The 57,099-nt window shown below is 73.5% G+C and carries 51 protein-coding genes and 1 riboswitch (2 of these 52 running past the window's edge); of the genes, 33 read left to right on the top strand and 18 right to left on the bottom strand.

Annotated features, from left to right (window positions below; all coding sequences use genetic code 11):
• A protein-coding gene (locus OG994_RS23235; RefSeq protein WP_120328027.1) for a hypothetical protein crosses the window boundary here: on the top strand, positions 1-395 show its 3' portion. It extends 28 nt beyond the left edge of the window; the window shows 395 of its 423 coding nt (coding positions 29-423); its start codon lies beyond the left edge, outside the window; it ends in the stop codon at positions 393-395.
• Positions 392-2,539 (top strand): bifunctional polysaccharide deacetylase/glycosyltransferase family 2 protein, encoded by a 2,148-nt coding sequence (locus OG994_RS23230; protein WP_328850967.1) that lies wholly within the window; start codon positions 392-394, stop codon positions 2,537-2,539. Before OG994_RS23235 ends, OG994_RS23230 begins: the two co-directional genes overlap by 4 nt.
• 37 nt (positions 2,540-2,576) lie before the next feature.
• Here OG994_RS23230 and OG994_RS23225 read toward each other — a convergent pair whose 3' ends face one another.
• Positions 2,577-2,738, bottom strand: coding sequence for a hypothetical protein (locus tag OG994_RS23225; protein ID WP_328850966.1), 162 nt, complete (start codon positions 2,736-2,738; stop codon positions 2,577-2,579).
• 158 nt (positions 2,739-2,896) lie between these two features.
• Here OG994_RS23225 and OG994_RS23220 point away from each other — a divergent pair, with 158 nt between their 5' ends.
• A complete protein-coding gene (locus tag OG994_RS23220; protein ID WP_120328024.1) occupies positions 2,897-3,838 on the top strand; it encodes a threonine ammonia-lyase in 942 nt (313 codons plus the stop codon).
• 55 nt (positions 3,839-3,893) lie between these two features.
• Here the strand turns inward: OG994_RS23220 and OG994_RS23215 are convergent, their stop codons facing one another.
• Positions 3,894-5,990 (bottom strand): S9 family peptidase, encoded by a 2,097-nt coding sequence (locus OG994_RS23215; protein ID WP_328850965.1) that lies wholly within the window; start codon positions 5,988-5,990, stop codon positions 3,894-3,896.
• Positions 5,991-6,108: 118 nt separating this feature from the next.
• Here OG994_RS23215 and OG994_RS23210 point away from each other — a divergent pair, with 118 nt between their 5' ends.
• Positions 6,109-7,464, top strand: a complete 1,356-nt coding sequence (locus OG994_RS23210; protein ID WP_120328084.1) for an FAD-binding oxidoreductase — start codon at positions 6,109-6,111, stop codon at positions 7,462-7,464.
• A 33-nt stretch (positions 7,465-7,497) separates the two neighbouring features.
• On the opposite strand, the gene OG994_RS23205 is transcribed toward OG994_RS23210, so the two are convergent.
• Positions 7,498-9,582 (bottom strand): SpoIIE family protein phosphatase, encoded by a 2,085-nt coding sequence (locus OG994_RS23205; RefSeq protein WP_328850964.1) that lies wholly within the window; start codon positions 9,580-9,582, stop codon positions 7,498-7,500.
• A gap of 208 nt (positions 9,583-9,790) precedes the next feature.
• Here OG994_RS23205 and OG994_RS23200 point away from each other — a divergent pair, with 208 nt between their 5' ends.
• Together OG994_RS23200 and OG994_RS23195 are read left to right on the top strand one after the other, a co-directional pair.
• Positions 9,791-14,155, top strand: coding sequence for a HAMP domain-containing protein (locus tag OG994_RS23200; protein ID WP_120328021.1), 4,365 nt, complete (start codon positions 9,791-9,793; stop codon positions 14,153-14,155).
• Positions 14,152-14,706, top strand: a complete 555-nt coding sequence (locus tag OG994_RS23195) for a response regulator (RefSeq protein WP_120328020.1) — start codon at positions 14,152-14,154, stop codon at positions 14,704-14,706. Before OG994_RS23200 ends, OG994_RS23195 begins: the two co-directional genes overlap by 4 nt.
• Positions 14,707-14,909: 203 nt before the next feature.
• On the opposite strand, the gene OG994_RS23190 is transcribed toward OG994_RS23195, so the two are convergent.
• A complete protein-coding gene (locus OG994_RS23190) occupies positions 14,910-15,245 on the bottom strand; it encodes an STAS domain-containing protein (protein ID WP_120328019.1) in 336 nt (111 codons plus the stop codon).
• Positions 15,246-15,396: 151 nt separating this feature from the next.
• Between OG994_RS23190 and hemL the strand changes: the two genes are divergently transcribed.
• The 6 genes from hemL to ccsB are packed head-to-tail and all read left to right on the top strand — an operon-like array spanning position 15,397 to position 21,465.
• Positions 15,397-16,734 carry a glutamate-1-semialdehyde 2,1-aminomutase gene (gene hemL, locus OG994_RS23185; RefSeq protein WP_328850963.1) on the top strand — a complete coding sequence of 446 codons (1,338 nt, stop codon included), beginning with the start codon at positions 15,397-15,399 and terminating at the stop codon, positions 16,732-16,734.
• A 4-nt stretch (positions 16,735-16,738) separates the two neighbouring features.
• Complete coding sequence (locus tag OG994_RS23180) at positions 16,739-17,386, top strand: histidine phosphatase family protein (protein WP_120328017.1); 648 nt, start codon at positions 16,739-16,741, stop codon at positions 17,384-17,386.
• Positions 17,386-17,952: a TlpA family protein disulfide reductase gene (locus OG994_RS23175; RefSeq protein WP_120328016.1), complete on the top strand. Its 567-nt coding sequence runs from the start codon at positions 17,386-17,388 to the stop codon at positions 17,950-17,952. Before OG994_RS23180 ends, OG994_RS23175 begins: the two co-directional genes overlap by 1 nt.
• A complete protein-coding gene (locus OG994_RS23170; protein ID WP_328850962.1) occupies positions 17,952-18,815 on the top strand; it encodes a cytochrome c biogenesis CcdA family protein in 864 nt (287 codons plus the stop codon). The genes OG994_RS23175 and OG994_RS23170 overlap by 1 nt, the downstream gene beginning before the upstream one ends.
• The gene (gene resB, locus OG994_RS23165; protein WP_120328014.1) at positions 18,815-20,479 is read left to right on the top strand and encodes a cytochrome c biogenesis protein ResB; all 1,665 of its coding nucleotides are present in this window, start codon (positions 18,815-18,817) and stop codon (positions 20,477-20,479) included. The genes OG994_RS23170 and resB overlap by 1 nt, the downstream gene beginning before the upstream one ends.
• Complete coding sequence (gene ccsB / locus OG994_RS23160) at positions 20,479-21,465, top strand: c-type cytochrome biogenesis protein CcsB (protein WP_328850961.1); 987 nt, start codon at positions 20,479-20,481, stop codon at positions 21,463-21,465. Before resB ends, ccsB begins: the two co-directional genes overlap by 1 nt.
• Before the next feature lie 83 nt (positions 21,466-21,548).
• On the opposite strand, the gene OG994_RS23155 is transcribed toward ccsB, so the two are convergent.
• Positions 21,549-22,022, bottom strand: coding sequence for a MarR family winged helix-turn-helix transcriptional regulator (locus OG994_RS23155; protein ID WP_328850960.1), 474 nt, complete (start codon positions 22,020-22,022; stop codon positions 21,549-21,551).
• 79 nt (positions 22,023-22,101) lie between these two features.
• Here OG994_RS23155 and OG994_RS23150 point away from each other — a divergent pair, with 79 nt between their 5' ends.
• Positions 22,102-22,662: a carboxymuconolactone decarboxylase family protein gene (locus tag OG994_RS23150; protein WP_328850959.1), complete on the top strand. Its 561-nt coding sequence runs from the start codon at positions 22,102-22,104 to the stop codon at positions 22,660-22,662.
• Positions 22,663-22,675: 13 nt separating this feature from the next.
• Here the strand turns inward: OG994_RS23150 and OG994_RS23145 are convergent, their stop codons facing one another.
• Positions 22,676-23,491: an alpha/beta fold hydrolase gene (locus OG994_RS23145; RefSeq protein ID WP_328850958.1), complete on the bottom strand. Its 816-nt coding sequence runs from the start codon at positions 23,489-23,491 to the stop codon at positions 22,676-22,678.
• Positions 23,492-23,659: 168 nt separating this feature from the next.
• Between OG994_RS23145 and OG994_RS23140 the strand changes: the two genes are divergently transcribed.
• Genes OG994_RS23140 through OG994_RS23130 form a run of 3 tightly spaced genes read left to right on the top strand, consistent with a single transcriptional unit; the run spans position 23,660 to position 26,675 of the window.
• Positions 23,660-25,120, top strand: a complete 1,461-nt coding sequence (locus OG994_RS23140) for a menaquinone biosynthesis decarboxylase (protein ID WP_120328010.1) — start codon at positions 23,660-23,662, stop codon at positions 25,118-25,120.
• Complete coding sequence (mqnP, locus tag OG994_RS23135; RefSeq protein ID WP_396843656.1) at positions 25,099-26,031, top strand: menaquinone biosynthesis prenyltransferase MqnP; 933 nt, start codon at positions 25,099-25,101, stop codon at positions 26,029-26,031. Before OG994_RS23140 ends, mqnP begins: the two co-directional genes overlap by 22 nt.
• Positions 26,032-26,045: 14 nt before the next feature.
• On the top strand, positions 26,046-26,675 hold the full coding sequence (locus OG994_RS23130; protein ID WP_328850956.1) for a UbiX family flavin prenyltransferase: 630 nt from the start codon (positions 26,046-26,048) through the stop codon (positions 26,673-26,675).
• 79 nt (positions 26,676-26,754) lie between these two features.
• On the opposite strand, the gene OG994_RS23125 is transcribed toward OG994_RS23130, so the two are convergent.
• Positions 26,755-27,021, bottom strand: a complete 267-nt coding sequence (locus OG994_RS23125; protein ID WP_120328008.1) for a BldC family transcriptional regulator — start codon at positions 27,019-27,021, stop codon at positions 26,755-26,757.
• Between the two features lie 269 nt (positions 27,022-27,290).
• Between OG994_RS23125 and OG994_RS23120 the strand changes: the two genes are divergently transcribed.
• Positions 27,291-27,749 carry an Lrp/AsnC family transcriptional regulator gene (locus OG994_RS23120; protein WP_120328007.1) on the top strand — a complete coding sequence of 153 codons (459 nt, stop codon included), beginning with the start codon at positions 27,291-27,293 and terminating at the stop codon, positions 27,747-27,749.
• 88 nt (positions 27,750-27,837) lie between these two features.
• On the opposite strand, the gene OG994_RS23115 is transcribed toward OG994_RS23120, so the two are convergent.
• Positions 27,838-29,271: an MFS transporter gene (locus OG994_RS23115; RefSeq protein ID WP_120328006.1), complete on the bottom strand. Its 1,434-nt coding sequence runs from the start codon at positions 29,269-29,271 to the stop codon at positions 27,838-27,840.
• A 60-nt stretch (positions 29,272-29,331) separates the two neighbouring features.
• Here OG994_RS23115 and soxR point away from each other — a divergent pair, with 60 nt between their 5' ends.
• Positions 29,332-29,904, top strand: coding sequence for a redox-sensitive transcriptional activator SoxR (gene soxR / locus OG994_RS23110; RefSeq protein ID WP_328850955.1), 573 nt, complete (start codon positions 29,332-29,334; stop codon positions 29,902-29,904).
• 10 nt (positions 29,905-29,914) lie between these two features.
• Positions 29,915-31,006 (top strand): L-cysteine desulfhydrase Cds1, encoded by a 1,092-nt coding sequence (gene cds1 / locus OG994_RS23105; protein ID WP_328850954.1) that lies wholly within the window; start codon positions 29,915-29,917, stop codon positions 31,004-31,006.
• A 15-nt stretch (positions 31,007-31,021) separates the two neighbouring features.
• Here the strand turns inward: cds1 and OG994_RS23100 are convergent, their stop codons facing one another.
• The 4 genes from OG994_RS23100 to OG994_RS23085 all read right to left on the bottom strand — a co-directional run bounded on the left by OG994_RS23100 (position 31,022) and on the right by OG994_RS23085 (position 37,049).
• Complete coding sequence (locus OG994_RS23100; protein ID WP_407942615.1) at positions 31,022-31,642, bottom strand: putative glycolipid-binding domain-containing protein; 621 nt, start codon at positions 31,640-31,642, stop codon at positions 31,022-31,024.
• 113 nt (positions 31,643-31,755) lie between these two features.
• Complete coding sequence (locus tag OG994_RS23095) at positions 31,756-33,381, bottom strand: DEAD/DEAH box helicase (RefSeq protein ID WP_328853770.1); 1,626 nt, start codon at positions 33,379-33,381, stop codon at positions 31,756-31,758.
• Between the two features lie 347 nt (positions 33,382-33,728).
• On the bottom strand, positions 33,729-35,360 hold the full coding sequence (locus OG994_RS23090; RefSeq protein WP_328850952.1) for a hypothetical protein: 1,632 nt from the start codon (positions 35,358-35,360) through the stop codon (positions 33,729-33,731).
• A gap of 111 nt (positions 35,361-35,471) precedes the next feature.
• Positions 35,472-37,049: a C40 family peptidase gene (locus tag OG994_RS23085; protein ID WP_120328004.1), complete on the bottom strand. Its 1,578-nt coding sequence runs from the start codon at positions 37,047-37,049 to the stop codon at positions 35,472-35,474.
• 316 nt (positions 37,050-37,365) lie between these two features.
• Between OG994_RS23085 and mqnE the strand changes: the two genes are divergently transcribed.
• The 3 genes from mqnE to OG994_RS23070 are packed head-to-tail and all read left to right on the top strand — an operon-like array spanning position 37,366 to position 39,312.
• On the top strand, positions 37,366-38,535 hold the full coding sequence (gene mqnE / locus OG994_RS23080) for an aminofutalosine synthase MqnE (RefSeq protein ID WP_120328003.1): 1,170 nt from the start codon (positions 37,366-37,368) through the stop codon (positions 38,533-38,535).
• A 24-nt stretch (positions 38,536-38,559) separates the two neighbouring features.
• Positions 38,560-38,982: a hypothetical protein gene (locus OG994_RS23075; RefSeq protein ID WP_328850951.1), complete on the top strand. Its 423-nt coding sequence runs from the start codon at positions 38,560-38,562 to the stop codon at positions 38,980-38,982.
• Positions 38,983-39,027: 45 nt separating this feature from the next.
• Complete coding sequence (locus OG994_RS23070) at positions 39,028-39,312, top strand: DUF4229 domain-containing protein (protein WP_120328077.1); 285 nt, start codon at positions 39,028-39,030, stop codon at positions 39,310-39,312.
• 118 nt (positions 39,313-39,430) lie between these two features.
• Here OG994_RS23070 and OG994_RS23065 read toward each other — a convergent pair whose 3' ends face one another.
• On the bottom strand, positions 39,431-40,792 hold the full coding sequence (locus OG994_RS23065) for a C39 family peptidase (protein ID WP_328850950.1): 1,362 nt from the start codon (positions 40,790-40,792) through the stop codon (positions 39,431-39,433).
• Positions 40,793-41,007: 215 nt separating this feature from the next.
• Here OG994_RS23065 and OG994_RS23060 point away from each other — a divergent pair, with 215 nt between their 5' ends.
• The 4 genes from OG994_RS23060 to OG994_RS23045 all read left to right on the top strand — a co-directional run bounded on the left by OG994_RS23060 (position 41,008) and on the right by OG994_RS23045 (position 46,084).
• Positions 41,008-42,873, top strand: a complete 1,866-nt coding sequence (locus tag OG994_RS23060) for a M14 family zinc carboxypeptidase (protein ID WP_120328000.1) — start codon at positions 41,008-41,010, stop codon at positions 42,871-42,873.
• A 170-nt stretch (positions 42,874-43,043) separates the two neighbouring features.
• Positions 43,044-43,112, top strand: a riboswitch (cobalamin riboswitch).
• 107 nt (positions 43,113-43,219) lie between these two features.
• Positions 43,220-44,155, top strand: a complete 936-nt coding sequence (locus OG994_RS23055; protein ID WP_120327999.1) for an ABC transporter substrate-binding protein — start codon at positions 43,220-43,222, stop codon at positions 44,153-44,155.
• Positions 44,156-44,168: 13 nt separating this feature from the next.
• A complete protein-coding gene (locus OG994_RS23050) occupies positions 44,169-45,284 on the top strand; it encodes a FecCD family ABC transporter permease (protein ID WP_240032866.1) in 1,116 nt (371 codons plus the stop codon).
• A complete protein-coding gene (locus tag OG994_RS23045; protein WP_328850949.1) occupies positions 45,281-46,084 on the top strand; it encodes an ABC transporter ATP-binding protein in 804 nt (267 codons plus the stop codon). The genes OG994_RS23050 and OG994_RS23045 overlap by 4 nt, the downstream gene beginning before the upstream one ends.
• 118 nt (positions 46,085-46,202) lie before the next feature.
• Here OG994_RS23045 and OG994_RS23040 read toward each other — a convergent pair whose 3' ends face one another.
• The 3 genes from OG994_RS23040 to OG994_RS23030 form a co-directional block, all read right to left on the bottom strand.
• Entirely contained in the window at positions 46,203-46,970 is a 768-nt protein-coding gene (locus OG994_RS23040; RefSeq protein WP_120327997.1) for a VOC family protein, read from the bottom strand.
• A gap of 92 nt (positions 46,971-47,062) precedes the next feature.
• The gene (locus OG994_RS23035; protein ID WP_328850948.1) at positions 47,063-47,800 is read right to left on the bottom strand and encodes an ABC transporter permease; all 738 of its coding nucleotides are present in this window, start codon (positions 47,798-47,800) and stop codon (positions 47,063-47,065) included.
• Positions 47,801-47,812: 12 nt separating this feature from the next.
• Complete coding sequence (locus OG994_RS23030) at positions 47,813-48,802, bottom strand: ABC transporter ATP-binding protein (RefSeq protein ID WP_328850947.1); 990 nt, start codon at positions 48,800-48,802, stop codon at positions 47,813-47,815.
• A 192-nt stretch (positions 48,803-48,994) separates the two neighbouring features.
• Between OG994_RS23030 and OG994_RS23025 the strand changes: the two genes are divergently transcribed.
• The 4 genes from OG994_RS23025 to OG994_RS23010 are packed head-to-tail and all read left to right on the top strand — an operon-like array spanning position 48,995 to position 51,214.
• Positions 48,995-49,315, top strand: coding sequence for a type VII secretion target (locus tag OG994_RS23025; protein WP_328850946.1), 321 nt, complete (start codon positions 48,995-48,997; stop codon positions 49,313-49,315).
• Between the two features lie 11 nt (positions 49,316-49,326).
• On the top strand, positions 49,327-50,253 hold the full coding sequence (locus OG994_RS23020; RefSeq protein WP_328850945.1) for a WXG100 family type VII secretion target: 927 nt from the start codon (positions 49,327-49,329) through the stop codon (positions 50,251-50,253).
• A 9-nt stretch (positions 50,254-50,262) separates the two neighbouring features.
• The gene (locus tag OG994_RS23015; RefSeq protein ID WP_328850944.1) at positions 50,263-50,610 is read left to right on the top strand and encodes a YbaB/EbfC family nucleoid-associated protein; all 348 of its coding nucleotides are present in this window, start codon (positions 50,263-50,265) and stop codon (positions 50,608-50,610) included.
• A gap of 4 nt (positions 50,611-50,614) precedes the next feature.
• Positions 50,615-51,214, top strand: coding sequence for a hypothetical protein (locus OG994_RS23010; protein WP_328850943.1), 600 nt, complete (start codon positions 50,615-50,617; stop codon positions 51,212-51,214).
• Positions 51,215-51,335: 121 nt separating this feature from the next.
• Here the strand turns inward: OG994_RS23010 and OG994_RS23005 are convergent, their stop codons facing one another.
• Positions 51,336-53,435: a HelD family protein gene (locus OG994_RS23005; protein ID WP_328850942.1), complete on the bottom strand. Its 2,100-nt coding sequence runs from the start codon at positions 53,433-53,435 to the stop codon at positions 51,336-51,338.
• Positions 53,436-53,740: 305 nt separating this feature from the next.
• On the opposite strand from OG994_RS23005, the gene OG994_RS23000 reads away from it, so the two are divergent.
• Genes OG994_RS23000 through OG994_RS22990 form a run of 3 tightly spaced genes read left to right on the top strand, consistent with a single transcriptional unit; the run spans position 53,741 to position 56,569 of the window.
• A complete protein-coding gene (locus tag OG994_RS23000) occupies positions 53,741-54,322 on the top strand; it encodes a metalloregulator ArsR/SmtB family transcription factor (RefSeq protein ID WP_328850941.1) in 582 nt (193 codons plus the stop codon).
• Positions 54,323-54,364: 42 nt separating this feature from the next.
• Positions 54,365-55,684, top strand: coding sequence for an MFS transporter (locus OG994_RS22995; RefSeq protein WP_328850940.1), 1,320 nt, complete (start codon positions 54,365-54,367; stop codon positions 55,682-55,684).
• Positions 55,685-55,717: 33 nt separating this feature from the next.
• Positions 55,718-56,569, top strand: a complete 852-nt coding sequence (locus OG994_RS22990; RefSeq protein WP_328850939.1) for a menaquinone biosynthetic enzyme MqnA/MqnD family protein — start codon at positions 55,718-55,720, stop codon at positions 56,567-56,569.
• 15 nt (positions 56,570-56,584) lie between these two features.
• Here OG994_RS22990 and OG994_RS22985 read toward each other — a convergent pair whose 3' ends face one another.
• A protein-coding gene (locus OG994_RS22985) for a serine hydrolase (protein WP_328850938.1) crosses the window boundary here: on the bottom strand, positions 56,585-57,099 show its 3' portion. 424 nt of this gene lie beyond the right edge of the window; the window shows 515 of its 939 coding nt (coding positions 425-939); its start codon lies beyond the right edge, outside the window — the gene reads right to left on this strand; it ends in the stop codon at positions 56,585-56,587.

The following is a 57,099-nucleotide window of genomic DNA, read 5'->3' as shown; positions in this document are numbered from 1 at the left end:
CGGTGTTCGTCGACCGCACCGGTCGCCGACGCCGACTGGCGGTGATCGGTGGCACCGTCATGGGTCTCGGCCTGCTCACCAGCATCGCGCTGATCCTTGCCGGCCTCCTCTTCGAGGCCCCCGTGCCGGTGCCCGGCTGGCCGGACTCCCGGCCGGCGCAGCCCGTCGAGGCGGGCGTCGACGGTCGGGACGGGTTCGGTCACTCCCCCTCCACCGTCCCGTCCCCGGACGCCCGCACCGGGACGCCCACCACGACGCCGCCGTCGACCGCGGACCGGTCGCCGGTCCCGGCGCTCACCCGCTCCGCGCGGCCCGCCCGCTCGGACCACCCGGGGCAGGGCGACGAGCGGCGTCCGACGCCGAGGCCGAGCAGGTCGCCGGGCAAGCCGACGTGACGACCCCGCGACACCGCGCCCGCCGGGATCCGCGGGCGCACTGGTTCCTCCTCCTGCTCGGCCTGGCCCTGCTGCTCGCCACACTCACCGTGCACGGCCTCGTGACCGGTCTCGGCGGTGGCTCCGGGCCGGTCGCCGGGGCGGGGGACGGGTCCACGCCGGGAACGGTGGCGGGCACGCCGGGGAGCGTCGTCGCCGGCGGGCCGGTGATCCGGCTGGACCGGCCCGAGCCGGTGACCCGGGCGATGCCGGACCGGACGATCGCGCTCACGTTCGACGACGGGCCGGACCCGCGCTGGACGCCGCGGGTGCTCGACGTGCTGCGCCGGCACCACGCCCACGCCACGTTCTTCGTGGTCGGCGCTCGGGTCAACGAACATCCCGACCTGGTGCGGCGGATCCTCGCCGAGGGGCACGAGATCGGCTCGCACACGTTCACGCACGCGGACCTCGCGTCCGTGCCGGGCTGGCGGCGGGACCTGGAACTGTCCCTGACCCGCAAGGCGGTCGCCGGGGCGACCGGGCGCGAGCCCACGCTGTTGCGGCCGCCCTTCTCGTCCCTGCCGTCGGCGCTCGACGGGCCGGAGTACGACGTGCTGCGCGCCGCCGCCGGCAGCGGCCACGTCGCGGTGCTCGCCGACCGGGACACCCGGGACTGGCAGCGCCCCGGAGTCGCGCGGATCGTGCGGGCCGCCACCCCGGCCGGCGGCCGCGGCGCCGTGGTGCTGATGCACGACGGGGGCGGGAACCGCGACCAGACGGTGGCGGCGCTGGAGCGGCTGCTGCCCGAACTGACCCGGCAGGGCTACCGGTTCACCACCGTGTCGGCGGGGATCGGCGCGCCCGAGTCGACGGTTCCGGCCGGCACCGGCACCCGGCTCAGCGGGCTCGCGCTGCGCGGTACCCAGCTCGGCGCGGGCTGGGTCGCGGCCGGGATGAACCTGCTGCTCGGGATCGCGTTGGTGCTCGGCGTCGCCCGGCTGGCGATCCAGGTGGTGTGCGCCCAGCGGCACGTCCGGCGGGTGCGGCGGCGTACCGGGCACCAGCCCGAGGTCCGCGCGCCGGTCTCGGTGATCGTGCCGGCGTACAACGAGGCGGCCAACATCGCCGCGACCGTCCGGTCGCTGGTGGCGAGCGCGTACCCGGCGCTCGAGGTCATCGTGGTCGACGACGGGTCGAGCGACGGCACGGCCGACATCGTCGAGCGGATGCGGCTGCGCGGGGTGCGGGTCATCCGGCAGGCGAACGCCGGCAAGCCGGCGGCCCTGAACACGGGGATCCGGGCGGCCCGGGCCGACCTGCTGGTGCTGGTGGACGGGGACACGGTGTTCCAGCCGGACACCGTGTACCGGCTGGTGCAGGGCTTCGCCGACCCGACCGTGGGCGCGATCTCCGGCAACACCAAGGTGGCGAACCGCCGGCGGCTGCTCGGCCGCTGGCAGCACCTGGAGTACGTGATCGGCTTCAACCTCGACCGGCGCATGTACGACGTCCTGGAGTGCATGCCGACGATCCCCGGCGCGATCGGCGCGTTCCGCCGCGAGGTGCTGCGCGCCGTGAGCGGAGTCCCCGGTGACACCCTGGCGGAGGACACCGACCTCACCATGGCGGTGCTGCGGGCCGGATGGCGGGTCGTGTACGAGGAGGCGGCCATCGCCTGGACCGAGGCGCCGTCCACGCTGCGGCAGCTGTGGCGGCAGCGCTACCGCTGGTGCTACGGCACGATGCAGGCGATGTGGAAGCACCGGCACGCCCTGCGGGAGCCCGGGGCGGGCGGCAGGCTGGGCCGGCGCGGCCTGCCGTACCTCACGGTGTTCCAGATCCTGCTGCCGCTGGCCGCGCCGGCGGTCGACGTCTTCGCCCTCTACGGCCTGCTCTTCCTGCCCTGGTCGTCGCTCGTGCTGGCCTGGGTGGGGCTGCTGCTGCTCCAGGCGGTGACCGCCGGCTACGCGCTGCGGCTGGACCGGGAACGCCTCGGGCCGCTCTGGGCGCTGCCGTTGCAGCAGGTGGTCTACCGCCAGGTCATGTACCTCGTGGTGGTGCAGTCGGTGGTCACCGCCGTGATCGGCAACCGGCTGCGCTGGCACCGCATGGTCCGTACCGGCGAGGCGGCCGCCCTGGTCGCCGCCGGCCGGTCCGGCTGAGGCCACGCCCGCCGACGGGTGGTTCTCAGGGCCGCGGTCAGGCCGGCGGGTGGAACAGGCCGGCGGACCAGGCGATGAACAGGCCGACCACCGCCGAGCAGCAGCAGACGATCAGGGCGGCGACCAGCACCGCGACGATCAGCAACGGCGAACGGCGCCGCGCACCGCCCGGTTCTCCCGCCGCAGGCTCCTCGGTCACCCGCGCAGTCTAGGTGGCCTGCGGCGGGGCTCGCGGCGGGAAGATCGTGCCTGGTCCGGGAAGTAGTGGCTTCCGCCTGTCGGGGAGGGAACTCGTTCCGCGATCGAGCGCGATCATGAGGGGCGGCGTGCCGGCGTGACCCGGGGCAGGATGGTGCGATGGAGCTGATCTCGATCGAGGACGTCCGGGCCGCCGCCGCGGACATCGCGGGCACGGTCGTGCGTACGCCGCTGCTGCCGGCATCCTGGGACGACGCCCTGTGGCTGAAGCCGGAGAGCCTGCAACCCGTCGGGTCGTTCAAGCTGCGCGGGGCGACCCACGCCGTGGCCCGGATCGACCCGGCGGTCCGCGCCCGTGGCGTGGTCACCCACTCGTCGGGCAACCACGGGCAGGCGCTGGCGTACGCGGCGCGGTCCGCCGGCGTGGCGTGCCGGGTGGTCGTGCCGGAGGGCGCGCCCACGGTCAAGGTCGACCGGATCCGGGCCCGGGGCGCGGAGGTCGTGCTCGTCCCGCCGGCCCGCCGGCTGGCCGAGGCGGAGCGGATCGCGGCGGAGACGGGCGGCACGCTCGTGCCGCCCTTCGACGACCGGCACGTGATCGCCGGTCAGGGGACCATCGGTCTGGAGATCGTCGAGGACCTGCCGGACGTGGACGTGGTGCTCGTCCCCGTGGGCGGCGGGGGGCTGTCGTCCGGGGTCGCGACGGCGGTGAAGGCCCTGCGGCCGTCCGCCGCCGTGATCGGGGTCGAGCCGCTGCTCGCCGCCGACGCCCGCGAGTCGCTCGCGGCCGGCGAGGTGGTGCTCTGGGACGTCGAGCGGACCCAGCGGACCAGCGCCGACGGGCTACGGACCCACCTGTCCGACCTGACCCTCGCCCACCTGCGGGACCGGCTCGACGGCATCGTGACGGTGACCGAGGAGGAGATCGCCCTGGCCATGGCCCGGCTCGTCCGGGAGGCCCGGCTGGTGGTCGAGCCGAGCGGCGCCGTGGCGGCCGCCGCCCGGCTGTTCCACGCCGACGACCTGCCGGCCGGGCGGACCGTCGCCGTGGTGACGGGCGGCAACGTCGACCCGGCGGTGCTGGCCGGAGTGCTGGGCTGAGCACCCGGGGCGCGTCGGGGAGGGGCCCTTCCGGAGGGCCCCTCCCCGTACGACGTCAGGCGCGGCCGAGCCGGTCGAGGATCCAGGCGTTGACGAACGCCTCCTCGCGCCACGCGTCGTACCGGCCGCTCGGGCCGCCGTGGCCGGCGCCCATCTCCGTCTTGAGCAGGTAGTCGCCCTGCGGCGCGGTGGCCCGCAGCCGGGCGATCCACTTCGCCGGCTCGTGGTAGAGCACGCGGGTGTCGTTGAGGCTGGTCACCGCGAGGATCGCCGGGTAGTCGACGTCGGCCACGTTCTCGTACGGCGTGTACGACTTCATGTACGCGTACACCTCCGGGTCGTCGAGCGGGTTGCCCCACTCCTCCCACTCGGTGACCGTGAGCGGCAGCGACGGGTCGAGGATCGAGGTGAGCGCGTCCACGAACGGCACCTGCGCGACGATCCCCGCGAACGCGTCCGGGGCGAGGTTCGCCACGGCGCCCATCAGCAGCCCGCCGGCCGACGCGCCACGGGCGACCAGCCGGTCGCTCGACGTCCAGCCGGCCTTCACGAGGTGCCGTGCACAGGCCACGAAGTCGGTGAACGTGTTCTTCTTGGCCAGCAGCTTGCCCTGCTCGTACCAGCGCCGCCCCAGCTCGCCGCCGCCCCGGATGTGCGCGACCGCGAAGATCACGCCACGGTCCAGCAGCGACAGCCGGGCCACGGAGAACCACGGATCCATGCTGGCCTCGTACGAGCCGTAGCCGTACAGCAGGCAGGGGGTGGAGCCGTCGCGGGGCGTGCCCCTGCGGAAGACCAGCGAGATGGGTACGCGGGTGCCGTCGTCGGCGAGCGCCCAGTCGCGCTGCATCTCGTAGTCGTCCGGGTCGTACGGCCGCCCGTCCGGCCCGGGCAGCACCGGCTTCCGCTTGCGCAGCACCATCCGGCGGGTCACCAGGTCGTAGTCGTAGACCGAGTCCGGGGTGACCAGCGACGAGTAGCGCAGGCGGATCTGCCCGGTGCGGTACTCCGGGTTGGCGTCCAGGCCGACGCTGTAGAGGGGCTCGGGGAAGTCGATGTCGTGCGCGTCGCCGCCGCCGATCGGCAGCACCCGCAGCCCGGTCAGCCCGTTGGTCCGCAGCGAGACCACCAGGTGGTTCTCGAACGCGTCGACCGCCTCGAGGCGGGTGCCGGGCGAGTGCTCGATCAACGGCACCCAGTCGCCGGGCGCGTCCGCCGAGGTGTACGCCAGCGCGAAGTCCTCCGCGCCGTCGTTGTGCAGGATGAGGAACCGGTGGCCGTGGTGCTCCACCGTGTACTCCACGCCCTGCCGTCGGGGCGCCACGACGGCGGGTAACCCGGTCGGGTTGCCCGCCGGGATCACCCGCACCTCGCTGGTGATCTTGCTGTGGATGTCGATGACGATGAACTTCTCCGAGCGGGTCAGCTCGACACCCACCCAGAAGCGCTCGTCGTCCTCCTGGTGGACGACCACGTCCTCGGCGGAGGGGGAGCCGATGACGTGCCGCCAGACCCGGTACGGCCGCCACGCCTCGTCGACGGTCACGTAGAAGAGCACCGACGCGTCAGCGGACCAGGCGGTGCCGTAGAAGGTGCCGGGCACCTCGTCGGGAAGCAGTTCCCCGGTGGCGAGGTCCTTGACCCGCAGGGTGAACCGCTCGTCGCCGGAGAAGTCGGTGGAGTACGCGAGCCACCGCCCGTCGGGGCTGACGTCGAACGCGCCGAGGGCGAAGAAGTCGTGCCCGTCGGCCAGCACGTTGCCGTCGAGCAGCACCTCCTCGCCGTCGAGCGGGGCGCCGTCCGCGCTGACCGGCGGCTCGGTCTCGCCGTCGCGGACCGCGCGGCGGCAGTGCACGCCGTACTGCTGCCCCTCGACGGTGCGCGTGTAGTACCAGTAGCCGCCCTTGCGGGTCGGCACCGAGAGGTCGGTCTCCTGCGTACGCCGGCGGATCTCCTCGAACAGCCGCTCGCGCAGCGGCGCCAGGTGTGCCGTACGCGCCTCGGTGTACTCGTTCTCGGCCGTCAGGTACGCGATCGTGTCGGGGTCGTCCTTGGTGGCCAGCCAGGCGTACTCGTCGACGACGGTGTCGCCGTGGTGCGTGCGCTCGGCGGGCACCCGCTTGGCGACGGGCGGGGAAGTCTCGGTGGTCACGGCGCCACGTTACCGGCCCGTCGGGGGTGCGTTCCGGATGCGGACGGCACAGGCGCCTGTTCCGCGCGCGGTCGCAAATCCGCCACCTCCGCTTTCGAACATGTGTACGATGGCCGACATGGCGGCAGCAGCGAGTTCCACCGATCGACCCGGCGCCCTCGACATCACCCAACGACTGACGGAGATCTGCGGGCCGCCCTTCGCCCGGTTCGCCGGGCCCGCCGACGAGGTGGCCGGTCGCGCCGCCCGCTGGGTGGCCGTCCCGGGCAGCCCGCACGCGGCGGCCGAGGTGCTCCGGCTCGCCGCCCGACACGACCTCACGGTGGTGCCCCGCGGCGCCGGCACGAAGATCGATTGGGGTGCGGCGCCCGAGCAGGTCGACATCCTGCTCGACACCGGCCGGCTGGCCGGCATCGGGCACCAGCCGGTCGGCGCTCCGGTGGCCGAGGTCGGCGCGGGCACGCCGCTGCGGGCCGTGCAGGCCACGTTGGAGCGCACGGGGCAGCGGCTCGCCGTCGACGCGCCCTCGCCGGGGGCCACCGTGGGCGGGGTGCTCGCCGCGGGCGAGGCCGGTCCGCTGCGGCACCGGCACGGCGCCCCCTGCGACCAGCTCGTCGGCCTCCGCTACCTGACGGCCGAGGGCGAACTGGTCAGCGCCGGTGGCGGGGTGCCCGGGCTGGACCTGGCCCGGCTGCTCTGCGGCTCGCAGGGCGCGCTCGGCGTCCTGGTCTCCGCCACGCTGCGGGTGCAGCCCGTGCCGGCCAGCCGGCTGTGGGTGTCCCGTCCCGTGTGGACGCCGCTGGAGGTGCACGACCTGGTGCGGGCGATCCTCGCGGCGCGGCTCGACCCGGCCGCCATCGAGCTGGACCTTCCCGGCGACGCGCGGCCCCGGCCGAGGATCCGACCCGACGACCCGGCCGCCGCGGCGCGGGCGCGGCACCCGTCGATGGCCGGCCGCGCCCGCGTACCGTCGCGGGCCGGCAGCCTCGTGGTGCTGCTGGAGGGCGGGCCGGCGGACGCCGCCGAGCGGGCCGAGCGGCTGGTCGCCCTCCTGGACGGCGAGGCGACCGTCACCCACTCGCCCCCGCCGTGGTGGCGGCGGTACCCGTTCGCGCCGGGCGACACGGCGCTGCGCATCGAGGTGCCGATCACCGACCTGCACGCGGCCGTCTACGCGCTGCGCGACGCGGCCGGCGCGCCCGTGCCGGTACGCGGTTCCGCCGGTCTCGGCGTGGTGCACGCCGCGCTGCCCGGGTCGCTCCCCGCCGACCGGGTCGCCTCGATCCTGGCCGCCGTCCGCGGCGTGCTGCTGGCGCGCAAGGGGCGCTGCGTGGTCCTGTCCGCGCCCCCGACGGTCCGCCGGGCCGTGGACCTGTGGGGTGAGCTGACCGGCCTGCCCCGGTTGCGGGCGGCCAAGGCCCACCTCGATCCGCACCACCGGCTCGCCCCCGGCCGCCTCCCCGGCGGCGGCTGACCCCCGTCCCGCCCGGCTGCCGGCCGGCCGCCGTCAGGCGGCGTCGTTGCGCAGGACGAGGATCGCGATGTCGTCGCGGGGCGCCTCGACCGAGAAGTTCAGCGCGGTGGCCCGCAGCCTCGCGGCGACCACGTCGGCCGAGTAGCCGGCCAGCGGCACGGCGGCCTCGCGGAGACGCTCGGTGCCGAAGAGTTCCCGTCCGCGCCGCCGCTCGGTCACGCCGTCGGTGTAGAAGACCAGGGCGTCGCCCGGACCGAGGGGGACGTTCGCGCTGGGCGTGCTGATCGTGTCGAGCAGGCCGAGCGCGGTGCCGCCGGTGCCGACGAACCGGCCGCCGCCCGCGCCCCGGAGCAGCACGGGCCGGTCGTGCCCGGCCAGGTGCAGGGAGACGTCCAGCCGGTCGCCGTCGCCGGGGCCGACCGCCGCGAGGGCCAGCGTGCAGTACCGCCCACCGCCGCGCTCGACGAGCGTCTCGTTGAGACGGGCGAGCACCTCGGGCAGCGGCTTGCCGTCGCCGACCAGTACGCGGATCACGTCGCGGACCAGCCCGGTGACGGCCGCCGCCTGCACGCCCTTGCCGGAGACGTCACCGATCACCACGAGCCACCGCCCGTCCGGCAGGGGCACCACGTCGTAGAAGTCGCCGCCCACGTCGGCGTCGCCGCCGGCCGGGACGTACTCGGCCGCGAAGCCGATCCCCTCCACGACGGGCAGCACCGGGGGCAGCAGCGACTGCTGGAGCGTCTGGGCGACCCGGCGACGCTCGGCGTGGATCCGGGCGTTCTCGATCGCCAGCGCCGCCCGGCGGGCCACGTCCTCCAGGACGGCGAGCTCGTCCGGGTCGTGCCGGTGCCGCTGGTGACGGCCCACGGCCAGGGTGCCGAGCCGCTGGCCCCGGGCGATCAGGGGGACGGCGAAACCCTCCATCGGCCCGCCGAGCGGCACCTGCGCGGCGCTGCGGGACGCCTCGCGCAGCCGCGCCTGGATCGAGTCCGGGCCGGTCTCGGCGAGCACCTTGTGCAGCTGCGGCAGGACCGACTCGTCGGCGTGGGTCGCCGCCGCCAACCACAGGCGTCCCCACTCGTCGGTCGTGTGCACCGCGCACCACTGCCCGAGCCGGGGCACCACCAGTTGCGGGACGAGCGCCATGGTCAACTCGACGTCGAGCGACTGGGCGAGCAGTTCGCTCGCCTCGGCGAGGAAGGTCAGCCACGCCTGCCGCCGGACGTCGGCTCGGCGGAGGCGGTCGTTCTCCAGGTGCAGCGACAGCCGCTCGGCCGCGAGCACCGCCAGCGGCCGGGCGTACGCCGACGGCGCGGCGTCCAGCTCCAGCTCGCCGGTGTACGGGCGGTGCACGGTCAGCGGCACGTGGAGCAGTTCGTTGCCGGCCCGGGGCTGCCGCCCGTAGCGGGCGAGCACCTGCGGCCCCGTGCCGTCGCCCCGGTCGAGCCGGATCAGCCCGCCGGCCGCGCCGACCATCTCGGCCACCCGCGTGAGCAGGCTCGTCGCGAAGTCGGGAAGCGGGTCCTCCGCGTACGGGTCGGGGCCGATCTGCATCAGCTCGCTCACGGCGGCGGCGCTCGGCGCGGAGCTGGCCTCCGGCGACGGGTCGGCGCCCCCGGTGGCGCCCGGCGTGGCCAGCGCGCCGACGGCGGGCTCCTCCGCGGTCCCGGCTCCGGCGGTCCGGTCGAGCCGGAACCAGACGCCCTTGCCGCTCGGCAGGTAGGTGGTGCCCCACCGGCTGGCGAAGTGGTCGACGAGCAGCAGGCCGCGACCCCGCTCGGCGACCTCGGCGATCTCGTGGGCCTCGTTGCGGACGCCGACGATCAGTTCCTCGACGGGCCCGGAGGCGAAGTCGGAGACCGTGACGGTCAGCCCGACGTCGTCCGCGACGACCTCGATGTCCAGGTCCGTGCCGGCGTGCTCCACGGCGTTCGTGGTGAGCTCGGTGGTGAGCAGCAGTGCCTCGTTGAGCAGTTCGTCCAGGTGCGCCTCGGCCAGGACGGAGCGGACCAGGGCGCGGGCGGCCGCGGGCGTACGCCGGTCGGCCGGCAGGCGGACGCGCCGGAGGTGCCCGTCCGGGCCCCCGGCCGCCGCGGGCCTCGTCTCCGCCGACACCCTCGTATCCTCCACCGCCGGCCCGGTGGCTGCCAAACCGGTGCCGGCCACGACCGGCGGGAAGCGCGGCGTGCTGGCCGGGCGGCCCGGGCCGCCCGGCGTGTGGCGCGTGGGCGCTGGCCCTGGCACCAGCGGCTCCACGGGCACAATATGGGGATGGCCGGCATCTCGGCACGAGCCGGTCGCCCCCGAGCGGAGACGAGGAAGAATGACCGCGGTGAAGCAGTCGGTGGCGGATCCGTCCGCGTCCGACCACGAGGCGTTCCTCGACGAGTTGACCGACGCGCTGCGGCGGATGCGCCGTGGTGACCTGAAGGTCCGGTTGCCCCGGCGCGCCGGGCGGGTCGGGGAGGTCGCGGACGCCTTCAACGAGGTCGTGTCGCTCCAGGAGCGGCAGCACCTCGACCTGAAGCGGATCAGCCGGGTCGTCGGCCGGGACGGCCGGCTCACCGAGCGGCTGGACGAGGAGGGGCTGGACGGCTCCTGGGCCGAGAACCACCGTGCGGTCAACTCGCTCATCGACGACCTGGGGCGGCCCACCACCGAGATCGCCCGGGTGATCGTCGCCGTGGCCGACGGCGACCTGTCCCAGCACATGGCCATGGAGATCGACGGCCGGCCGCTGCGCGGTGAGTACCTGCGGATCGGGCGCACCGTGAACACGATGGTCGACCAGTTGTCGTCGTTCGCCGACGAGGTGACCCGGGTGGCCCGCGAGGTGGGCACGGAGGGCAAGCTGGGCGGCCAGGCCGACGTGCGGGGCGTGGCCGGCACCTGGAAGGACCTCACCGACTCGGTGAACACCATGGCGTCGAACCTGACGGGCCAGGTGCGGTCGATCTCCCAGGTGGCCCGGGCGGTCGCGAAGGGCGACCTGTCGCAGAAGATCACCGTCGGGGCGCGCGGCGAGGTCGCCGAACTCGCCGACACGATGAACTCGCTCACCGACACCCTGCGGCTCTTCGCCGAGCAGGTGACCCGGGTGGCGCGCGAGGTGGGCACCGAGGGCAAGCTCGGTGGTCAGGCGGAGGTGCCGAACGTCGCGGGCACCTGGAAGGACCTGACCGACAGCGTCAACTCGATGGCGTCGAACCTGACGGCGCAGGTGCGCAACATCGCCCAGGTCTCGACCGCGGTGGCCCGGGGCGACCTGTCGCAGAAGATCACCGTCGCGGCCCAGGGCGAGATCCTGGAGCTGAAGAACACGGTGAACACGATGGTGGACCAGCTGTCGTCGTTCGCCGACGAGGTGACGCGGGTGGCCCGTGAGGTGGGCATCGAGGGCAAGCTGGGTGGTCAGGCCCAGGTCCGCGGCGTCTCCGGGACGTGGCGTGACCTCACGGAGAACGTCAACCAGCTCGCCGGCAACCTCACCGCGCAGGTGCGGAACATCTCGCAGGTCTCCACGGCCGTGGCGAAGGGCGACCTGTCGCAGAAGATCACGGTCGACGCCCAGGGCGAGATCCTGGAGCTGAAGAACACGGTGAACACGATGGTGGACCAGCTGTCGTCGTTCGCCGACGAGGTGACGCGGGTGGCCCGTGAGGTGGGCACCGAGGGCAAGCTGGGCGGTCAGGCGCAGGTCAAGGGCGTGTCGGGCACCTGGCGGGACCTCACCGACAACGTGAACTCGATGGCGTCGAACCTGACCAGCCAGGTCCGCAACATCGCCTCGGTCACCACCGCGGTCGCGAAGGGCGACCTGAGCCAGAAGATCACCGTGGACGCCCGGGGCGAGATCCTGGAGCTGAAGAACACGGTGAACACGATGGTGGACCAGCTGTCGTCGTTCGCCGACGAGGTGACGCGGGTGGCCCGTGAGGTGGGCACCGAGGGCAAGCTGGGCGGCCAGGCGCAGGTCAAGGGCGTCGCCGGCACGTGGCGCGACCTCACCGACAACGTGAACTCGATGGCGTCGAACCTCACCGCGCAGGTGCGCAACATCGCCCAGGTGTCCACGGCCGTGGCGAAGGGCGACCTGTCGCAGAAGATCACGGTCGACGCCCAGGGCGAGATCCTGGAGCTGAAGTCGACCGTGAACACGATGGTCGACCAGTTGTCGTCGTTCGCCGACGAGGTGACGCGGGTGGCCCGTGAGGTGGGCACCGAGGGCAAGCTTGGCGGCCAGGCGCAGGTCAAGGGCGTGTCGGGCACCTGGCGCGACCTCACCGACAACGTCAACTCGATGGCGTCGAACCTCACCGCGCAGGTGCGCAACATCGCCTCGGTCACCACGGCCGTGGCGAAGGGCGACCTGAGCCAGAAGATCACCGTCGACGCCCAGGGCGAGATCCTGGAACTCAAGAACACCATCAACACGATGGTCGACCAGCTGTCGTCGTTCGCCGACGAGGTGACCCGGGTCGGCCGCGAGGTCGGCATCGAGGGGCAGCTCGGCGGCCAGGCCCAGGTCAAGGGCGTCTCCGGCACGTGGCGGGACCTCACCGAGAACGTCAACCAGCTGGCCTCCACGCTGACCACCCAGCTGCGGGCCATCGCCCAGGTCTCGACGTCCGTGACGCGCGGCGACCTGACCCAGCGGATCAACGTCCAGGCGCAGGGCGAGATCGCCGAGCTGAAGGACAACATCAACCAGATGATCGTCACCCTGCGGGAGACGACCAAGAAGAACGCCGAGCAGGGCTGGCTCGACTCCAACCTCGCCCGGATCAGCGGTCTGCTCCAGGGACAGCGCGACCTCGGCGAGGTCTGCCGGATGATCATGATGGAGGTCACGCCGCTCGTCGACGCGCAGCTCGGCGCGTTCTTCCTGGTGGACAACTCCGAGGGCAGCATGCGGCTGCGGCTCACCGCCTCGTACGGGTACGTGGCGCGCGGGCAGGACGTCACGTTCGGGCCGGGTGAGGGGCTGGTCGGGCAGGCGGCGCTCTCGCGCCGGACCATCCGGGTCAGCGCCTCTCCGAACGGCTCGCTGACGCTCCGCTCCGGGCTCGCCAGCACGCCCCCCGCCGACCTCGTGGTGCTCCCCGTGCTGTTCGAGGGGGAGCTGCTCGGCGTGATCGAGTTCGCCAGCGTGGTGCCCTTCTCCGAGCTGCACCTGTCGTTCCTGGAGCGCCTGGTGCTCACCATCGGCATCGCCGTCAACACCATCCAGGCCAACCGGCGTACGGAGGAGCTGCTGGCCCAGTCGCAGCGGCTGGCGCACGAGCTCCAGGAACAGTCGGCGGAGCTGCAGCGCACCAACGCCGAGCTGGAGGAGAAGGCCACCCTGCTCTCCGAGCAGAAGGGCAACATCGAAATCAAGAACCGGGAGATTGAGCTGGCCCGGCTGGGCCTGGAGGAGAAGGCACAGCAGCTCACCCGCGCCTCGGCGTACAAGTCGGAGTTCCTGGCGAACATGAGCCACGAGCTGCGTACGCCGCTCAACTCGCTGCTCCTGCTGGCTCGGCTCCTCGCCGAGAACTCGGAGCAGAACCTCACGCCGAAGCAGATCGAGTTCGCCCGTACGATCCACAGCGCCGGTTCCGACCTGCTCTCGCTGATCGACGACATCCTCGACCTGTCCAAGATCGAGGCCGGGCGGATGGACATCGAGCCGACCGAGGTCCGGTTCGACGAGATCCGCGGCTACGTCGAGCAGGCGTTCGCGCCGCAGGCCGAGGACAAGGGGCTCGACTTCCAGGTGCGGGTCAGCAAGGATCTGCCGCCGTCGCTCGTCACCGACGCGCAGCGGTTGCAGCAGATCCTGCGCAACCTGCTCTCCAACGCCGTGAAGTTCACCGACAACGGCGCGGTGACCCTGCGGATCGCCCCGGCGGCCGAGAGCGCCGTCTTCGACGTGCCGACGCTGACGAACGCCCGTCAGGTGATCGCGTTCACCGTGATCGACACCGGCATCGGCATCTCGGACGACAAGCTGTCGATCATCTTCGAGGCGTTCCAGCAGGCCGACGGCACGACGAGCCGCCGGTACGGCGGCACGGGCCTGGGCCTGTCGATCAGCCGCGACCTGGCCCGGCTGCTCGGCGGCACCATCACCGTGACGTCGGCGCCCGGTCAGGGTTCGACGTTCACGCTGTTCGTGCCGGACGTGCTGGCGCCGGACGCGGTGGTCGCCCCGCTGCCGCCGTCGCCGTCCCGGGCCGGTCTGCCGTCGTCGCTGCTCATGCCGCCGCTGGAGGTGCCCGAGCCGGCGCCCGGGCCGACCAGCCGCCAGCTCGACGGCGCGACCGTGTTGATCATCGACGACGACGTCCGGAACGTCTTCGCCCTGACCAGCGCGTTGGAACTGCACGGGATGACCGTGTTGTACTCGGACAACGGGGCGGACGGCGTCCGCCTGCTGGCCGAGCATCCGGAGGTGGACATCGTGCTGATGGACGCCATGATGCCGGACCAGGACGGGTACGAGACGACCCGCCAGATCCGTCGCAACCACCGCTTCGCCGACCTGCCCATCGTCTTCCTGACCGCGAAGGCCATGCCGGGCGACCGGGAGTCGGCGCTGGCGGCCGGCGGTAGCGACTACATCACGAAGCCGGTCGACCTGGACGAACTGATCGAACTCATGTCGTCCTGGATCAGCGGCAGCCGGACCGAGGAGAACTCGTGACCCAGATGGCCAAGGCGCTGCTCGTCGACGACCGCCGGGAGAACCTGATGGCGCTGGAGGCGATCCTCCAGGGCCTGCCGGTCCAGGTGGTCGCCGTGGAGAGCGGCGAGGCGGCGCTCAAGCAGTTGCTGGTGGACGACTTCGCGGTGATCCTGCTGGACGCCCAGATGCCGGACATGGACGGCTTCGAGACCGCCGGGCACATCAAGCGCCGGGAGCGTACGCGGCACGTGCCGATCATCTTCCTCACCGCCGCCGACCGGGACGCCCAGCTGGCCCTGCGCGGCTACCAGGTCGGTGCGGTCGACTACCTCACGAAGCCGTTCGACCCGTGGGTGCTCCGCGCCAAGGTGTCCGTCTTCGTCGAGCTGTGGGTCAAGACCCGGCAGCTCGCCGCCCAGTCGGAGCTGGTGCGGGAGCGTGAGGCGCAGTGGCGGATGCTGACCGACGCGGTCGACGAGGCCACGGCCCTGCTGCGCAGCGACGACCCGGACGCGCGCGACCGTGCCGCGGACCTGCTGGAACAGGCCCGCTGGGGCGCCCCGGCCTGATCCGCGCACGCGCCCTCCGCGCCCGCGTTCCTTTCCGTGATCATGAGGTTGGCGGGCACTGACGGGGCGCGTCGCCCCGTCAACCTCATGATCACCGGGCGGGCGGGCGGGCGGGCAGACGGGCAGACGGGCAGACGGGCGGGCGGGCAGACGGGCAGACCGGGGGCGCGGTGGGCGGCGGCCGCCGGGTCGGGCAGGGGTCGTCAGCTGGCTGGCTGGTCGTTGCGGATCATCAGGGCCGAGCGGAGGCCCGTGATGTCCAGGACGCGCAGCAGGAAATCGCCCACGTGGGTGAGGACCAGGAGGCTCTGGGCGTGGCTCGCCTTGCGGCTGAGCACGACCAGCGTGCCCAGGCCCTGGGAGTCGCAGAAGGTGACCCCGGCGAGGTCCAGCACGATCCGCGGCGGCGGATCGGTGAGCACCTCGTTCACGACGGTCGAGAGCTGGGCGGCCGTGAGCATGTCGATCTCACCGGCGAGACGCAGCACGACCTCGTCACCCGTCCGGTGTAGCGTGATGGACAGTTCGGCACGATCCACCCGGCCAGCCTAACGCGATCCGATCGACCCGGCCTGCCGAGGAGCGACCCCGCCCCTGCCGGGTGGCGAAGTCCCGTGCCGGGTGAGCCCGGTAACCCCTGGCCGGGGTGCCTGCCGGTTCGCCGGTCGGCGCTGACACAATGGCGGCATCGTGACCGATACCGTTTCCGCCGGATCCGGCCGCTACCCGGCCGACGCGCCGGCCTCCGAGGCCCTGTTCGACCGCGCCCGCGCCCTCGTGCCGGGCGGGGTCAACTCCCCCGTGCGCGCGTTCCGTGCCGTCGGCGGCACCCCGCGCTTCATGGTCCGGGGGGAGGGGCCCTGGCTCTACGACGCCGACGGCCGGCGCTACGTCGACCTGGTCTGCTCCTGGGGGCCGCTGATCCTCGGTCACGCCCACCCCGAGGTGGTCGCCGCCGTGCAGGCCGCCGCGGCGGGGGGCACGAGCTTCGGCACCCCGACGCCGGGTGAGGTCGAGCTGGCCGCCGAGATCGTCGACCGTACGCCGGTCGAGCAGGTCCGGCTGGTCAACTCGGGCACCGAGGCCACCATGTCGGCCATCCGGCTCGCCCGCGGCTTCACCGGCCGCTCCAAGATCGTGAAGTTCGCCGGCTGCTACCACGGTCACGTGGACGCGCTGCTCGCCGCCGCCGGGTCCGGCGTGGCCACCCTGGGCCTGCCCGACTCGCCCGGGGTCACCGGCGCCGCGGCGAGCGAGACGATCGTGCTGCCGTACAACGACCTGCGGGCGGTGGAGGAGGCCTTCGCCGCCGAGGGCCCGCACATCGCCGCCGTGATCACCGAGGCGGCCGCCGGCAACATGGGCGTCGTCGCCCCGCGTGACGGCTTCAACCAGGAGCTGGCCCGGATCGCCCACGCACACGGCGCGCTGCTCATCGTCGACGAGGTCATGACCGGGTTCCGCGTGTCCCGCTCCGGCTGGCACGGCCTCGACCCGTGCGACGCCGACCTCTGGACGTACGGCAAGGTCATGGGCGGTGGCCTGCCGGCGGCGGCGTTCGGCGGGCGCGCGGAGATCATGGCCCGCCTCGCCCCGGCCGGTCCGGTCTACCAGGCGGGCACGCTCTCCGGCAACCCGCTGGCCTGCGCGGCGGGCCTCGCCACCCTGCGGCTGGCCGACGACGCGCTCTACCGCCGGCTGGACGAGACGGCCGCCGGCGTGAGCAAGCTGGCGTCCGACGCGCTGGCCGCCGCCGGGGTCCCGCACCGGCTGTCGTACGCGGGCAACATGTTCTCGATCTTCTTCACGGACGCCGACGTGGTCGACTACGACAGCGCGCGGACCCAGCAGGTGCCGGCGTTCAAGGCGTTCTTCCACGCGATGCTCGCCGGTGGCGTCTACCTGCCGCCGAGCGCGTTCGAGGCCTGGTTCGTCTCGGCGGCGCTGGACGACGCCGCCCTGGAGCAGATCGCCACCGCGCTGCCGACGGCGGCGCGGGCGGCGGCAGCGGCGGGTCACGGGGGGTGACGCGGTGAGCAAGACGGTGGTCCACGTGCTCCGGCACGGGGAGGTGCACAACCCGGACCGGATCCTGTACGGGCGCCTGCCCGGTTTCCGCCTCTCGGAGCTGGGTGTGCAGATGGCCAAGGCCGCCGCGCAGGTGCTCGCCGAGCGGGACGTGGTGCACGTGGTGGCCAGCCCGCTGGAGCGCGCCCAGCAGACGGCCGAGCCGATCGCCGCGCAGTTCGGCCTGCCGGTCGGGGTGGACGAGCGGCTCATCGAGAGCGCCAACTGGTTCGAGGGCAAGCGGGTCTCGCCTGGCGACGGCTCGTTCCGTGACCCGCGCAACTGGTGGGTGCTGCGCGACCCGGTCACCCCGTCGTGGGGCGAGGCGTACCGGGCGATCGCCGAGCGCATGTTCGCCGCGCTGCACGCCGCCCGGGTCGCCGCCGAGGGACGCGAGGCCGTCCTGGTCTCGCACCAGCTGCCGATCTGGACGCTCCGCCGGTACGTCGAGCGCAAGCGGCTCTGGCACGACCCGCGCAAGCGGCAGTGCGGGCTCGCGAGCCTCACCTCGTTCCACTTCGACGGGGCGAAGGTGGTCGGCATCGGCTACTCGGAGCCCGCCGCCCACCTGGTCGCCATGTCGCCGACCGCACGGACGGCCAAGGGGGCCTGATGCGCGCCCGGAGGTGGACCGCCGGTCTGCTCGCCACCGTCGCCGCGGTGGCGCTGGCGGGTTGCACGTCGAAGAGCCAGGAGAAGACGTGCGCGACCACCCCGGAGGGCGTCATCGAGTGCGCTCCCGACCAGCGGTCCGCGCCGCCGAAGATCGCCGGTGAGCTGCTCACGGGCGGCAACTACGACGTCTCGCAGGCCCGCGGGCAGGTGGTCGTCCTCAACTTCTGGGGTTCGTGGTGCGCGCCCTGCCGGGCGGAGGCGGACGACCTGGAGGCCACCTACCAGGCGACCAAGGGCTCGGGCGTCACGTTCCTCGGCATCAACGTGCAGGACAGCAAGGACAAGGCGCTCGCGTTCGAGGAGGGCCGGGTCACCTACCCGAGCATCTTCGACCCGCCCAGCCGGCTGGCGCTCGCCCTGGACATCCCGCCGAACACGATCCCGGCCACCGTGGTGCTCGACCGGGAAGGCCGGATCGCCGTGGTGATCCGGGCCGCCGTACGGCAGGAGGGCCTGCAACCCATCGTCGAGCGGATCGCCGCCGAGCAGTCCGGTGCACGCTGATGGGCGAGACGTTCCGGCAGGTCGCCCTCTCCGGCCCGCTGCTGCTGGCCATCGGCGCGGCGGCCCTCGCCGGCCTCGTGAGCTTCCTGTCCCCGTGCGTGCTCCCGCTGGTGCCCGGCTACCTCTCGTACGTCACCGGCCTGGCCGGCGCCGACCTGGAGGGCCGCGGCGCACGGACGGGCACCCTCTCGACGCCCGAGGTGGAGGACGGGGCGCCGGCTGACGGTTCCGGTGGCGGCGGGACGGCCACCGTCGTACGCCGGCGGGCCACCGCGGTCGCCGCGGTCAAGGGCCGGGTGTTCGCCGGGACGCTGCTGTTCATCGCCGGCTTCACGGTCGTCTTCACGGCCACCGCCGTGCTCTTCGCCAGCGTGGGGAAGGTCTTCTTCACGTACGAGCGGACGCTGGAGATCGTCATCGGTGCGCTCGTCATCCTGCTCGGGCTGGCCTTCGTCGGCCTGATCCCGGGCATGGAGCGCGAGTTCCGCATCCGGCGCCTCCCCGCCGCCGGGCTGCTGGGAGCACCGGTCTTCGGCGCCGTGTTCGCGTTGAGCTGGGTGCCGTGCGTCGGCCCCACCCTGGCCGCCGTCATGGGCATGGCCACGGTGAGCGGGCAGACCGACCGGGCCGTGGTGCTCGCCGTGGCGTACTGCCTGGGTCTGGGGATACCGTTCGTCGTCTTCGGGTTGGGCTTCCAGCGCCTGCTGGGCGTCTTCCGCGCCATCCGCCGGAACAGCCGCTGGGTCACGCGGGTCGGCGGCGTCCTGCTCGTGCTCATCGGGCTCGCGCTGGTCACCGGAGGGTGGACGAACATCGTGATCTGGTTGCAGACCACCGTCGGGGTGGGTGAGGTGAGCATCTGATGACCGTCGTGGACGAGCGGCCCACCACCCCGGCCGAGGCGCCGCGCCGCCGCCCCAACCGGCTCCTGGCGCTGCTGCGCAACTCGTGGCGGCAGCTCACCAGCATGCGTACGGCGCTGGTCCTGCTCTTCCTGCTCGCGGTCGCGGCCGTCCCGGGCTCGGTGCTGCCGCAGCGGAACATCAGCCCGGAGAAGGTCAACGAGTACTTCGTCGAGCACCCCGACCTGGCTCCCCGGCTCGACCGGATCGGCGCCTTCGAGGTCTTCGGCTCGGTCTGGTTCTCCGCGATCTACCTGCTGCTGTTCACCTCGCTGATCGGCTGCATCACGCCCCGGATGCGTGACCACGTCCGGGCGCTGCGGTCGAAGCCGCCGGCCGCCCCGAAGCGGCTGGACCGGCTGCCCCAGCACGCCGTCCTGCCGCTTCCCGAGGGGGGCGTGCCGGCGATCGTCGAGGCGCTGCGCCGGCGCCGCTGGCGGGTCGCGGTGCGCGGCAACGAGGTCTCGGCCGAGAAGGGCTACCTCAAGGAGACCGGCAACCTGGTCTTCCACATCTCCATGGTCGTGGTGCTGGCCGGCGTGGCGCTCGGCCACTGGTACGGCTGGAGCGGCAACCGGCTGCTGGTCGCCGGCGAGGACAACGCCTTCTGCAACACCCGCCAGCAGTACGCGGAGGCGAAGCTCGGGCCGCGGGTGGACAGCGCCCACCTGCCGGGGTTCTGCCTGGTCCTGGACCGGTTCGAGGCCCGGTTCCTCGAGTCGGGGCAGCCGGACCACTTCAACGCCACGGTGACCGTCGAGGAGCCGGGCAAGGCTCCTCGCAGCGCGGACTTCTCGGTGAACTCGCCGCTGCGGCTGGACGGCGCCAACGTCTACCTGCTCGGCCACGGGTACGCGCCGGTCATCCGCTACACCGACCGCTACGGCAAGAGCCAGGTCAGCGACGAGCCCTTCCTCACCACGGGCGACGCCGGCCTGACGGGCGAGGGACTGGCCGCGTTCCCGGACGCCAACGTCGACCCGAAGACCGGCCGGCGGGACTCGAACCTCCAGGTCGCCTTCACGGGGCTCTACCTGCCGACGGCGCCGGAAGCCCCGCCGTACGTGCGCTCGCAGTATCCGGCCGAGCGCAACCCGGCGCTCAACCTCGTCGCGTACCGGGGGAACCTGGGCCTCGACGCCGGCATCCCCGGATCGGTCTACGAGCTGGACGAGCGGCAGATCCGTACGGGCAAGGTGAAGCAGATCGGCGACAAGGTGCTCAGGCCGGGCGAGTCGTGGAAGCTGGACGACGGCACGACTGTCGAGTTCCTCGGCACCAAGCGGTACGTGACGCTCTCGGTGCGGCACGACCCCGGCTCGGGCCTGCTGCTGGTGAGCTGCGGGTTCCTGCTCGCCGGGCTGATGGGGTCGCTGTTCGGCCGCCGGCGGCGAGTGTTCTTCCGGGTGACGACGCCCGGAGATGCGGACCCCGCGGGCGAAACTCCGACGAGCGGTAGTAGTTTGGTCGAGGCCGGTGGGTTGCCGCGCACCGACTATCCAGGCTTCGCCGACGAGTTCGCGCAGCTCGTCGCCGCCGTGGGCGGTGGCGGGCGGCCGGACGAGGCGGCCGGCACGGGTCGCGACGGCCACGACCGGGCCGGGACGCGGGAAGGGACCGACTGATGTCCGCACTCTCCGACCAGCTGGTGACGTTCGCGATCCTCGCGTACCTGGTCGCGATGATCAGCCACGCCGTCGAGTACGCCCTCGGCAACGCCCGGCGGCGGTACGTCGTGGCGCAGCCCGCCCGGGAGCTGGTCGGCGCGGCCGTCGGCGGCTCCGGTGGCACGATCACGAAGGCCCCGGATCCGGCGCCGCAGGTGACGGGCGTGGAGGGCCGTCCCGTCGGCCAGGCGCGGATCGCCGGGCTGGTCGCGGTGGGCGCCACCGTGGTGGCCGCCGCGTTGCACCTGGCCGCCCTGGTCACCCGTGGCATCGCCGCCGACCGGATGCCGTGGGGCAACATGTACGAGTTCGTGCTGACGGTCACCTTCGTCGGCGTGGCGGGCTGGCTGGTGGTGCTCGCCAAGCGGCCGTCGCTGCGCAAGCTCGGCCTGTTCCTCACCCTCGTGATGGTGCTGCTGGTGGCGACCGCCGAGCTGGTGCTCTACGTGCCGGTGGTGCCGCTGGTCCCGGCGCTGAACTCGTACTGGTTCATCATCCACGTCTCCACCATCGTGTTCAGCTCCGGCATCCTCCTGCTCGGTGTGGTGCCGGCCGTGGCGTTCCTCATGCGTCGCGGCTACGAGGCGGGCAAGCGCAGCTTCCCGTACACGCTGGCCAAGCGGCTGCCCGCGGCGGCCGCGTTGGAGCGGCTGACGTTCGTGCTGCACGCCTTCTCGTTCCCGGTCTTCACGTTCGCGGTGATCGCCGGCGCGATCTGGGCCGAGGCGGCCTGGGGCCGGCCGTGGGGCTGGGACCCGAAGGAGACCTGGGCGTTCATCTCCTGGGTGGTGTACGCCGGCTACCTGCACGCCCGGGCCACCCCGAGCGTCAAGCGGAACGTGGCGACCTGGATCGCCGTGGTCGGCTTCCTCACCATGCTCATGAACCTGTTCGGCGTGAACATCTTCTTCACGGGCCTGCACTCGTACGGCGGCCTGAGCTGACATTCGGGTCGACTGGTGAGGGGTGACAGCGCAGCCGTCGCCGCCCCGGCGTGTCTGATGGCTACGCCGCCGACGATCCGGTGTCAGGCGCCGAACCAGCCGGGGACGTCGAGGCGGAAGACGTCGGCCGGGACCATGCGGCGCAGGTCGTCCTCGATGGCCGCGACCCGGTCGGGGCCGAGGGTGGCCGCCCAGCGGTCCCGGAGCTGGTCGAAGACGACAGCGGAACGCCGCAGCCCGTCCAGGCCCCGGTCGGTCGGCCGGACCAGCTTGCGCCGCGCGTCGGCGGGATCGTCGGCCCGTTCGAGGTAGCCGAGGGCGACCAGCCGGTCGACCGTCTTGCCGGCGGCCTGCTTGGAGACGCCCAGCCGTTGGCCCAGCTCGCTGGCGGTGGTGCCGTTGCCCACGGCCTGGAGCACGAAGCCGTGCAGGGGCCGCAGGTCGGGGTGCCCCTGCCGGGCGAGTTCCGCGTGCAGGTCGTCGATGAGCGTACGGAAGCCGGCCAGCAGCAGCAGGGGCAGGAGGAAGCCGGGCCGGTCGGGGTCAGGCGTTGCCATGTTCGACAACCACGTTTACTATTTCGTCAACCACGTTGACCATCGTACGTGGCGCCACCCCTCCGAGAGCAGGTCACCCGTGCCCGAGCACGTCTTCCCCACCCACACGCCCGACACCGCCCCGCCCGCCGCCCGCCCGACCATCGAGGGCGTACGGCGGACGTTCGGCTACGTGCCCACCGCGGTCGCGCGGTTGGCCGAGTCACCGGAGACCCTCAAGGGCTTCCTCACCGTCAACAAGATCTTCGAGTCCTCGGGGCTGGCCCCGCTGGAGCGGGAGGTCGTCGTGCTGACCGTCGCCACCCGCAACGAGTGCCACGTCTGCGTGGCCCTGCACACCGCCACGCTGCACCGGCTCGGCGCCGCCACCGAGCTGGTCGACGGGCTCCGCGCCGGCACACCGCTGCCGGAGGCCCGGCTGGAGGCGCTGCGGCGGTTCGTGCTGGCCGTGCTGGAGCGGCGGGGCGCCGTCCCGGACGAGGACCTGCGGGCCTTCCTGGCCGCCGGCTACCAGCCCCGGCACGCCCTGGACGTGGTGCTCGGCGTCGGGGCCTACACCATCTCGACGTTCGCCAACCGTCTCGTCGACGCGCCGCTCGACGCCCCGCTGGCCGCGTACGCCTGGGAGCCCGCCGCCTGACCGCGCCCGGCGCTCACCCCTCGGCGGCCACCCGGTCGAGCCACTCGCCCATCAGCGCGTCGAACAGGGCGGGCTGCTCGATCTGGAGGTTGTGCCCGGCGACGTCCAGCACCGCGAACGTCGCCCGCGGGTAGTGCGGCAGCAGCGCGAACTGGTCGAGGTAACCGGTGGCGTGGTCCTGCCGGCCGGTGAGGATCAGGGTCGGCCGGGCGAACGGCTCGCCGCCCTCCGGGGCCTCGCTGAGCGTCCAGCGCTGGCGGATGCGGGCCATCGCCGCCGTGTCCGCCACGTCGAGGCCCACGAGGATCTCCTCGCGGAAGCGGCGCAGCGTCTCCGGGGTCTGCACGACGGCCATGTCCGCGAACTCGGCGGCGGCCCGGGCGTCGGTCGCGGCGAGCAGGTCGGGATCGGGTCGCAGCACCTGCGGCGGCGGCACGCGGCGCTCCGCGTTCTCCACGGCGGTGCCGATGGGGCAGATCAGCGCGAGGCCGCGCACCTGCGCCGGCCGGGACCGGGCCAGCGCCCGCGCGAGGTAGCCGCCGTACGACTCGCCGACGAGCAGGAACGGCGTGTCCCCGAGGGTGTCGTCCACGAAGTCCTGCACGGTGGCGAGCACGTCGTCGGAGCTGGCGATCTCCGGCGGGGCGGGCGACGCGCCCATGCCGGGCAGGTCCGGGTACAGCCGCCGGTAGCCGGCGCGGCCGGCGAACACCGGTTCGAGGCAGCCGAGCATCAGCCGGTGGTCCGGTGTCCATCCGTGCAACGCCAGCACGGGGACGCCGGTGCCGTGCTCGACGGCGTTCAGGGTCACGGACGTACGGCGCGGCATGGCGGGACTCCCTCGTTTTCGTGCGGCAGCCCACGGATGGTGCCGTCCGGCACCGACAGCCGGGCCCCTCCGGGCGGTCGCTGTGGCGGACCTCACGGGCCTGCGGAACGTACGCGACCGGCCGGGGCGGCGGCACCCCCCGGGCGGCGGTGGGGGAGACTTGCGCCTATGGCGGCTCGTGGCTTCCCGTACACCGACCTCAAGGACTTCCTCGCGGCCCTGGAGCGCGCGGGCGAGCTGCGGCGGGTGACCGTCCCGGTCGACCCGACCCTGGAGATCAGCGAGATCGTGACCCGGACGGTCCGCGCAGGCGGCCCGGCGCTGCTCTTCGAGCGCCCGACCCGGGGCGAGATGCCCGTCGCGATCAACCTCTTCGGCACCGAGAAGCGGATGGCCATGGCGCTCGGCGTCGAGACGCTCGACGAGGTCGGCGCGCGGATCGGTGAGCTGGTCAAGCCGGAGCTTCCGGTCGGTTGGTCCGGCATCCGCGAGGGGCTCGGGAAGGTCATGCAGCTCAAGTCCCTGCCGCCGCGGAAGGTGAAGACCGCCCCCTGCCAGCAGGTGGTCTACCGGGGCGACGACGTCGACCTCAACCGGTTGCCCGGCCTGCAGGTCTGGCCCGGCGACGGCGGCGTCTTCCACAACTTCGGGCTGACCCACACCAAGCACCCGGAGACCGGCAAGCGCAACCTCGGCCTGTACCGGCTCCAGCAGCACTCGCCCAACACCCTCGGCATGCACTGGCAGATCCACAAGGACTCGACGGCCCACCACGCCGTGGCCGAGCGGCTCGGTCAGCGGCTGCCGGTCGCCGTGGCGATCGGGTGCGACCCGGTGGTGTCGTACGCCGCCTCGGCGCCGCTGCCCAGCGACATCGACGAGTACCTGTTCGCGGGCTTCCTGCGCGGCGAGCGGGTGGAGATGGTGGACTGCCTCACCGTGCCGCTCCAGGTGCCGGCGCACGCCCAGGTGGTGCTGGAGGGCTACCTGGAGCCCGGCGAGCGGCTGCCGGAGGGGCCGTTCGGCGACCACACCGGCTTCTACACCCCGGTCGAGCCCTTCCCGGTGCTGCACGTCGAGGTGATGACCATGCAGCGCGACCCGGTCTACCACTCGATCGTCACCTCGAAGCCGCCACAGGAGGACCACGGCCTCGGCAAGGCCACCGAACGGATCTTCCAGCCGCTGCTCAAGCTGCTGATCCCGGACATCGTCGACTACGACCTGCCGGCCGCCGGCGTCTTCCACAACTGCGCGATCGTGTCGATCCGCAAGCGCTACCCGAAGCACGCGCAGAAGGTGATGAACGCCATCTGGGGCGCGCACCTCATGTCGCTCACCAAGCTCATCGTGATCGTCGACGAGGACTGCGACGTGCACGACTACAACGAGGTGGCCTTCCGCGCGTTCGGCAACGTCGACTACGCGCGCGACCTGCTGCTCACCGAGGGGCCGGTGGACCACCTCGACCACTCGTCGTACCAGCAGTTCTGGGGCGGCAAGGCGGGCATCGACGCGACCCGCAAGCTGCCCGAGGAGGGCTACACCCGGGGCTGGCCGGAGGAGATGCGGATGTCGCCCGAGGTGGTGTCGCTGGTCGACAAGCGATGGAAGGAGTACGGGATCTGATGGCGGTCCTCGACGCGCCGGCGGAGCGGCCGGGCCGGGTGAAGTCCTTCCTCCGGCTGGTCACCATCGAGCACTCCGTCTTCGCCCTGCCCTTCGGCTACCTCTCCGCGCTCACCGCCATGCAGGTGCACGGCGGCCACGTACGCTGGCTCGACCTGCTGTGGATCACGGTGGCGATGGTCGGCGCGCGGACGTTCGCGATGGCCGCCAACCGGATCCTCGACCGGCGGATCGACGCGCGGAACCCGCGTACCGCCGGCCGGGAGCTGGTCACCGGGGCGGTCAGCGTGCGGACGGCCTGGACCGGCGCCGTGGTCGCGCTGGTGGTCTTCCTGGCCGCCGCCGCCCTGCTGAACCCGCTCTGCCTGGCGCTCGCGCCGCTCGCCGTGGTGCCGCTGGTCGTCTACCCGTACGGCAAGCGGTTCACCAACTGGCCGCACGCCATCCTGGGGATCGCCCAGGCCGTCGGTCCGGTCGGCGCGTGGCTGGCGGTGACCGGCACGTTCGACGGTTCCGGGCCGGCCTGGCTGCTCGGCGCGGCCGTCGGGCTGTGGATCGGCGGCTTCGACCTGATCTATGCCTGCCAGGACGCCGAGATCGACCGGCAGATCGGGGTGCACAGCGTCCCGGCGCGGTACGGCCTGCGCTTCGCGCTGCACGCGTCCACGGTCGCGCACGTGGTGACGTTCGCCCTCTTCCTGTGGTTCGGCGCGCTCGTGGGCTTCGGCTGGCTCTGGTGGATCGGGCTGGCGCTGACCGCCGTGGCCTTCGCGTACCAGCACCTCGTGGTCAGCCCGACCGACCTCAGCAAGGTCAACCGGGCGTTCTTCACCGCCAACGGGTTCGTGGGCATCGTCCTGTTCGCGTTCGCTCTCCTCGACCTGGTGGTCCGGCTCGGTCTGCGGCCGTGACGGGGCGGGACGGCATGCGCGAACCGTGGGTGGTCGGGGTGTCCGGGGCGTCCGGCACGCCGTACGCGGCGGCCGTCGTCCGCGGGCTGCTCGACGCCGGGGAGGCGGTGGACCTCATCGTGTCCCGGGCGGCCCGGCTCACCCTGCTCGACGAGACCGGCCGTCCGTTCCGGGACGGGCACTGGGCCGAGGACCTGGCCGGTTGGCTGGACCGGGACCTGGGCGACGCCGACGTGCGGTACTGGCCGGCGGGTGACCTCGCCGCCGGGCCCAGCAGCGGCTCGTACCGGGTCCGCGGGATGGCCGTGGTGCCGGCGAGCACCGCGGCGTGCGCGGGCATCGCCATCGGGCTCTCCAAGGACCTGCTGCAACGCGCCGCGGAGGTCAACCTGAAGGAACGGCGACCGGTGGTGGTGGTACCCCGGGAGACCCCGGTGACCCGCAGCCACCTGGAACACCTGATCGCGCTGCACGACGCCGGAGCGGTCGTGCTGCCCGCGAGCCCTGGTTTCTACGGCGCCGGGGCGTCGGCCTCCGCCCAACAGCTGGTCGACTTCGTCGCCGGCAAGGTGCTGGACGCACTGGGTGTGCCGCACACGCTGTTCCGTCGCTGGTCGGGTGAACTCGGCGCGGCCCGGGGCTGACGCCACCGGTCACCCACGCCGGGCGGGGACGCGGACCGGACCGGGCGCCCGGCCCGCGTGACGACCTCCGCGGCGAACCTCAGTACATGCCGGCGTTGGCCGGACCAGGACCGGTCGAGGCGGCCGGACCCGCGTTGCGTGCCTTGCCCGCCTCGTCGGTCTCGTCCAGCATGCCCTCCCCCTCAAGCAGGGCCCGCACCTCGGATTCCCGAAACCGGCGATGCCCGCCTGGAGTCCGGATGCTGCCGATCCGACCCGCCGCCGCCCATCTCGTCACAGTCTTCGGGTCAACCCGAAACAGCGCGGCGACCTCACCCGGTGTCAGCAGGCGATCTCCAGTGTCCACAGCCCCCTCCTCGCGTCGACGAAGCCCCCGGCTGAACACACTGCCCCCGGCCGGTGCGAGCCCAGAGCCGTCATGAGGGACGTATGGCAATTACAGCACCAGCGACCTGGCCTGTCCGCCAAACGCGAAAAACGCACTGAGTGGGAAGTTAGTCAATGGTACCGGCGTCGCGCTCCCTTGACCGTGCGTAAGTGAACTGTCACCTGCTGTCATGTCCAACGGATGCCCTCGTCCCGGCGTTACGCCCCCAGGGGCTAGGGTCACAGTCCGTGGACGCGATCGACCTGAGCCTCGTGGAGCTGCTGCGCAACAACGCCCGCCTCTCCTACGCCGAGCTGGCCCGCCAGGTCGGCCTGTCCGCGCCCGCCGTGCACGAGCGGGTCGGCAAGCTCGAGGCCAGCGGTGTGCTGCGGGCGTACCGCGCCGACGTCGCGCCGGAGGCGATAGGGCTCGGGGTCACGGCGCTCATCGGCATCGTCGAGGACTCCGGCGCCGACACCGACGACGTCCTGGAGGCGTTCCGGGCCATGCCCGAGATCGAGTCGTGCTACTTCATGGCCGGCGTGGAGTCGTTCCTGCTCAAGGCCCGGGTGGGCACCATCGCCGAGCTGGAGCGGCTGATCGTACGGCTGAACCGGACACCCGGGGTGGCCTCCACCCGGACCGGGATCGCGCTCTCCACGAAGTGGGAGAACCGGCCGCAACCGGTCACTCCGCCCGCCGGCTGACCGGCGCGGCCGGCGGCGGCTCGGTGCCGCCGCCGGGCGCCACGTTCGGGTTCAGGCCCCGGCGTGCTCGTTCCGTCCCGCGGGTCGCTCACGAGGCGACGAGGTGGCCGCCGGCGTCGGGCTGCGTCCGTGGCTCGTCGGCGTCCCGTGCGTTGCGGGCGGTGAGGCAACCGAGCACCGCGATGATCGCGAAGCCCAGGAGCAGGAGCTGCGCGGATCGGGTCGTCGACGGCGCGCCGAGGTTCATCAGGACCCCGCCGAGGGCGGAGCTGAACGACAGGGCGATCAGCTCCACCGTGTTGGCGCCGGCGGACGCCTTGCCGGCCTCCGCCGGGTCGTCGGAGACGCCCATGGTGGCCACGATCAGGTGGGGGAAGGCGATCCCGATGCCGGCGCCGGCGACGACGAGCCCGCCGAACCAGACGGCGACCGTGACCGGGCCCGCGCCGTCCCACTGGGTCAGTCCGGTCACCGCGAGGCCGGCGGCCAGCACGGCGGGGCCGAGCACACGCAGCCGGCGGACGGTTCCCGGATCGGAGGCGTTGGCGCTGAACACCATCGTCGCCGACCAGCCGAGGGAGACGGCGGCACCGAGGAAGCCGGCCACCACTGGTTCCAGGCCGGCCAGCCGCTGGCCGAACAGCGGGGTGAACGCCTCGGTGGCGGTGCCGGCGGCCAGGATCGCGATCGTCAGGTAGAGCCACTTGAGAGGGCTGGCCGCGGAGTACGTCGTCGCGGGCAGGACGCGGGTGTCGGCCCGGCGCTCCCACGCCACGAATCCGGCCAGCAGCAGCGCCGCCAGCAGTCCCGCGCCGGCGAGCTGCCACGGCCGGGTCAGCAGGCTGGCGACGCTGATGACGGCGGTGGTCGCGGTCAGCAGCGCCAGTGAGACGACCGGCATCGGTTCGGCCACGGCCGACCGGTCCCGGCGGGGCAGGACCCGCGGCACCAGGGCGGCGACGACCACCCCCAGCACGGCGAGCGTGACGAACGCGAGGCGCCACGCGTCGAACTGGGCGAAGAGACCCCCGACCGCGGGGCCGGCGAGGGTGCCGAAGCCCCACATGGCCGACACCATGGCGGTCGCCTTCGCCCAGAGGTTCTCCGGCAGCACGGCCTGGACGACCGCGTAGCCGAGCCCGGCCAGGATGCCTCCGCCGACGCCCTGCAACGCGCGGCCGCACAGCAGGGCCACCATCGTGGGGCTCACCGCGCAGACGACGGTGCCGACGACGAACGGCACCAGGGCGACCAGGTACGCCTGGGCCGGCCCGCGTCCGCCCAGCAGCCGGCTGACGAGCATGGAGGAGATCACCGAAGCGATCATGAACACGGAGCTGCTCCACGCGTAGAGCCGTTCGCCTCCGATGTCGTCGATCGCCGTCGGCAACAGGCTGGTGGTGAGGAAGACGTTGGTCGCGTGCAGCCCGACCCCGCCGGCGAGGACGACGGACGTGCCGATGTGCCCGGGGCCGAGGAGATCGCGCCAGGTGCCGCTTGACCGGTCAGCAACAGTGGACATGCGGCGACCGTAAAATCTCAAGTGAACCTGAGGTCAATCCGGTTATGTCGGAGGTCACCGGTGCCGAAGGAACCGGACGACTCGCTCTCGATCGGCGAGGTGGTACGGCGTACGGGCGTCGCCGCGTCCGCGCTGCACTACTACGAGCAGATGGGTCTCATCGCGGCCAGTCGCACGGCGGGCAACCAACGCCGCTTCCCCCGCCACATGCTGCGGCGGATCTCCCTGATCCTGGTCGCGAAGCGGCTGGGGATCAGCCTGGCGGACGTGCGTGACGTGTTCGCCACCCTCCCCATGGACACGATTCCCACGATCCGCGACTGGCAGCGCGTGTCCCGGCGCTGGCAGACCGCGCTGGAGGCGAAGAAGCGCGAGATCGAGCAGTTGCAGCGCGAGCTGACCGGGTGCATCGGGTGCGGCTGCCTGTCGATGGACGCGTGCCGGCTGCTCAATCCCGACGACGAGCTCGCGGCGTACGGGCCGGGACCGCGCCGGCTCGGCGCGCAGGCCGTGAGCCGTCGCCGTCGACCCTCCCCGCGCAGCGCGGTCGCCCTGCCGGCCAGCAGCGACATCGTGGTGGAGACGGACAGCGCCGACGTACGCGAACGGGCGGAACGTGAACGTGCCTGCTAGGTTGCGGAACGTGACCCACCTGGACCGCTGCGACGAGGCCGGCCGGGCGTGGGTGACCGAGGCGGTGGCGGCCGTGGAGGCGGACGCCAACCGGTCGGCCGACACGCACCTGCTGCCCTTCCCGCTGCCCCGGGAATGGGGGATCGACCTCTACCTCAAGGACGAGTCGGTGCACCCGACCGGGTCGCTCAAGCACCGGCTGGCCCGCTCGCTCTTCCTCTACGGGCTCTGCAACGGCTGGATCGGGCCGCGGACCACGATCGTCGAGGCGTCCTCCGGTTCCACGGCCGTCTCCGAGGCGTACTTCGCGCGGATGCTGGGGCTGCCGTTCATCGCCGTGATGCCCGCCTCGACCTCGCCCGAGAAGATCGCGAAGATCGAGTTCCAGGGCGGGCGCTGCCACCTCGTCGACGACCCGGCGCGGGTGTGCGTGGAGGCGCGCTGGCTCGCCGACGACTCCGGCGGCCACTTCATGGACCAGTTCACCTACGCGGAGCGCGCCACCGACTGGCGGGGCAACAACAACATCGCGGAGTCGATCTACAGCCAGCTCGACCGGGAGCGGCACCCCGTGCCCGCCTGGATCGTGGTGGGCGCCGGCACCGGCGGCACGGGCGCCACCATCGGCCGCTACACCCGCTACCGCCGGCTGCCGACCCGGCTGTGCGTGGTCGACCCGGAGAACTCGGCGTACTACCCCGCCTGGGTGGCCGGCGACTGGACGGTCCGCACCGGCAAGGGCTCCCGGATCGAGGGGATCGGCCGCCCGAGCGTCGAGCCGTCGTTCGTGCCCTCCGTCGTGGACCGGATGGTGCAGGTGCCCGACGCCGCCTCGCTCGCGGCGATGCGGGCGGGCTCGGCGGTGCTCGGCCGGCGGCTGGGGGGCTCGACCGGCACGAACCTGTGGGGCGCCTTCGGGCTGATCGCCGAGATGCTCGCCGAGGGCCGGACGGGCTCGGTGGTCACCCTCATCTGCGACGCGGGCGACCGGTACGCCGACACCTACTACGACGACGGCTGGGTGGCCGCGCAGGGCCTCGACCTGGAGCCGTACCTGGACGTCGTCGACCGCTTCCTCGCCAGCGGCGCCTGGCCGGCCTGACCCGCGGCCGGTGCCTCAGCGCCCGTCGCCCCGCTCGGCGAGCCCGGGGTAGCGCAGTGTGTACCCCTCCGCGTCCAGGTCGAGGTCGGCGCTGAAACTGTCGCTCGCGAACCGCACCCGCCCCGGCCCCAGTGACGTGTAGACCTGCTCGGCGGGCACCACGGCGAGGCTCGGCACGAGCACCCAGGCCACGGTGATCCGGTGCGTGGTGTCGGCCGGCGCCCCGGCCAGCCCGAGCCGGCGTACCGGCAGCGTGTTGAACAGCGGGGAGCCGCCGAGGTCGACGTCCCGCGCGTCGGCCAGCCGGTCCGGGTCGTCGGTGCCGGGCAGACCGGCCGGGGCGTGCCCGGCCGCGGCCAGCGCCGCGTCCAGGTCACCCTGCTCCGCCGTGGTCACCCGCCACCGGTCGGCCGCGCGCTCCAGGCGTACGCTGCGCAGCCAGCCCGTCCCCTCCACCTCGACCTCCAGCCGGGTGGTGATCCAGTCCGGGTCGGTGGTCACCTGGTAGCGGCAGGTCCACGGGACGGGGTCGACGGCGAGCATCGTGCCCCGGGCCGCGAGCCCCCGGCCGTCGTCGAGGAGGGCGTGCTCCGCTCCGGCCGTGTCGGTGCGGGTCCAGAAGCGCGACTTCGGCATGCTCGGCATGAGCCGGACGTTACGCGACCGGACCGCCGCCGGCAGCGCATGCGCGGAGGCCGCCGCGGAACGCGTGCTCCGCGGCGGCCTCCGGCGGGTCGGTGGTCCGTCCCTCAGTGCGTACGCGCCGGCGTCCGGCCGCCGAAGCTCCGGCGCTCGTCGCGCGGGCGGTCGTCGCGGGCCCGGCCGTCGGCCCGGAACCCGCCCCGCCGGCCGGCCCCGCCGTCACCGGCGCGGTCGGCGTACCGGCGCTCGTCACGGTCGCCGTAGCGGCGCTCGCCGTACGGCCGGTCGGCGTGCCGGCGCTCGTCCCGCTCGCCGAAGCGGTGCTCGCCTCGCGGACGGTCCGCAGCCCGGCCGGGCCGGTCGTCCCGGCCGTCGAACGGGCGCTCGCCGCGCGGGCGGTCACCGTACCGCCGGTCGGCGCCGCGGTCGGCGAACCGGCGCTCCGGGCGGTCGCCGAAGCGGCGGGGGCCACCGGAGCGCGCCCCGTGCCGCCGCGGCGGCTCCGGCTCGTCGCGGACCGGGACACCGCTCGGCTCCCGGGCGCCGGTCAGCTCGGCGAGCACCGGGTCACCGGCCCGGACGCGGGTCTCCGCCGGCTCGACGCCGGCCTTCTGGAGCATCGCGAGCGTGGTGCGCCGCTGCTTGGGCAGCACCAGCGTGGCCACCGCCCCGGACTCGCCGGCCCGGGCGGTCCGGCCGGCCCGGTGCAGGTAGTCCTTCGGGTCCTTCGGCGGGTCGACGTGCAGCACCAGCGACACCCCGTCCACGTGGATGCCCCGCGCGGCCACGTCCGTGGCGACGAGCACGTTCATCCGGCCCTCGCGGAACTCGGCGAGGGTGCGGGTGCGCATCCGCTGGGTCTTGCCGCCGTGCAGCCCGCCCGCCCGTACGCCCACGGCCGCGAGTTGGTCGACGAGCCGGTCCACGCCGAGCTGCGTACGCGCGAAGACCATGGTGCGGCCGTCCCGGGCGGCGATCGACGCGGCCACGGGGAACTTGTCGCTCGGCGGGATGAGCAGCACGTGGTGGTCCATGGTCGACACCGCGGCGGTCGGCGGGGCCGTCGAGTGCGTCACCGGATCGGTCATGAACCGCTTGACCAGCGCGTCGACGTCACCGTCCAGAGTGGCGGAGAACAGCAGCCGCTGCCCGTCCGCCGGGGTCTTGGCGAGCAGTTCGGTGACCTCCGGCAGGAAGCCCATGTCGGCCATCTGGTCGGCCTCGTCGAGGACGGTGATCTCGACGTCGTCGAGGCGGCACACGCCCCGGTCGATCAGGTCGCGGAGCCGCCCGGGCGTGGCCACGACGATCTCCACGCCCCGGCGCAGCGCGTCGATCTGCCGGTCGTACGGCACACCGCCGACGGCGGTCTTGAGGAACACGCCCACCGCCTTGCCGAGCGGCAGCAGGGCGTCGTTGACCTGCATGGCCAGCTCCCGGGTCGGCACCAGCACCAGGGCGCGCGGGTGCAGCGGCCGGGCCCGGTCACCGGATGCGATCCGGGCGAGCAGCGGCAGGCCGAAGGCCAGGGTCTTGCCGGAGCCGGTCTGGCCCCGGCCGAGCACGTCCCGGCCGGCGAGCGCGTCCGGCACGGTCGCACGCTGGATCTCGAACGGTGCGGTGATGCCCTGCCGGGCCAGCGCGCGGACCAGCGCGGGCGGCAGGCCGAGCGCGGCGAAGTCCGGGGCGGGGCCGTCGGTCGGGTCGGTGGGCTGCGCGGTGGTGTCGTTCAGGTCGGCCGGGGTGCGGCCGAGAGCGGACGGGAAGGTGCTGGGGTCAGCAAAGGTGGTCAAGAAGTGCCTTTCGAGCGGGGCGAATCTTCGCGATGGCCCGCCGCAGCTGTACGCCGCGCGAATCGCCCGCAAGATCGCCCATGGGCGCGCAGGACACGCGCCAGGTGAATGATCACCGTCAAGTGTACGGCGATCACGGCGAGCCGCCACCCGGCCGGATTCGGCAGTGGGCGGGCTCACCCGGCCGGCGGACCCCCGGGTGCCCCGGTTTCGTCGAACCGGCGGGCCCCCGGATGCCCCGGCTCGTCGAACCGCCGCCGTCGATGCGGAGGGGCCCGGCGGCGCGGTCAGGCAGCGAGGACGTTGCCGACGAGGCCGCTCACGGCGTCGCCCGCGACCAGGACGAGCAGCACGCTGATCAGCACGAGCAGGCCCAGGGCGACCGCGAGGACGATCATCGCGCGGGTCGACCGGGACTTCTCGGCCGGCGTGTCCGCCCACCCCTGGGCGAGGATGTGCCCGGTCAGCGAACCGGAGTTCTCGACGGCGTTCGTCGGCAGGGCGACGGTGGCGAACGCCGGACCGTCCGTGCCGCCCCCGTAGACCGTGCCGGCGAGGTCCGGACCGCCGTCGTACCCGCCGGAGCGTGCCCCGGACGGTGCCGTGACGCCCGCTCCGGGGGCGGTCGCCGCTGCCCGGGACGTGGCCGGGGGCGGCGGGAACGGGGGCGCCGGCGCGGGGGCGGGCGGTGGCGGCGGCGGAGGCACGGGCGGCCCCGGCGGGGGTACCGGCGGCCCCGGTGGCGGCGGCACGGGACCGGGTGCGGGCGGCGTGGGGCGCGGTCCCGGCGGGTACGGGCCGGGCACCGGCGGTGTCGGATGCGGCACCGGCGGCGCGGGCGACGGGGGAGTCGGCCCCGGCACGGGCGGCGTGGGGGCGGGCGCCGGCTCCGGCTCGGGAACCGGCGGCTTCGGCGGCTGCGCCGGCTCCGGAGGTTGGGCCGGCTCGGGCGGCTCGGGGTTCACGGGGGCGGACCGGTAGACGGCCGGAACGGCCGGCCACGCGCCCGTGCCGGTCTGCACGCCGGCCGCCGCCGGCCGGCTGGCGGTGGGAACGGAGGCGCTGGCGCGGGCCGGCGCCTCGTCGGCCGGGGTGCGGCTGGTGACGGTGGCGCTGGCGCGGACCGGGGTCGGGTCGGTGGTCGTCCGGCCGGGGACGGTGGCGCGTGCCGGTGCCTGGTCGGTCGTGGTCGGGGCGGGCACGGTGGCGCTGGCGCGTGCGGGCACGTCGTCGGTCGTGGTCCGGGTGGGGACGGCGGCGCTGGCGCGGGCGGGTGCGGCGGAGCCGTCCCGCTGGCTCGGCAGCCCGGTGCCCGGCGGGACCGCTCCGGCCGCCTGGTACGTCGTGCCGGCGGTCAGCCTGGCCAGCGCACCGGAGGGCGACGTGAGGGCGGCGGCGACACTGGCCCGCGCGCGTACCGGAGTCGCCGGAGGCTGCGCAGCCGCGGAGTCCCCGGTCGGCGTGCCGTCCGCGCCGGAGCCGCTCCCCGTGGCGGTGGTGGACGACCCGCCCACGGTGTCGCCCGGCTCGTCGGCGGTGCCGGGTGCCTCGGCGGTGGCGTCGTCCGTCGAGGTGGCGCTATCCGTGGCGTCGGCAGCCTCGGCGGCGGCGTTGTCCGTCGAGGCGATGCTGTCCGTGGCGGCGGCCGGTTCCTCGGCGGTGTCGGGCGCCTCGGCGCCGGTGCTGTCCGTGCTGGCGGCCGGTTCCTCGGCGGTGCCGGGCGCCTCGCCGCCGGCGCTGTCCGTGGTGGCGGCCGGCTCGCTGACGGCGGCCGTGTCGCCGGCCTGGTCAGTGGCGGCTGCCGACGGGTCGCCGGAAGCGGTGCCCCCACGCTGGAGGGGTGGCGCGGCGTCCGTCCCGTCGACGAGCGTGGCACCAGGCTCGGTCGTCGTCTTCGCCGGATCCTTCTGCTCGGCCATCTTCGCCCTCCGCACCACGCTCGCGCCCGGACCCGGCCGTGGCCGGGCGTGCCTGGATGTCACGGTGCCACATTCCGCCCCGCTGACACACCCGGAGTCCGCGCTTGCGGGTCAGCTGTCCGTGTCCGGGCTCTGCGATCCGCTCGCCGACGGGCTGCCGCTGGTCTCCGCGCTGCGGGTCGCCGCCGGCGAACTCGCATCCGGGGAGGCCGGCGGGCTGGTCGTCGTGCTGCTCGACGGGCTCGGCTGGTCGCTGTCGTCGGGGTCCGCGCTCGTCGTCTCGGTCGGCGTCGGGCTGACCGACTCGGTGGGGGTCGGAGTGACCGACTCGCTGGGCGTCGGCGTGGCGGAACCGCTCGGCGTCGGGGTCGCCGAGCCGGACGGCTTCGGCGTGGGCGTCGGCTTCGGCGTCGGCTTGGGGGTCGGCTTGGGGGTCGGCTTCGGGCTGCTCGGCGGGGTGGTGGTCGTGTCCGGCACGGCACCGATCACCCGGGTCGCCGCGTAGAGCCGGGACCAGGTCACCGTCGAGATCTTCACGACGTCACCGGTCGTCGGGGCGTGCACCATCTTGCCGTTGCCGATGTACATGCCGACGTGGTGGATCGAGGTCCAGCTGCTGCCCGAGGCGAAGAAGAGCAGGTCACCGGGGAGCAGCGCGGTGCGCGCCACCGTACGGCCACGGGTGGCGTAGTACTGGTCGCGCGAGACCCGCGGCAGGTCGAAGTAGTCCGCACCCTTGGACCGGTAGGCCGCCCACATGAGACCGGAGCAGTCGAACCGGTCCGGGCCCTCGGCGGCCCAGAGGTACGGGTCGCCGAGCTGGGCGAGGGCGTAGCGTACGGCGGCCATCGCCCGCGGGTGGGCGGTCAGCCCGTTGGCGCTCTGGCCCTGGACGAACTCGGCGCCGAGCCGCTGCTCGGCGGCCTCCTGCTGGCGCTCGATGGCGACGAGCTGCGTGGCGTTGTCCTTGCGGAGCTTCAGCAGCTTCGCCTCGGCGTCGCGCAGCGCCTTCTCGCCGGAGGCGTACTCCGCCTGGACGGTGCGCAGCTCCGCCTCGGCCGCCGCGTACGCCTGGTAGGCCGCCTGCTCGGCGGCCCGCGCCCGGGACAGCTCGCCCTCGGCGGCGGTGGTCGAGCCCTCGACCTTCTCGCCCCGCGTGATCCGCTGGAGCCGGCTGAGCCCTTCGAGGTCCTCGGCGAACTCGGCGGGCGGCAGTGCCGCGGCGGCCTTCAGCGCGTCGGCGGCGACCTGATCGGCCCGCTCCTGGGCCCGGACCAGGGCGTCGCGGGCGATCTTCAGCTCGCCGTCGGCGGCGGCGAGGCGGGCCTCGACCTCGGCGCGTTTCTGCCGGAGCTGGAGCAGTGTGTCGCCGAGCCTGCCCACCTCGGCCTCGGCGGCGTAGATCTGGCTGGCGAGGGGCCCGCTGCCGAGGTTGCCGACCGGCGCGGCCGGCGTCACCGGGGCGCCGGTCACGGGTGCGCCGCCGGGAAGCTGGAGCGAGCCGGTCACGGCCGGGCGGACGCCCGAGTCCGGCACGGTCGTCGGGGCGGCCGGATCGGCGTACACCGGGGCGGCGAGCGCCGCGGCGGCGATGGCGCCGAGCAGGGCCGACCAGAGCCGCGGACGCAGCACCGGCGAGACCACCGGGCTCCGTCGTCGTTGCCGTCGCCCGCGCCCGCTGTCGACCATCCCGCTCCCCGTCCGGCTCGCGTCACCGCGCCGGTGGACGCGGCGGTGGGGGACGCTACCAGTGCCCCTCCTCGCCCCGGGCCGTGCGTGCGCCCCGGCCCTCACCCGCGGGCGCAACGCCCCCAGGGGAGGTCGAGAAGGGCTCGGTGTGTCGCTCCCCACCCTGTCTTACCTCAGCCGACGCAGCCTTGTCGATGTGTGGTCGGGTAACAGAAGGCTGAGAATGCGGCGAACGGGAGGCGTCGCCGACCGTGCCGGCGGTGCCGCCGGCCGCCCGACGTACGCTCGACCGGGACCGCAGGTGGAAGGGACGTGCATGGACGCCGGACTCAAGCGCGAGCTCGAAGCGAAGGTGTACGCGGGTGAGCGGCTGACCCGTGAGGACGGGATCGCCCTCTACGAGTGCGACGACCTGGTCTGGCTCGGGCGGCTGGCCCACCACCGGCGCACCGAGCGCAACGGCGACCGGGTGATGTTCAACGTCAACCGGCACCTGAACCTGACCAACGTCTGCTCCGCGTCGTGCGCGTACTGCTCGTTCCAGCGCAAGCCGGGTGAGAAGGACGCCTACACGATGCGCGTCGACGAGGCGGTCCGCAAGGCCAAGGAGATGGAGGACGAGCAGCTCACCGAGCTGCACATCGTCAACGGCCTGCACCCGACCCTGCCGTGGCGCTACTACCCGAAGGTGCTGCGCGAGCTGAAGGCGGCGCTGCCGAACGTCAAGCTCAAGGCGTTCACCGCGACCGAGGTGCAGTGGTTCGAGAAGATCAGCGGCCTCTCCGCCGACGAGATCCTCGACGAACTGATGGACGCCGGCCTGGAGTCGCTGACCGGCGGCGGCGCGGAGATCTTCGACTGGGAGGTCCGCCAGCACATCGTCGACCACGACTGCCACTGGGAGGACTGGTCGCGCATCCACCGGCTCGCCCACAGCAAGGGCATGCGGACGCCGGCCACGATGCTCTACGGCCACATCGAGGAGCCGCGGCACCGGGTCGACCACGTGCTGCGGCTGCGCGAGCTGCAGGACGAGACCGGCGGCTTCGTCGTCTTCATCCCGCTGCGCTACCAGCACGACTTCGTGGACTCGGCGGACGGCAAGATCCGTAACCGGCTCCAGGCCCGCACCACGATGGCCTCCCCGGCGGAGTCCCTGAAGACGTTCGCGGTCTCCCGCCTGCTCTTCGACAACGTGCCGCACGTGAAGTGCTTCTGGGTGATGCACGGCCTCTCGGTCGCGCAGCTCTCGTTGAACTTCGGTGTGGACGACCTCGACGGGTCGGTCGTCGAATACAAGATCACGCACGACGCGGACGCGTACGGCACGCCCAGCACGATGCACCGGGAGGACCTGCTCGACCTCATCTGGGACGCCGGGTTCCGCCCCGTCGAGCGGGACACCCGTTACGACGTGGTCCGGGAGTACGACCCCGCACCGTCGCTGGCGGAGCGGCGCGCCGAACCGCAGCGCGTGTGGGCCTGAGTCGGCACGTACCCTCGTAGGGCCATGACGGAGCAGCAGAGCGGTTTCCCCCGGCGGGACGACGAGGGTCGAATTCGTTTCCTCGGCGACCTGGTCGGGGTGAGCCTCGCCGGCTGGCTGATCGGGGTGCTCGCCCTCCTGGTGTTCGACTGGGGGTTCGCGACGGTCGGCGCCGGGGAGTTCGGGCGGGCGAACGGGTGGCTGGCCGTCATCCTGCCGGTCTGGCTCTTCTGGGAGGACTTCCGCGCCTGGGAGTTCGGCGCCGCGCGGGTGATCGCGGCGGTGGTGGGAGTCGCGGTCGCGGTCGTCGTCGGCCTGGTGGTGGCCGGCTTCGCGGCGGGGCTGCCCGGGCTGCTGACGGGCGCGCTGGCGGCGGCCGCCTTCACCGTGGCGTACGCGGTGGTGTGGTTTCCGGGCGTCCGCTGGCTGACCCGCCGGACGGGCTGAGCCGTACGCCGGACGGTCCGGCGGTACGAGAACGGAGTGGTGCAGGTGAGCGCGGCGGTCAAGTACACGCTGGGCCGGATCGGGCTGTTCGTCCTCGTGCTGGCGGCCCTCTGGCTGGTCGACATCAACGTCTTCCTCAAGCTGATGCTGGCGCTGGTGTTCTCCGCCGCGCTGTCGTTCTTCCTGCTCAAGGGCTGGCGGGACGAGATGGCCGAGGAGATGGCGAGCGCCGCGGAGCGCCGCCGGGCGGAGAAGGAGCGCCTGCGGTCCGCCCTGGCCGGCGAGGACGAGCCGGGCGGGTCCGAACCGCCGCGCGACGACGCGCGCTGACCCGGCCGCCGACGACGCTGACCGGGCCGCCGGGCACGAGACGTTGACCGGGCCGCCGGGCCGGTGACGACGACGCCCCGGCCGCCTGGACGGGGCGGCCGGGGCGCGGTCGGTCAGGTCACCAGTTGGTGGAGCCCGGAACGTGTGGCCACGGCTTGTGGACCGGCTTGATGAGGTACGCGACGCCGCCGGAGCCACCGGAGACCCCGCCGCTCGCGTTGATCCGCTTGGTCCGCAGCCAGATCTGCTCGAACTGCTCGCGCTGGTAGACGTTGCGCACCACGTCGTTGCTCGACGAGGCGGGGTCGTTGACGATCACGTCCCCGTCGGCGGTGAAGCCGACGATCACGAACAGGTGCCCGGAGGTGCCGTAGTTCGCGCCGTCGAGTTCGCTGGCGAGGAAGGACTGGCTGGTGATGACGGGGATGCCGGCGGCGATGAACCGCTCCACCTCGTCGAGGGAGTGCAGCCGGGTGACCCGCCCCTCCAGCCCGGGGAAGCTGGCGGCGTACGCGGTGTTGAACGGCCAGTTGCCGGCGCCGTCGTACGCGTAGTCGTAGGTCATCCGCGCCGCGTGGTTGACCGTCGGGTCCGGGTAGGTGGGGTCGACCCAGGCGGTGTCCGCCTCGGACGGCTTCCGTCCCCAGTACTCGATCACCATCTCCGTGGACGTGGGGGAGCACCAGGCCTCGCCGCCGCCGTCGTACTCGGGGTAGTGGCCCGAGTGCACGTTCTGGGAGTAGCGCGGCACGGGCAGTTCGACGCCCCAGGCGATGTGGCCGGCGCTCGGCGTGACGGTGAACCGGTCCGGGACGTTCGAGCTCATGGCGCCGAGCATGTGCACCACGGGCGCGGCGGCCTGCCCCGGGGCCCGGTAGAGGGTCAGCCGCAGCTGGTACGACCGCAGCAGCACCCCGACGGACGCGTCGTCGATGCTGAACGTGTCCGTCCAGATCGTCGACCAGGGGTCGCCCTGCCGGTTGACGGTGGTCCGCTTGATGTCGGCGTCGCCGGAGGCCCAGCGCCCCATCACGTACCAGGGGGTCGTGACGCCGGTGTTGTAGCGGCCCTGGAGTTCCACCTGGATCCAGGTGCCGGCGGGGGTCTTCGCGTTCCAGGAGGCGACCAGTTCGGTCGCGTCGAAGCCGATCGCGGTGACCGGCGAGGTCCAGGTGGCGTACTCCCAGGAGCGGGTGACGCCGGTGTGCGGGTCGGTGTAGTCGGTGGTGCCGGCCGGCCGGGCCAGCGTCAGGCCCGGGCGGGCGCCCGGAACGGCGCGGGTGCCGTCGTGGGTGCCCCGGCGCCAGTCCGGGTAGCGGGACCACTCGTCGAACGTGATCTGTTCGTCGTGGCTGACCGGGCGGGCGGCGGTGCCGGCCGCGGGCGCCACGGCGGCCGCGGTGGCGGGTACGGCGGTGCCGAGGAGGGTCAGCGCGGTGACGCCGGCGAGGGCGGCCGCGCGCAGGCGTGTTCTGGCCATGGGTGCTCCGCGGGTGTCGGGGGAACGGGCATCGTTGCGGGTCAGTCTCCCGCTCGGAGGAAAGTTTCGCCATATCTGGATGTATGAAAAATCATTGCCGGGGTGATGATCCGCCTGGCATGGAAGAGGCAACGATAGATATTGATATGACCATGTGACGGGTGGTGGAGTGTGCTCCACCGAGCGGGATCTCCCGCACCCCGAGGAGGTTGTCCATGGCCTTCCGCACGCCCGTCCGTCTCCGTCGCGCCCTGGCGCTCGCCGTCGCCGCCGCGCTCGGACTCGTCACCGTCGCCACCGGGCCGGTCTCCGCCCGCCCGGCTCCGGAACCCGGCGCACCGGCGACCGCCGAGTACCGGGTGCTCGGCCCCCGTACGCTCGCCGACCGCACCGCCGTGGCCCGCACCGGCGCGGCCATCGACTACAGCGAGCACGGTGTGCTGCACGTCTCGGCGACGTCCGCCGAGGCCGCGGCCATCGCCCGGCTCGGCTTCCGCCTGGAGCGGGTCGCCGCGCCACCGGCCGCCCACGGCGACGTGGGCACCTTCGCCTTCCCGCCCGCCGACTCGAACTACCACGACTACGCCGAACTGACCGCCGTCGTGAACCGGGTCGTCGCCGACCACCCGACGATCGCCCGCAAGCTCAGCATCGGCTCCTCGTACGAGGGCCGCGACCTCATGGCCGTGAAGATCTCCGACAACGTCGCCACCGACGAGAACGAACCGGAGATCCTCTTCAACTCGCAGCAGCACGCCCGCGAGCACCTGACCGTCGAGATGGCGATCTACCTGCTGAACCTCTTCACGGACGGCTACGGCAGCGACTCCCGGATCACGAACGTCGTGAACAGCCGCGAGATCTGGATCGTGCCGACGATGAACCCCGACGGCAGCGAGTACGACATCGCCACCGGCTCCTACCGGTCCTGGCGCAAGAACCGGCAGCCGAACAGCGGCTCGTCGTACGTCGGCACCGACCTGAACCGCAACTGGGGCTACCAGTGGGGCTGCTGCGGCGGCTCGTCCGGCTCCACCTCGTCGGAGACCTACCGGGGCCCGTCGGCGTTCTCCGCGCCGGAGACGCAGGCGCTGCGCAACTTCGTCAACAGCCGGGTCGTCGGCGGCGTCCAGCAGATCAAGGCCAACATCGACTTCCACACGTACTCGGAACTCGTGCTCTGGCCGTTCGGCTACACGTACAACAACACCGCCCCCGGCATGACGGCGGACCAGTACAACACGTTCGCCACCATCGGCCAGCAGATGGCCGCCACCAACGGCTACACCCCCGAGCAGTCGAGCGACCTCTACATCACCGACGGGGACAGCATCGACTGGATGTGGGGCCAGCACGGCATCTGGGCGTACACCTTCGAGATGTACCCGGGATCGGCCTCCGGCGGCGGCTTCTACCCGCCCGACGAGGTGATCCCGGCGCAGACCTCCCGCAACCGCGAGGCCGTGCTGATCCTCAGCGAGTACGCCGACTGCCCGTACCGGGCCATCGGCAAGCAGGCGCAGTACTGCGGCGGTGGCGGCGGCACCACGGTCTGGTCGGACACCTTCGAGACGGACACCGGGTGGACGGTCGACCCGTCGGGCACGGACACCGCGACGGCGGGCGTCTTCGAGCGGGGCGCCGCCCAGGCCACCACGTCGAGCGGGGCGAAGCAGCTCACCCCGTACGCCGGCGGCAACGACCTGGTCACCGGCCGGCTGGCCGGCGCCGCGGCGGGCGACCACGACGTCGACGGCGGGGTGACCAGCGCCCGGTCGCCGGCCGTGACCCTGCCGGCCAGCGGCACGCTGACGCTCTCGCTGGCCTGGTACCTGGCGCACGGCTCGAACTCCTCGTCGGCCGACTACCTCCGGGTCAGCGTGGTGCACAACGGCGGCACGACCACCCTGCTCAACCAGGCCGGCGCGGCGACCAACCGCAACGGCGCCTGGACCGTGTCGAGCGCCAACCTCACCCCGTACGCCGGGCAGACGGTCCGGATCCTCGTGCAGGCGGCGGACGCCTCGGGCGCGAGCCTCGTCGAGGCGGCTGTGGACAACATCACCATCACCGCCTCCTGAGCCGGTGGGGCCCCGTCCCGCCCCCGTCGGGGCCCCGCCACCGGCTGCCGGAACGGGACAATCCGGCAGCCAACTCCCGCGTCCCCCATCGGCCGGGCCCGATCGGTCGCCTGATCGCTCGGGCCCGGTCGGCCGGTGCGCTACCGTCTTACCGACCGTCCCGCAGCGAAGCCGGTGCGAACCCGGCGCTGTCCCGCAACTGTGATGCCCCACCGCCCGTGTGGTGGGGATCAGCCAGGTCGCCTGCGGATCGGTCGCGACCCGCGCTCTCGAGGAAGGGCGCCTCGCGGACGGGCGCAGTGTCCCTGTCGGCGAAGCCCACGCTCCTCGACCGACAGGAGGACCGATGTCCAGACGTACCCCGCGGCTCCTCGCCGCGACCCTCGCGGTCGCCGCGCTCGCCCTCGGCGCGTGCGCCGAGAAGACCGACGACACCCCCGCCGCCGGCAGCGGCCAGTCGACCGCAGCCTTCCCGGTGACCGTCGGCGACGTCACCCTCGACAAGCGCCCCGAGAAGATCGTCTCGCTGTCGCCGTCCGCGACCGAGATGCTCTTCTCCATCGGCGCCGGCCCGCAGGTGATCGCCGCCGACGACAACTCGAACTACCCGCCGGAGGCGCCGAAGACCGACCTCTCCGGCTTCCAGCCGAACGCCGAGGCCATCGCCGCGAAGAACCCGGACCTCGTGGTGATCTCCGACGACCGCAACAAGATCGTCGACCAGCTCGGGAAGCTGAAGATCCCCGTGTACCTCACCCCGGCGGCCACCACTCTGGACGACACGTACCGGCAGATCACCGACCTGGGCACGCTCACCGGCCACCCCGACGAGGCGGCCGACGTGACGCAGCGGATGCGTGACGACATCGCCAAGCTGGTGAAGGACCTGCCGCAGCGGTCGGAGAAGCTCACCTACTACCACGAGCTGGGCCCGGAGCTGTACAGCGTGACGAGCAAGACCTTCATCGGCTCGCTCTACGCCATGGCCGGGCTGGAGAACATCGCCGACCCGGCGGACGCCGACGGCCGCAACGGTGGCTACCCGCAGCTCTCGCAGGAGGTCATCGTCAAGGCCGACCCGGACTTCATCTTCCTGGCCGACACCAAGTGCTGCAAGCAGGGCCCCGACACGGTGAAGGCGCGCAGCGGCTGGTCCGGGCTGACCGCCGTGAAGAACAACCAGGTGGTCGCGCTCGACGACGACATCGCGTCCCGCTGGGGGCCGCGCGTCGTGGACATGCTGCGGGCCATCGTGGACGCCGTCGCCAAGGTGCCCGCGTGACGGTCGGTCGCCGATGACCCGGGTCGCTCCCGTGGCCCCCGCCGCACCGCCCGCCCGTCCGGCCGGGACGCCACCGGTGTCCCGGCCGGCGGGCCTGCGCCCGCGTTGGCTGGTCGGCGGGGTGGTGGCGGTGCTCGTCGCGCTGGTGGCCGGTGTCTCGCTCGGCCCGGTCACCCTGCCCCCGGGCAGTGTCGCCGCCGAACTGCTGAACCTGCTGCCGGGCGTGCACCTGGAGAGCGGGCTCAGCGAGCGGGAGATCGCCATCGTGACGGAACTGCGGCTGCCGCGGGTGGTGCTCGGCCTGCTGGTCGGCGGGCTGCTCGCCCTGGCCGGCGGCTGCTACCAGGGCGTGTTCCGCAACCCGCTGGCCGACCCGTACCTGCTCGGCGTCGCCGCCGGGGCCGGCCTCGCGGTGACCGCCGTCATCGCGCTCGGCGGAGCCGGCACCGAGGGCGCGCTCACCGGCCTGCCCCTGACCATCCCGCTCGCCGCGTTCGTCGGCTCGCTGGGCGCCGTGGCGCTGACCTACCTGCTCGGTGCGGCGGGCGGCCGGAGCCGGTCCCCGGCCATGCTGATCCTCGCCGGCGTGGCGGTCTCCGCGTTCCTCTCCGCCGGCCAGACGTACCTGCTGCAACGCAACGCCGACAGCATCCAGGCCGTCTACTCCTGGCTGCTCGGCCGGCTCGCCACCGCCGGCTGGCACGACGTGCTGCTCGTCCTGCCGTACGCCGTGCTCACCACCGTGGTGGTGCTCCTGCACGGGCGGGAGCTGGACGTGCTCTCCGTCGGCGACGACGAGGCGAGCAGCCTCGGCCTGCACCCGCAGCGCTCCCGCTACCTGCTGATCGCCGCCGCCTCGCTGGGCACGGCCGCGGCGGTCTCCGCCACCGGCCTCATCGGGTTCGTCGGCATCATCGTGCCGCACACCGTACGGCTGCTCGCCGGGTCGAGCTACCGGGTGATCCTGCCGCTCTCGCTGCTGTTCGGCGCGGCGTTCCTGGCGCTCACCGACGTGGTGGCGCGTACCGCCGCGGCGCCCGCCGAGATCCCGATCGGTGTGGTGACCGCCCTGCTCGGCGGCCCGTTCTTCGTCCTGGTCCTGCGCACCGCCCGGCGGGTGCTGACGTGAGCGCCGCCGCCGGGCGCCCCGGCGACACGCCGGCCGTCGTCGTACGCGACCTGCACGTGTCCCTGGGCGGGACGCCCGTCCTGGCCGGGATCGACCTGACCGTCGCCGCCGGCGAGTGGGTCACCGTCATCGGCCCGAACGGCGCCGGCAAGTCGACCCTGTTGCGCGTCGTGGGCGGACTGCTGCCCGCGTCGGGCGGGGTCAGCCTCTTCGGTACGCCGATCGGGTCGCTGCGCCGGCGGGACCGGGCCCGGGTCGTGGCCACCGTGGCGCAGTCCCCGGTGGTGCCGCCCGGCATGTCCGTGCTGGACTACGTCCTGCTCGGCCGCACGCCGTACATCCCGCCGCTCGGCCGGGAGTCGGCCGCCGACCTGGCCGCCGTGCACGAGGTGCTGGGGCGGCTGGACCTGGGCGGCTTCGCCCAGCGCGAGCTCGCCACCCTCTCCGGCGGTGAACGGCAGCGCGTCTTCCTGGCCCGGGCGCTCGCCCAGGGCGCCACGCTGCTGCTGCTCGACGAGCCGACCAGCGCCCTCGACATCGGTCACCAGCAGGAGGTGCTGGAACTCGTCGACCAGCTGCGCCGCGAGCACGGGTTGACGGTGGTCGCCACGATGCACGACCTGTCCATCGCCGGCGAGTACGCCGACCGTCTCGTGCTGCTCGCCGCAGGCCGGGTGGCCGCCGCCGGGACACCCCGCGAGGTGCTCACCGAGCGGCTGCTCGCCGAGCACTACCGCGCGACGGTCCGGGTGGTCGACGGCGAGCACGGCCCCCTGGTCGTCCCCGTCCGCCGCCCCTAACCCTCTCTCACCCCCGCGATCTTGCACTTTCTGCCCCGGCGAACCGGGACAATCCGCCCGTATCAGGGGCACAAACTGCAAGATCGCGGGGGAGAGAGGGCGGGGGCGCGGGGCGCGGTTACTCCGTGCCTATGTCGATGACGGAGAAGAGTGCTCCTTGGGGGTCGCGGAGTGCTGCGAACCGGCCCGTCGGGATGTCGCGGGGCGGCACGAGGATGGACCCGCCCAGCGCCGCGGCGCGGGCCGCGGCGGCGTCCGCGTCGGCGACCGCGAAGTACACGGTCCAGTACGCCGGCAGGTCGTCGGGGAAACCGTCGCCCAGCGGCGGCATCATCCCGGCCACGATCTGCGCCCCCAGCCGCCAGCCGGTGTACGTCATGTCACCGACCACCTGGTCGTCGGGCTGCCAGCCGAAGACCAGCTCGTAGAAGACCTTGGCGCCCTCCGGGTCGGGGGTGACCAACTCGTTCCACGCCATCGCGCCCGGGGTGTTGAACACCTCGCCGCCGGGCATCGCCATCGGCTGCCAGACGCTGAACGAGGCGCCGGCCGGGTCGCTGAAGACGGCCATCCGTCCCCGGTCGAACACCTCGAAGGGCGGCACCACCACCTGCCCGCCGGCCCGCTCGACGCGGCCCGCCACGAGGTCGGCGTCGTCGGTGGCGATGTACGTCGACCAGATCGGCACCTGGTCGGGGATCGCCGGCGGCCCCGCTCCGGCCACCGCCCGCCCCCGGAGCTGGAAGACCGTGTAGCCGCCCGCCTCCGGCTCCGGCGCCACCCGTCCGGTCCAGCCGAACAGCTCCGGGTAGAACCGGCGCGCGTCGTCCAGGTCAGGGGTGGCGAGGTCGGCCCAGCAGGGCGTACCCGGCGGGACGGTGCTCACGTGGACCCCTCTCGGCTCGGGGCGGTGCGCCGCCCTCCTGCCGGAATCCTGGCACCGTCCCGCCCGCGTACGGGGTGGAAACGGACAAATGCTCAGCTGAACCGGCGACCCTCGTCCCGCCGGTACGCCCAGCCGGCCAGCCCCGCCATGACGACCACCCAGACGCCGAGCATGGCCAGCGACAGCGGACGCACCGGGTAGTCGCCGACGGCCGCCCACATGAGTTCGACCGCGCCCCGGGTGGGCAGGTAGGGGGCGACCGCCTCGATGAACCCCGGCGCCTCGTCCGGGGCGGAGAGCAGGCCGCCGCCGAACGCGAGCGGGAAGAACACGAGCTGCGCGACCACGATCGCCGCCTTGCTGGGCAGCGAGTAGCCGATGGCGAGCCCCATCAACGTGAACGGCACCGACACCACGGCGACGGTGACGGCCGCCAGCAGGAACGCCGCCGGGGTGATCCGCGCGGCGGTGAGCGTCGCGCTGATCACCACCACCGGGATCAGCGAGACGTACGTGATCACCAGGCCGGCGAGCACCCGGCCGGCGAACCGCGGCGCCGACCCGGCCGGCAGGGTCCGGGTGTACGGGTTCCAGGGCTGGTCCCGGTCCTCGGCCACGCCGATGCCGTACTGGAAGATGTTGGCGCTCATCACCGAGAAGGTCACCATCGACGCGGTGGCGTACGTGGCGCCGACCGGGTCGTTGCCGGCGAACGGGACCACGAAGAAGAGCATCGCGGCGGCCGGGAAGAAGGCGCTGCCGAAGATGGCGACCGGGATCCGGACGATCTCCAGGAGCTGGTAGCGGGTGTGGACCAGGGCGAGGTGCATGGGGCCGTCTCCTCAGGCGGTTGCCGGTCGGCCGCCCGCGGCGGCGGTGGTCGGGCGGTCACCGGGTCCGGACGGCCGGCTCCCGGCATCCGGCGGGCCGTCTCCCTGGCGGGCGGCCGGCGTACCGCCGCCCGGCTGCTCCTCGGCCGTGATGGCGAGGAACGCCTCCTCCAGCGACGTGGGGCGCACCTCCAGGTCGGTGAACGCGACCCCGGCGGTGACGAGCTCCCGGACGAGCTGGTCGGCGTCGGTGGTGAGCAGGTGGACCCGGCCGTCGACCCGCTCGGTGCGGACCACGCCGGGCAGCTCCGGCAGGTCGTCGGCGACCAGGCTGACGCGGCGTACGCCGACCACGGCCCGCACCGCGTCCACGGTGTCGTCGGCGAGCACGCGGCCCTGCCCGATCACCACGACGCGGTGCGCCAGTGCCTCCACCTCCTCCAGGTAGTGGCTGCTGAGCAGCACCGTGCCGCCGTCGGCGTGGAACGCCCGGACGGCGTCCCAGAGGGTGTGCCGCGCCTCCACGTCGAGCCCGGTGGTCGGCTCGTCGAGCAGCACGAGGCGGGGCCGGCCCACGAAGGCGAGCGCCACGGCGAGCCGCCGGCGCTGCCCGCCGGAGAGGCCGCCGGTCTGCCGCCGCACCTGGTCGCTCAGGCCGAACCGGTCGAGCAGTTCGCCGCGGGGCACCGGGTCGGGGTAGTGGGCGGCCACGAAGTCGACCACCTCCCCGACGCGCAGCGTGCCGGGCAGGCCGGTCTCCTGTGGCGTCACACCGACCTGCCGCCGCGACGTCGGGTCCCGGGGATCGCCGTCGAAGAGTTCGACCCGGCCCGAAGTCGGGCGGCGCAGCCCGACGAGCAGGTTCATGAGGGTGCTCTTGCCGGCGCCGTTGGGGCCGAGCAGACCAACCAGCTCACCGGCGCGGACGTCGAGGTCGACCCGGTCGAGGGCGAGGACGTCGCCGTAGCGGCGACTGGCCTGTACGGCGCGGGCCAGGATCATGCGGGATCTCCTTTGCCGGGCGGGCTGCCGGTGGACCGGCCGGCTCCCTGTCTACCGTGCCGGCGCCACCCCGGTCGCCCCCCGAACGGCCGGGGCGGCGCACGAATTTCCCGGATCGCTTAGGGTGGTTCCCCGTCGGCCACGTACCGCGACGTCCACGCGCGGGTGGCGACTGGGCACTGGGGAGGGTCCGTGACGAGTCCGAGCAGGAATCTCGACGTCCAACCGGAGGCGCTCACCGCGTTCGCCGCCGCCTCCCGGGACCGGGCCACCCGGTTCCGCGAGCTGCGGCGCGTGTTCCACGACGGGCACGTGCCCCGGCACGCCTTCGGGATCATGCCGGCGTCGTTCAGCCTCGCCGCCGCGTACGCCGAGCAGTTCGAGGCGTGCCTGCAGGGGCTGGAGGAGGGCGCCGAGATGATGGACGACATCGCCGACGGGCTCACCGACACGGCCGACGCGTACACGGGGACGGACGTGGCCAACAACGACATGTTCACGCCGGGCGCCTGAGGAGGGGTTCAGTGAGCACCGAGGCGCTCCAGCGCAACAAGACCTACTTCGAGCAGATCGTGTCGGGCACCCCCGACCCGTTCAAGCCGCTCTCGGAGGCCGTGCTCTGGCCGTTCGAGCAGCTGCTGGAGCTGGTCGCCGGTGAGCCCGACGACCTCATGAAGGCGGCCCAGCTCGCGCTGACCACCGGCGAGGCGGTCCGGCAGATCGCCGGCGACCAGATCGCCGACCGGGCGCGGCTGCGCGGCGCGTGGACGGGCGACGCGGCGGAGAAGTTCCACGAGTCGATGGAGTCCGTCGAGGAGGCCATCGAGGAGCTGGCGAAGGGCCTGGACGGTACGAAGGAGGTGCTGGTCGACGCGGCCAACGCGGCCGTCGAGGCGTTCAACCTCCTGGTCGAGCTGATCCTGGAGTTCCTGCTCTGGTTCCTCACCGAGGTCATCATCGCGGCGGTGGCCGCCGTGCTCAGCGCGGGCGTGACGCTGGCCGCCACCGTGGTCCGGGTGCTGGCCCGCCTCGCCACGACGGTCGGCCGCATGTGCAAGATCGTCGCCCGGTTCGCCGAGATCCTCACGAAGCTCGTGACCAAGCTGGAGAAGGTCGCCGAGCTGCTCACCAAGTACCGCCGGGTCGTCATGGAGCTGCGCAAGGCCAAGAAGGCGTACCGGGCGTGGAACAAGTCCGGCTACACCCGGGAGGCGCTGGAGTTCAAGGTGAAACGGGCCGCGATCCTCTTCCCGGGCCGGTTCGCGATCAACCAGGCCTCGCCGGTGAACGTGCCCGGCATCGGCGGCGCGCTCCTGGACACCGGCGTCGGTCTGCACGACGTCTCCGACGGCCAGAAGGACCGCAACTACCTGGTGGACGGCACCTACCGGGATGACCTCGGCCCGTACACCACGGGTGTGCAGAACGTCTTCGACTCGATCGTGAACTGAGAGGCAGCCATGACCTTCCCCGCCCTGGACCGGATCGAGGCGCTGGCCCGCAACCTGGACGGCTGGCAGCGCCAGCTCGCCGACCGGATGGCGGAGCTGGAGCAGAGCAGCGCCCAGGGGGTGAGCGACTCCGGGCTGGTGACGGTGACCGCCGCGGCCGACGGCAAGATCCTCTCCACGGAGATCAACGCCCGGGCCATGCGGCTCGACTCGTACACCCTCGCCGAGGAGTTCACCGCCGCCGCGAACCGCGCGCAGGAGGCGGCCGCGGCCCGGGTGCGCGAGATCGTCGGGGAGGTCATGGGCGACGCCCCGGGCGCCGACCGCCGGCCCGACGACGGTAACGGCCGATACTGAACCGATGGACGAGTCCAGGTACCGCCGTCGGATCGGTGAGCTCGTCGAGCCGGGCGAGCAGGTGCTGGCGTACGCGAAGGCCGAGCCCGCGCACGGCGCCACGCCGGCCCCTCCGCCCGACGCGGCGGAGGCGGGAGCGCCCGCCGGCCGGGTGAGCGCCGGGTCCGTGCTGCTCAACCTGGTCACCCCCCTGGTCAGCTGGGCCAGGGGCGACCGGCTCGTGGACCGGATCGTCTGGGGGATCGCGGGTCGGGGCGAGCCCGGCTCGGCCGCCTCCCGGTTGCACCACGCACTCCGGCCCCGGGCGGACGTGTCGGTGCGGGACGTCGTCGTCGCCGCCACGGACCGGCGGCTGCTGATCTGCGTGAGCGGGCCGATGAAGCTGCTGTCCCGGCGGGAGGACGAGGAGCGCTCCCTGGCGGAGACCCAGGTCGCCTGGTCGGCGCCGCGCGTCGAGGTGGCGTCGGCCCGGGTGGGTTGGCACCGGCTCAACCCGAAGCGGCTGCGCCTCGACTTCGCCGACGGCTCCTGGCTGGCCTTCACCGTGCCCATCGCCGAGTCGGGACGCTCGCTGCGCGAGGTCGCCGCCGCCCTGTCCCGCTGAGCGGGTGGCGGGCCCGGCCGGTCAGCCGGTCCGGCCCGCGGGTCAGCCGGTCGGTCCGGCCGGTCGGCCGGCCCGGGCACTCCGGCCGGTCAGCCGGCCTTCGGTCCGGCCCGTCGGCCGCTCAGTCGGCCAGCAGGGCCGGCAGCGGCTCCCGGTGCAGCACCGACAGCCGGGACACCGCCCGGGTCAGCACCACGTAGAGCCGGTGCAGGCCGCGCGGCTCGGCGGCCACGATCGCGGCGGGCTCGACGACCACCACGTGGTCGTACTCCAGGCCCTTGACCAGCGTCGCCGGCACCACGGTGACCCGCGCCGCGGCCTCCACGTCGTCGGCGGTCGCGGTGGTCACGCCCGCGTCGGCGAGCGCCGACCGCAGTCCGTCCACGGCGTCGTCCGTGGCGATCACACCGATCGAGCCGTCGTGGGCGAGCGCCGCGCGCACCTCGGCCACCGTCGCGGCGGTCAGGTCGGTCACCGTACGCACGGCGAGTTCACCGTCGCGGCGGAGCGACTCGGCCGGGGGCACGTCCACGGCGAGTGCCGGGAGCAGGCGGTTCGCGAACGCGACCACGGCGGCCGGCACCCGGAAGCCGACGGTCAGCGGGACCACGGCGGCGTCCGGCTTGCCCAGGTGGGCCAGGGTCTCCCGCCAGTCGGTGGCGGCCCAGGGGGCGGTGCCCTGGGCCAGGTCGCCGAGGAGGGTGATGGACCCGTGCTCGCTGCGGCGCGCGATGGCCCGGCACTGCATGGGGGAGAGGTCCTGGGCCTCGTCCACCACGACGTGGCCGAACCCGGCGGCCCGCTCGAGCAGCCCGGCCGCCTCGTCGACGAGCACCGCGTCCGCCGCCGTCCACCGCGTCGCCTTCGGGGTGCGGCCGAGCTTCGTGCCGCTGCCACCGCGACCCGCCGGCCGGTCGGCGGCTCGGCCCTGCAACAGCGCCTGCTCGTCGGCGGTGAGCACCCCGTCGGCCGCCGCCGCGAGCGTGGCCGAATCGGCGAGCAGGGTGTGCACGAGCCCCTCCGGGGTGAGCGCCGGCCAGACCGCGTCGACGAAGGCGGCCACCGGCCGGCACTTCGCCATCCGGCGCAGCCAGGCGTCGCTCGGCGACTCGGCGCGCCGCGCCTCGGCCTGCCGTTGCAGCAGGCTCACGACCCGGGCCCGGACCCGCTCCCGGCCCACGCCGTACGGGAGGCCCTCCCGGCGGGTCTCCTCGACCACCCGGTGCAGCGGCTCGAGCCCGATCCGCCAGCGGAACGAGCCGTCGGAAACCATGATCGGCTCGGTGGGCTCGCCGATGTGGGCGTCGAGCGCGCGGCGCAGCACCTCCGCCATGCGCACGTCGTGCTTGAGCGCGGCCGTGTCCGGGTCGTCGACCGCCCGCACGGGCACCCGGGCGACCAGGTCCTCCACCGTGGACTGTGCGACCTCGACCTCGCCGAGCGCGGGCAGCACGGCCGCGATGTACGACAGGAAGGCCCGGTTCGGCCCGACGATCAACACGCCGGCCCGGCGCAGCCGTTCCCGGTGCTGGTAGAGCAGGTACGCGGCGCGGTGCAGCCCGACGGCCGTCTTTCCGGTGCCTGGTGCGCCCTGGACGCAGATCGAGTCCGCGAGGTCGGCGCGGACGAGTTCGTCCTGTTCCGGCTGGATGGTGGCCACGATGTCGCGCATCGGCCCGACGCGCGGCCGTTCGATCTCGGCGGTCAGGATCCGGCTCGCCGTGCCCAGTTCCTCGCCCCGGTCGAGGTGCTCGTCCTCGAAGCTGGTCAGGACGCCCGCGCTGAACCCGAACCGGCGCCGGACCGCCACCCCCTGCGGGTCGCGGGCGCTGGCCCGGTAGAAGGACCGCGAGACGGGCGCCCGCCAGTCCAGCACCATCGGCTCGCCCGCCTCGTCGGTGACGTGCCGCCGCCCGACGTGGTAGCACCGGCCGGCATGGTCCGGGTCACCGTCGCCGAAGTCGAGCCGTCCGAAGAAGAGCGGGGTGGTCGGGTCGTCGGCCAGTTCCTTGACCCGCCGGGCCATGTGCCGGCCGAGCTGCTCGGCGGTGTACGCGTCTCCGGCGACCTTGTCGCCGGTGGCGAACAGGGCTTCCGCGCGTTCCCGCATCCGGCGCAGCGCGTCCCGCGACGCGTCGAGATGGGACCGTTCGGCGGCCAGTTCGCGGTCGAGAGGGGCCGGTGGGGCGGGGTTGTCCGAGGTCTGGGCAGCAAGGGTCATCCGAGGCGACCTTCCGGTGCGTTTCGTGTGATCGGTTGACCTGGGCCGCCCGGCGCTCCGTCGACGCGGTGCCGGCTGTGCCCGCAGGCAGAGGGCGCGCCTCAGCGCGCGGTCGTCCACCCTACGCGGGGAGCCGGCTCACGGCCACCGATTTTCCGGAGCGTCCGGCCGCCGGCCCGGTTCCGGCCGGTCGCCGCCCCCGCGCCCCGGCCGGCGGGGGGCTTCCCGCGGCGGGCCGGGTGCGGCCGGCGACGCGTCACGCGGGGCGGATGACGGGTCGGGGGCCCGGCCGGGATCATGGGGGGATGACCGAGCCGCGTGCGGAGCGGCGCGGGGTGAGGATCAGCGATCCGCAGGTGATGCGGGCGCTGGCCCATCCGGCCCGACTCACGATCATGGAACACCTGAGCTCGCTCCCGGAGGGTGCGACGGCCACCGAGTGCGCGGAGATCGTCGGCCAGTCGCCGAGCGCCACCAGCTACCACCTGCGGGAACTGGCCAAGGCCGGGCTCGTGGAGCCGGCGCCGAGCCGGGGTGACGCGCGGGAGCGGGTCTGGCGGACGGTCGGCTCCAGTTGGGAGGTGGATGCCGGGCGTGACGCCGAGCCCGACGCGGTGGCGGCGCAGACCGCGCTCATCGAGGCGTGGCTCGGCCGCGAGCTGGATCGCAGCCGCGGCTGGTTGCGGCGGGCGCCGACCGAGCCGCCAGAGTGGTACGCGGCCGCCCGCCTCTCCGACAGCCAACTGCTGCTCACGGCCGAGGAGCTGACCGAGCTGAACGACGCGATCGACCGGCTGCTGGAGCCGTACCGCAAGCGGACGCGGACCGACCCGCCGGCCGGTGCCCGGACCGTCTCGATCCACTACAAGGCGCTGCCCGTGGAGTGACGGGGGTTGCCCATCACGGGTGTGAAGGATTATTTTCGAAGTATGTCCTTCACACCCGTGGCGTCGCGCTGGTCGGACGTCTGGCTCGTCACCGCCGCCCGAGGCATCTCGAGCTGCGGGGACTTCCTCGCCGCGAGCGCGCTCACGCTCGCCCTGCAGAGCGCCGGCGCCGGCGGCCTCGCCGTCTCCGGGCTGCTCATGGCCGCGACCCTGCCGCTGGTCGTGCTCGCACCGCTGACCGGGCGGCTGGCCGACCGGGTGGACAGCCGCACCCTGCTCGTCGTCGCCGGCCTGGCGCAGTCCGGCGTCTCCCTCGCACTCGCCTACACCGGGCATCCGGCGCTGGTGATCGTCCTGGTCGGACTGCTCGCGGCCGGGCTCGCCGTGACCCAGCCGGTGCTCGCCGCGCTGGTTCCCGCGATGGTGCGCAGCGAGGACCTGCCGCGCGCCAGCGCCCTGCACCAGACCGCCGGCACGCTCGGCGCGCTCGCCGGTCCCGCCCTCGCCGGGGTGCTGGTCGGTAGCTTCGGCACCCGCATCCCCCTGCTGGTCGACGCCGCCAGTTACCTCGTCCTCGTGGCGGCCGGGCTGCTGATCCGGACGCGGCGGGGCGGCGCGCGGCCGGCGCCGACGGCCGGCGGCACCCCGGCGGTCGCGTGGCGCCTGCGGCGCGACCCGCTGCTCCTCGCCACCGTCACGGGGGTGGCCGGAGTGATCGCCGCCGTGGGCGCCATCAACGTGGTGGAGGTCTTCTTCATCCGCGAGACGCTGGGCAGCAGCACCACCATGTACGGGTTGGTCACCGGCTCCTGGACGCTCGGCGTGCTGGTCGGCGCATGGATCTTCGCCCGGGCCGTCGCGCGGTTCCGGCAGGACGGCGCGCTCGCCCGTGCGGGGCTCGCCATGCTCGGTGGCTGCTGCCTCATGGTGCTGGCCGCGGCGGCCGTCCCCACTGCCCTGCTGATCATCCCGATCTTCCTCGTCGGCGGGGCCTTCAACGGCGGCAACAACGTCTTCGGGAACGTGCTCATGGCGCGCCGGGTGCCGGAGACGGCGCGCGGGCGGGCCTTCGCGATCTACGGCGGCGCCGTCCAGGGCGCGGCCATGGTGGGCTACCTGACCGGAGGGCTCCTGCTCGAACTGCTCGACCCCCGGCCCCTGGTCGCCGCCGCCGGGCTCGCCGGGCTGGTGGCGGTCGCCGTGCTGCTCGTACCTCTCTCCCGGGCGGCCCGTGCGGAGCGGGCGGCCCGGCTGCCGGAGCGGGCGGCGCGCGCCGCGGTGGCAGCGGTGGAGCCCGCGGTGGGACCGCGGCCGGCACGGGAGCCGGATGCGGGGTTGGCCACTCCGGCGCCGGGTCGCTGAGCCGGCCGCCTCGGGCGGGGCTACGGTCGGGTCATGGCTGAACGCATCGCCCGCCCGCGGGTCGGACACATCCAGTTCCTGAACTGTCTGCCGATCTACTGGGGGTTGATGCGCTCCGGCGCCCTGCTCGACGTGGACCTGCACAAGGACACGCCGGACCGGCTGAACGCCGCGCTGGTCGCCGGCGACCTGGACATCGGGCCCATCTCGAACCTTGAGTACCTGCGCCACGCCGACGAACTGCTGCTCCTGCCGGACCTCGCGGTGGGCAGCGACGGGCCGGTGCTGTCGGTCAACATCGTCTCCACCCGGCCGCTCGCGGAGCTGGACGGGGCACGGGTGGCGCTCGGCTCCACCTCGCGGACCGGGGTGCTGCTCGCGCAACTGCTGCTCGGCGAGCGGTACGGGGTACGCCCCGACTACTTCCGCTGCCCGCCCGACCTGACCCAGATGCTGCTGGAGGCGGACGCGGGCGTGGTGATCGGTGACGTGGCGCTGCGTGCCCTCTACGAGGCGCCGCAGCGCGGGCTCGAGGTCACCGACCTGGGGCAGGCCTGGCGTGACTGGACCGGGCTGCCCATGGTCTTCGCCGTCTGGGCCGTACGCCGCGACTTCGCCGCCGCCCACCCGGGCCTCGTGAAGGAGGTGCACGAGGCGTTCCTGCGCTCGCGTGACCTCTGCCTCGCCGAGCTGGACCAGGTGGCAGCGGCCGGAGCCCGGTGGGAGCCGTTCGACGCGGAGACGCTGGCCACGTACTTCCGGACCCTGGACTTCTCCCTCGGTGAACGGCAGGTGGCCGGTCTGCGGGAGTTCGCCCGCCGGGCCGCCGCCCTCGGCGAGGCCCCGGCCCTGCCCGCCGGCGGTCCCGAGTTCTTCGCCGGCTGACGGCGGCCGACGCCGTCAGACGCCGGGGCGGAGCAGGGCCTCGGTGATCTTCTGGCAGTTCTTCATGCCGTAGTCGTAGCCCATGTCGATCGGGTACCGGACCATCACGCCCATCGTCCAGGTGTCGCCGATGGCGAGGCAGTTGATGTGCATCTCCTGCTCCCTGGTCCGGTCGATCCACCCGTTCTTGATGGCGATCTGCTTCCGTTCCGCGGCGGGGAACGCCTTGCGGATGCCGAAGTCGCCGGTGCCGCGGACCTGCCGCATCTCGTCGAGCAGCCAGTCCGTCCACTCGGGCCCGGCCGCCTTGCCGTCGGCGATGCAGTCGCCGAGCCGGGCGACGTCGCGTGGTGAGAGGGCGGTACGGCTCCAGCCGCCGTCGGCGGCGACGCTGCTGTCGGTGAGACCGCACATCGAGATCGCCCGCTTGATCGAGGCCGACCGGCCGACGGTGTTGTAGAACTGCTCGGCGCGGGTGTTGTCGCTGTCCCGGATGATCCGGGTGGCGTCGGCCAGCTTCGCGTCGCTAA

Origin of the sequence: Micromonospora globbae (assembly GCF_036184225.1) — a bacterium.
Lineage (GTDB): Bacteria > Actinomycetota > Actinomycetes > Mycobacteriales > Micromonosporaceae > Micromonospora > Micromonospora globbae.
The sequence above is the reverse complement of the archived record's forward strand: the minus strand, read 5'-3'. Positions and strand labels throughout refer to the sequence as shown.

Coding starts and splice junctions, on each gene's coding strand:
- OG994_RS23220 (WP_120328024.1), top strand. CDS start 2,897: ATGGAGCTGATCTCGATCGAGGACGTCCGGGCCGCCGCCGCGGACATC.
- OG994_RS23210 (WP_120328084.1), top strand. CDS start 6,109: ATGGCGGCAGCAGCGAGTTCCACCGATCGACCCGGCGCCCTCGACATC.
- OG994_RS23200 (WP_120328021.1), top strand. CDS start 9,791: ATGACCGCGGTGAAGCAGTCGGTGGCGGATCCGTCCGCGTCCGACCAC.
- OG994_RS23175 (WP_120328016.1), top strand. CDS start 17,386: ATGCGCGCCCGGAGGTGGACCGCCGGTCTGCTCGCCACCGTCGCCGCG.
- OG994_RS23170 (WP_328850962.1), top strand. CDS start 17,952: ATGGGCGAGACGTTCCGGCAGGTCGCCCTCTCCGGCCCGCTGCTGCTG.
- resB (WP_120328014.1), top strand. CDS start 18,815: ATGACCGTCGTGGACGAGCGGCCCACCACCCCGGCCGAGGCGCCGCGC.
- ccsB (WP_328850961.1), top strand. CDS start 20,479: ATGTCCGCACTCTCCGACCAGCTGGTGACGTTCGCGATCCTCGCGTAC.
- OG994_RS23155 (WP_328850960.1), bottom strand. CDS start 22,022: ATGGCAACGCCTGACCCCGACCGGCCCGGCTTCCTCCTGCCCCTGCTG.
- OG994_RS23145 (WP_328850958.1), bottom strand. CDS start 23,491: ATGCCGCGCCGTACGTCCGTGACCCTGAACGCCGTCGAGCACGGCACC.
- OG994_RS23140 (WP_120328010.1), top strand. CDS start 23,660: ATGGCGGCTCGTGGCTTCCCGTACACCGACCTCAAGGACTTCCTCGCG.
- mqnP (WP_396843656.1), top strand. CDS start 25,099: ATGGAAGGAGTACGGGATCTGATGGCGGTCCTCGACGCGCCGGCGGAG.
- OG994_RS23130 (WP_328850956.1), top strand. CDS start 26,046: ATGCGCGAACCGTGGGTGGTCGGGGTGTCCGGGGCGTCCGGCACGCCG.
- OG994_RS23115 (WP_120328006.1), bottom strand. CDS start 29,271: ATGTCCACTGTTGCTGACCGGTCAAGCGGCACCTGGCGCGATCTCCTC.
- OG994_RS23100 (WP_407942615.1), bottom strand. CDS start 31,642: ATGCCGAAGTCGCGCTTCTGGACCCGCACCGACACGGCCGGAGCGGAG.
- OG994_RS23090 (WP_328850952.1), bottom strand. CDS start 35,360: ATGGCCGAGCAGAAGGATCCGGCGAAGACGACGACCGAGCCTGGTGCC.
- OG994_RS23085 (WP_120328004.1), bottom strand. CDS start 37,049: ATGGTCGACAGCGGGCGCGGGCGACGGCAACGACGACGGAGCCCGGTG.
- mqnE (WP_120328003.1), top strand. CDS start 37,366: ATGGACGCCGGACTCAAGCGCGAGCTCGAAGCGAAGGTGTACGCGGGT.
- OG994_RS23075 (WP_328850951.1), top strand. CDS start 38,560: ATGACGGAGCAGCAGAGCGGTTTCCCCCGGCGGGACGACGAGGGTCGA.
- OG994_RS23065 (WP_328850950.1), bottom strand. CDS start 40,792: ATGGCCAGAACACGCCTGCGCGCGGCCGCCCTCGCCGGCGTCACCGCG.
- OG994_RS23060 (WP_120328000.1), top strand. CDS start 41,008: ATGGCCTTCCGCACGCCCGTCCGTCTCCGTCGCGCCCTGGCGCTCGCC.
- OG994_RS23055 (WP_120327999.1), top strand. CDS start 43,220: ATGTCCAGACGTACCCCGCGGCTCCTCGCCGCGACCCTCGCGGTCGCC.
- OG994_RS23050 (WP_240032866.1), top strand. CDS start 44,169: ATGACCCGGGTCGCTCCCGTGGCCCCCGCCGCACCGCCCGCCCGTCCG.
- OG994_RS23035 (WP_328850948.1), bottom strand. CDS start 47,800: ATGCACCTCGCCCTGGTCCACACCCGCTACCAGCTCCTGGAGATCGTC.
- OG994_RS23030 (WP_328850947.1), bottom strand. CDS start 48,802: ATGATCCTGGCCCGCGCCGTACAGGCCAGTCGCCGCTACGGCGACGTC.
- OG994_RS23015 (WP_328850944.1), top strand. CDS start 50,263: ATGACCTTCCCCGCCCTGGACCGGATCGAGGCGCTGGCCCGCAACCTG.
- OG994_RS23010 (WP_328850943.1), top strand. CDS start 50,615: ATGGACGAGTCCAGGTACCGCCGTCGGATCGGTGAGCTCGTCGAGCCG.
- OG994_RS23005 (WP_328850942.1), bottom strand. CDS start 53,435: ATGACCCTTGCTGCCCAGACCTCGGACAACCCCGCCCCACCGGCCCCT.
- OG994_RS23000 (WP_328850941.1), top strand. CDS start 53,741: ATGACCGAGCCGCGTGCGGAGCGGCGCGGGGTGAGGATCAGCGATCCG.
- OG994_RS22995 (WP_328850940.1), top strand. CDS start 54,365: ATGTCCTTCACACCCGTGGCGTCGCGCTGGTCGGACGTCTGGCTCGTC.
- OG994_RS22990 (WP_328850939.1), top strand. CDS start 55,718: ATGGCTGAACGCATCGCCCGCCCGCGGGTCGGACACATCCAGTTCCTG.